Genomic DNA, 57,671 nt, shown 5'->3' on the forward strand with positions numbered 1-57,671 from the left:
CGGACTGCCCGGCGACGATGCCCTCGCCCTTGCGGTCCTCGGAGACGTAGGCGATGCCGGCCCGCATCGCGGCGCGGGGCGAGCGCGGCCGGAGCGGCGTTCCGTCGACGGTGACCCGGCCGGTGGTGAAGGGTGCGGCGCCGAACAGGGCGCGGGCGAGCGCGGAGCGGCCGGAGCCCTGGAGGCCGCCGACGCCGAGCACCTGGCCGGCGTGCAGCTTCAGGTCGATGCCGTGCAGTTTCCGGTTGCCGCCGCCCTGGACGGTCAGCCGGACCGGGCCCCGTTCCTCGGGCCGCGCCAAGGCGGGGTAGTAGGTCGGCAGTTCGCGGCCGACCATGTGGCGTACGAGCTGGTCGGCGTTGGTGTCGGCGGTGTCCAGGGTGGCGACGGCCCGGCCGTCCTTGAGGACGGTGATCCGGCTGGACAGGTCGAAGACCTCCTTGAGGCGGTGCGAGACGTACAGCACGCCCATGCCCTGGTCCCGCAGCCGCCGCACCAGCGCGTAGAGCTGGTCGACCTCGTGGTCGGCGAGGGCGGCGGTGGGTTCGTCCAGGATGAGCAGCCGCGCGTCGAGGGCGAGCGCCTTGACGATCTCGACGACCTGTTGCTGGGCCACGCCGAGCCGTCCCACGCGGGTGCCAGGCGGCAGGGAGCCCTCCCCGACCGAGGCGAGGAGTCCGGCGGTGCGGCTGAGCATCGCCGCGCGGTCGACGAGTCCCCGGCGCAGGGGTTCGCGGCCCAGCCAGACGTTCTGCGCGACGGTGCGTTCGGGCAGCAGGGTCAACTCCTGGTGGACGATGCCGATTCCGGCCTGCCGGGCCTCGCGCGGACCACGGAACGTCCTGGGCGCGCCGGCGAACTCGACCGTTCCCTCGTCGGGCCGGTGGACGCCGGACGCGACCTTCATGAGCGTGGACTTGCCGGCGCCGTTCTCGCCGACGACGGCGTGCACCTCGCCCGGCCGGACCTGGAGGTCGACGCCGTCGAGCACCCGTACGCCGAGGAACGACTTGCCGATGCCGCGCAGGGCGAGCAGCGGCGGCGGGAGCGGGCCAGACATCGTGGAAGCCCCTCCATTCGCGGAATCGTGTCGAATACTTAAATGCCTCGGTGAACTCCTGGCAATACCGCCGGACATCATCAACGAATACGCCGAAATCTGTTATCGCGTCGGCTCTTCCGCAGTCGCGCGCCGAATCTTGAAGACTGTTACGTGAAATGTGTTATGGATTCGGCCGCGCCCGAACCTTATTGACTGTTGTGTGAGGCCGCTGCATGCTGACCGCCCGTCATGGCGGTTCGCCGAAATAGGAGACGGCATGCGTCGCGTCATATTCATCTTCGGGGCGATCGTGAGCGTGCTTCTGTCGCTCGTCGTCGCCCAGCCGGCGTCAGCGGCGCCGGCCTTCCGCGCCCTGGTCTTCACGAAGACGGCCGGTTACCGGCACGATTCGATTCCGGCCGGTCTGACGATGCTCCGGGAGCAGGCGGCGGCGAACGACTTCGAGCTGGTGCACAGCGAGGACTCGAACGTCTTCACCCCGGCGAACCTCGCCACGTTCGACGTGCTCATCATGTTCCAGACGTCGGGAATGGTGTGGACCACGGCGGCCCAGCGGCAGGCGGTGGAGGGCTATCTCGCCAGTGGGAAGGGCATCGTGGCGATCCACAACGCCACGGACATGGGCATCGAGAACGAGTACCCGTGGTGGGACCAGACGATCAACGGCGGCGCGCACATGCCGGAGCACTCCCCCGGTGTGCTGGCGGGCACCGCCGTCGTCGCGGACAAGCAGCACCCGTCGACGGCCGGTCTGCCGGACCGGTGGAACCGCAGCGAGGAGTGGTACAACTTCGACCGCAATCCGCGCGGTGACGTCCATGTCCTGGTCACGGCGGACGAGCGCACCTACAACCCGGGACCTCGTGCGATGGGTCCTGACCACCCGATCTCCTGGTGCCGGAGCACCGGCGGCGGCCGGGTGTGGGCGACCGCCATGGGGCACGCCGCCGCGTCCTACAGCGAGACCCACTTCCGCAACCACGTCCTCGGGGGCGTGAAGTGGGCGGCCGGCAAGGCGTACGGCGACTGCGGCGGCACCGTGTGGGGCAACTTCAGCAAGCGCACCCTGGACGACAACACGGCGGACCCGATGGCGCTCGCGGTCGCCCCGGACCGGCGGGTGCTCTACGTCCAGCGGTCCGGGCAGGTGAAGATCTTCAAGCCGGCCACCAACAGCACCGTGACCGCCGGCACGCTCAGCGTCTACACCGGCGGCGAGGACGGCCTCACCGGCCTGGCACTGGACCCCGGCTTCGCCGACAACGGCTACGTGTACCTGTACCACTCCCCGGCCGGCGTCCCGAACGACATCAACCGGGTCTCCCGGTTCACGCTCACCGGCGACACCCTGAACATGTCGAGCCAGAAGACGGTCATCGACATCCCCGCGACCCGGGACCGCACCGCCCCCGAGCCCGGACACACGGGCGGGTACATCGAGTTCGGGCCCGACGGAAACCTCTACATCGGCACCGGGGACGACGTCCCGCCGAACCTCGACCCCAACTGGCAGGGCTACGCCCCGCTGGACTGGCGGGCGGGCAAGGCCAACCTCGACGCCGCCCGTACCGCCGGCAACACCAACGACCTGCGGGGCAAGCTCCTGCGCATCCGGCCGTCGGCCGACGGCGGCTACACCGTCCCGGCGGGCAACCTCTACCCGCAGGGCACGGCGCAGACCCGGCCGGAGATCTACGCGATGGGCTTCCGCAACCCGTTCCGCTTCTCGATCGACCCGGCCACCGGCTGGGTGTACCTCGCCGACTACGGCCCCGACCGCAACCCGCCCACGACGAACCGGGGTCCCGAAGGGCTCGTCGAACTCAACGTCATCAAGGCCCCGGGCAACTACGGCTGGCCGTTCTGCCACGGGAACAACCAGGCGTACGCGCCCTACAACCCGAGCACCGGCGTCGTCGGCGCCAAGTTCAACTGCAACGCGCCGGTCAACAACTCACCGAACAACACCGGCCTGACCAGCCTCAAGCCGATCGTCGCGCCGAACATGTGGTACGGCTACGGCGTCTCGCCGGAGTTCCCCGAACTCGGTTCCGGCGGCTCGGGGCCGATGGGCGGGCCGGTCTACCGCTACGACGCCGCGAACCCGTCCGCCACGAAGTTCCCGCCCTACTACGACGGGGTCCACTTCTTCTACGAGTGGTCGCGCCACACCGTCAAGGAGGTCCACTTCGACTCCGCGACCGCGGTCACCCGGACCAACTCCTTCATGCCGTCGAGTAAGTTCCTCAAGCCGATGGACATGGAGTTCGGGCCCGACGGCTCGCTGTACGTGCTCGAATGGGGCACCAACTTCGGCGGCGGCAACAACGACTCGGGGCTCTACCGCATCGACTACAGCCGGGGCGACCGGGCGCCGGTCGCCAAGGCCGCCGCGACGCCCACCAACGGGAGCGCGCCGCTGACCGTGCAGTTCAGCAGCGCCGGGTCCACGGCCCCGGATCCCGGCGGCACGCTCACCTATCACTGGACGTTCGGCGACGGCACCACGTCCACGGCGGCGGGCCCGTCGCACACCTACACCGCCAACGGCAACTACACCGCCCAGCTCAGGGTCACCGACAGCACCGGCGACACGGCCTTCGCGAACGTGCCGATCACCGTGGGCAACACCGCGCCGGTCGTCACCGTCACCGTTCCGGCCGACGGCGGCATGGTGGACTTCGGGGACCGCGTCCCGTACAAGGTGTCCGTCTCGGACCCCGGCGGCGCGCCCGTCGACTGCGCCAAGGTGTTCGTCAACCCCGCGCTCGGCCACGACGACCACCAGCACGAGACCACGGACTACCCGGGGTGTTCGGGCACCATCGACACGACGCTGCTCGGCGGGCACCCCGACGACGCCAACCTGTACTACGTCCTCAACGCCCGCTACACCGACGACGGCGGCCCCGGCGGGGCGAGCCCGCTCACCGGCTACGCGCACGCGACCCTCCAGCCCAAGCACAAGCAGGCCGAGTTCTTCACGAGCCAGTCGGGCGTGCAGGTCGCCGCGCACTCCGGTGCGGAGAGCGGCAAGCGGGTCGTCGGCGCCTCCGACGGCGACTGGATCGCGTTCGACCCGATGAGCCTGTCGGGCATCACGAACGTCCGCTACCGGCTGTCGTCGCCGGGCGGCGGCGGATCGATCGAGCTGCGCGCCGGCTCCCCGACCGGCACGCTCCTAGCGACCACGCCGGTGCCCGCCACCGGCGACCTGAACACCTACCAGACCACGCCAGCGGTGAACACCGCCGCTCTCGCCGGCTCACACGTGCTCCATCTGGTGTTCAAGGGCACGTCGGACACCTCGTTCAGCCTCGACTCGATCGTCTTCGGCGGCAGCGGGGTCGGTGAACCGGGCAACGGTGGTGGTGTGGGCGGTCGGACGTGGACGGTCGCGGCGCAGCACAGCGGCAAGTTCATGGACGTCAGCGGCGTCTCGACCGCCGACGGCGCCCAGGTCGTCCAGTGGCCGGCCACCGGCAACACCAACCAGCAGTGGCAGGCCGTCGACGCCGGTGGTGGCGCCGTCTACCTGAAGGCGATGCACAGCGGGAAGTGCCTCGCCGTCACGGGCGGGTCCACCGCCCAGGGCGCGTTCCTCCAGCAGTCCACCTGCGACAACGGCGACCCGCAGAAGTTCGTCGTCACCCCCACCAGCACGGCGGGCATCTACACGGTGAAGAGCCGGCCCAGCGGGCTGTGCGTCGACGTCAACGGCGGCTCGACGGCCGACGGCGCGCGGCTCCTGCAGTGGACCTGCCACAACGGCACCAACCAGCAGTGGCGGTTCACCGCGGTGTAGCGCACCGGCCGGGAACCCGGAGGGGCCGCCCCCCGTCGGCGGCCCCTCCGGCGTGCCGCTCCTCGGGGCCGGCGCTACCGCCCTCTTGTATTCGATTCATTCGACTCCTAAGGTCGTCGTCACTCCCCAAGATCGCTCCTGAACTGCTGTGTTGTGCGCGGAAGCGCTTCGACAACGGAAGCCTGGAGACCTCATGCAGCTGTCACGTCGTGGCGTTCTGATCCTCGGCGCCGTCGGCGCGGCCGTCACCGGCGGCCTGCCCACGGCCCCGGCACGGGCCGCCGAGGCCGGAACGGCCGGCGCGGCGGACGCCGCCGCGCGCACCGAGCGCCTGTATCTCTCCGGAGAGGACGCCGACCACCCGGTCGACTGGGACTTCCTGTGCACCAGCGGTCGGCGCAGCGGCAGCTGGGGCACCATCCCGGTCCCGTCGAACTGGGAGTTCCACGGGTACGGCACCTACAACTACGGGTGGAACCTGCGCCCGGAGGAGAAGGGCCGCTACCGGCACACCTTCACGCCGCCCGCCCACTGGCACGGCAGACGCGTCTTCCTCGTCTTCGAAGGGGCGATGACCGAGACGGAGGCGTGGGTCAACGGCGAGCCGGCGGGCCCCGTCCACCGGGGCGGCTTCTACCGGTTCCGCCACGAGGTGACCGGCGCACTGCGCCCGGGGCGGGACAACCTCCTGGAGGTTACCGTCAGCAAGGAGTCCACCGACGACTCCGTCAACCGGGCCGAACGCCTGGGCGACTACTGGAACTTCGGCGGCCTCTACCGCCCCGTCCACCTGGAGGCGTTCCCCCTCCAGCACATCGAGCGCGTTGCCGTGGACGCCCGCGCCGACGGCACCTTGCGGATCGACGCACACCTGTCGGGCACCGGCTCCGCCGACCGCCTCGTGGCACGAGTCACCGACCTCTCCGGGCGCCCGGTCGGCACCCCGTTCACCGCGGCGGTCGCGCCCGGCGACACGACGGTGACCCTCAGGACGGCCGTCGACTCCCCGCAGCGGTGGACGGCGGAGACCCCGCACCTCTACCGCGTCGAGGTCGCGCTGCGCGCCGGCGCCCGTACCGTCCACCGCGTCGACGAGAGGTTCGGCTTCCGGACCGTCGAGGTGCGCCCCGGCGACGGCGTGTACGTCAACGGCGTCAAGATCCTCCTCAAGGGAGCCAACCGGCACACCATCTGGCCCACGTCCGGCCGGGCGACCAGCGCCCGCGTCAGCCGCCAGGACATCCTGCTGATGCGGGAGATGAACATGAACGCGGTCCGGATGTCCCACTACCCGCCGGACACGCACTTCCTCGACCTCGCCGACGAACTCGGGCTGTACGTGCTCGACGAACTCGCCGGCTGGCAGAAGTCCTACGACGAGGCGGCGGGCCGGCCCCTCGTCGCCGAGATGGTCGCCCGTGACGTCAACCACCCGTCGATCCTGTTCTGGTGCAACGGCAACGAAGGCGGCTGGAACACCGCCCTCGACGGCGACTACGCCCGCCACGACCCCCAGCAACGCGCCGTCCTGCACCCCTGGGCCAATTTCGGCGGCATCAACACCGACCACTACGAGACGTACGACAGCACGCGCCGCATCCTCCAGGAACAGGGCGACGTCTTCATGCCCACCGAGTTCCTGCACGGCCTCTACGACGGCGGCGCCGGCGCGGGCCTCGACGACTACTGGAAGCTGATGGGCCGTGAACGGCTCTCGGCCGGCGGCTTTTTGTGGTCGCTGATCGACGAGGGCATCGTCCGCGACGACCTCGGCGGCGCCGTCGACGTGGCGGGCAACGCCGCGCCCGACGGCATCCTCGGCCCCTTCCGGGAGAAGGAGGCCAGCTTCTACACGATCAAAAACATCTGGTCCCCCGTCCAGCTCGCCGAGCCCGAGCGGTTCGCCTCCGGCCGTCTGCCGGGCGACTTCGACGGCCGGATCGGCCTCACCAACCACTACGCGTTCACCAACACCCGCACCTGCCGGTTCACTTGGCGGCTCCTGGACTTCCGCACCCCGTCGCAGCGCCGGGACGGCCACACCGTGCGCGCCCAGGGCACCGCCTCCGCCCCGGACATCGAACCCGGCGCGCAGGGCGTGCTGCGCCTGCCCCTCCCGTCCGGCTGGCGGCGCGCCGACGCCCTGGCGCTCACCGTCACCGACGCCGACGGCCGCGAGATCCGCGGCTGGACATGGACCACCGCGTCCGCCGCCGACCAGGCCCGACGGCTGGTACGGACGGGCCCGGGACCGGCCGTGCACGGCACCCAGGCGGGCGACACCCTCACCCTCACGTCCCGCCACACCACGGTCACCCTCGACGCCACGACGGGCCTGCTGGCCGGCGTCACCCACCGGGGAAGGGACTTCGCGCTGTCCCGGGGCCCGCTGCCCACCGCCGGAACAGCCGACCTCACCCGCCTCACGCACGGGCCCGACGGCAACGGCTACACGGTCGAGGCGGAGTACTCCGGCGCCCTGCGCCACGTCCGGTGGCAGCTGCACCCCAGCGGCTGGCTGCGGCTGGACTACCGCTACCACCTCACCGGCGAGCACGACTTCCTCGGCGTCGGCTTCGACCACCCCGAAGAGCGGGTGACCGGCGTGACCTGGCTCGGCCACGGACCCCACCGGGTGTGGAAGAACCGGCTGCGCGGCGTCACGACGGACGTCTGGACGAAGCGGTACAACGACACCGCGACCGGTGCCGACGGCTGGGTGTACCCGGAGTTCAAGGGCTACCACGCGGCCGTCCGCTGGGCGTCCCTGCACACCACCGCCGGACGGCTCACCGTCGTCTCCGAGGACGACGACCTCTACCTCCGCCTCTTCACCCCCCGGTTCGGACCCGACCCCCGCCACACCGCGCCGCCCTTCCCGAACGGGGACCTGTCCTTCCTCGACGCGATCCCGGCGATCGGCACCAAGTTCGACCCGCCGGCCGCGCTCGGCCCCAGCGGCGGCCCCACCACGGCGACGGGCGACTATGGCCGGACCTTGTACTTCTCGTTCTCCCGATAGAGAAAGGACACCCCCAATGTCCCGGAAGTCCAAGAAGAGAAGCGTCGCGGACGTACTGGTGGCCCTGCTGATGGCGATCTCGCCGCTGCTCGGGGCGCTCGCGCTGACCGGCGCCTCGGCCACCACCGCGTCGGCCGCGTCGCTGACCGAGGTGACCGGCTTCGGCAGCAACCCCGGAAACCTGCGGATGTACGTCTATCGGCCCGACCGCGCTCCGGCGCGCCCGGCGGTGCTGGTGGCGGTGCACTACTGCACCGGCACGGGGCCCGCCTTCCACTCCAACACGGAGTTCGCGCGCCTGGCCGACCGGTACGGATTCATCGTCGTCTACCCGGACGCCAACGTCAGCGGGCAGTGCTTCGACGTCTCCTCGCCCCAAGCGCTCAGGCACGACGGGGGCAGTGACCCCACGAGCATCGCCCAGATGGTCCGGCACACCGTGCGGACGATGAACGCCGACGCGGGCCGCGTCTACGTCACCGGCGCCTCGTCCGGTGCGATGACGACCAACGTCCTGCTCGGCGACTACCCCGACCTGTTCAAGGCCGGTGCGGCGTTCTCGGGCGTGCCGTTCGGCTGCTTCGCCACCACCAACGGCTCCGGCTGGAACAGCGACTGCGCGAACGGCAGGATCACCAAGACCCCGCAGGCGTGGGGCGACCTCGTCCGGGGCGCCTACCCGGGATACACCGGCCCCCGGCCGCGCATGCAGTTGTGGCACGGCACCACGGACACCACGCTGCACTACGTGAACTTCGGTGAAGCGATCAAACAGTGGACCAACGCCCTCGGAGTGAGCCGGACCCCGGCCCTCACCGACTCCCCGCAGTCCGGCTGGACCCGCACCCGCTACGGCTCCACCGGCGCACACGCGCCGGTCGAGGCGATCAGCGTCCAGGGCGTCGGGCACACCCTGCCCGCCGCCGGTATGGCGGCCCGCGCCATCGCCTTCTTCGGCCTCGACGGCTCCGGCGGCCCCAACTAAGCAGTGGCGCCTCGGCTGACCGAACGGTCCCGGCCCGACCGGAGACTCCTCCTCCGGAAGGGCACGGGACGGTCAGCCCAGTGTCATGACGAGCCGGGCCGGCTGCTGGAAGACGTCTCCGCCGGTGCGGGCGTCCTCGCCGGCGGGCTGGGACACCGTGGGGAAGCGCCGGACCAGCGCGGTGAGCAGGGTCTCCAGTTCGGCGAGCGCCAGCCGGGCTCCCGCGCAGGCGTGGTGGCCGGTGCCGAAGGTCATGACGGGGTGTCCGGGGCGGCCGGGCTCGAAGGCGTCGGGGCGCTCGAACACGTGTGGATCACGGTTGGCGGCGGCGAGGTCCAGCTCGACCACGGCGCCGCGGGGCAGCCGAAGCGGCCCGACCTCGGTGTCGCGGGAGGCGAAGCGGACGGTCCTCCGCAGCGGGGAGAGCCACCGCAGCGCCTCCCGGACGACCTGCGGCGCGGAGAGCTTCCCGTCGCGCAGGGCCTGCCACGTGCCCGGGTGGCGGAGCAGGCAGACCATGAGGTTGCCCGTCGCCGACGCGGTGGTCTCGACACCCGCCGCGAGGAGGAGCAGGGCGGTCCGGATCACGGTGTCGGTTGCGGCGGCGCCCGGGGACGGGCCCACGCGTTCGGTCAGCAGGCTCAGCAGAGTGCCGGGCGGTGGCTGCTCGCGCAGGCACCGCCGCAGGTAGCCGTCCAGTTCGTCACGGGCCCCGGCTGCCTCGACCGGCGGTCCGGGGGTCGCTATGTGGGCGACGATCGGCCGCAGCCGTGCCCACACCCAGTCCGCGTCCCCCTCCGGGCAGCCGAGCACCCGCAGGACGACCCGGGTGGGCAGCCGGCGGCCGACGGCCGCCACGAAGTCGACCGGGTTCCCCCGGGGCAGGGCGGAGACGAGATCCCGGACCACGGGGTCGACGGCGTGGGACTGCCACCGCGTCATGTGGCCCGGCGCGAACCAGGTGACGTGGGAGCGCAGCTCGCGCCGGCGGGGGCCGTCGACGTCGATCGCGGTCGGCCCGAACAGCTGGCGGGTCGCCCGGAACGGGTGGTCCACGGTGAAGTGCGGGCTGCGCAGCACCTGTTGGACCGACCGGTGGTCGCTCAGCAGCAGCGCGGGCGGCCGGGTCAGCATCGTCAGACCTCGAACCGCAGCGGGGCCCGGCCCGCCAGGAAGTCGTGCAGCCCGCACAGCTCGCCCAGGGTCTCGCCGCCCCGCAGCTTGCCCTTCAGCTCCTCCTCCCGTTCGGCCAGCAGCACCGCGGCGCGCAGCACGGCGCTGACGTACCGCTGGGTGACGGCCAGGACGCCGTCGCCGTCCGCGAAGATCCAGTCGCCGGGACGCAGGGTGCACGAGCCCAGCGTGATGTCTTCCGGGACCTCGCGGGCCGGGATCCTGGCGGTCTTCGCCGACACGTAGGTCACCTGGGAGCTGAACACCGGGAAGGCGAGCTCGGGCAGCGAGTCCACGTCGCGGACGGCGCCGTCCACGATCAGGCCGGCGAGGCCGCGCTGTTTGCAGGCGGTGACGAAGATGTCCCCGGCCAGGGCCTCCGAGCGTGCCGTCGTGTTGTGCAGCACGATCACCGAGCCCGGCGGCGCCAGGTCGAGGGCCTGCAGGCCGGGCAGCATGTCGTTGTCCGTCGCCACGGGGAAGGCCGGCCCTGCGGCGCTCAGTCCCGGGGTGCGCGAGCGCAGGGGCGCGTCGACCACCGTGGTGACGTCGGGGGCCGCGTCGTGCAGCAGGGCGCAGCCGAGCCTGTCGAACAGCGACGCCAGCCGGCGTACCGCCACCTCGTCCAGCACCGTCATCCGGTCACCTCCGTGGTCGCGGCCGTGGCGGCCGAGTGGACCATGTCGTACAGGCCGTTCATCGTGTAGAAGGAGCTGATCGAGTAGTTCTCCACGGGGATGTCCTGGCCGGTCAGTTCCTCCAGGAAGACGATCAGTTCCACCAAGCGCAGTGAGTCGATCAGCCCGAGGACGAAGAGGTTGTCGTCGGGGCCGAAGTCGGCCGGTTCCCCCGGGTTGTGCTCGACCAGGAAGTCCTGGACGGCACTGACGAATTCCGTGCGGTCGGGCATCATCTCTGCTTCTCCGTATCTGTGCGGGCTCAGATCGACGCGGCGGGGCGGGCGTCCGCGGTGACCTCGGCGGACACCGCCTCGGTCAGCGTGTCCAGGGCGTCCGCCAGTTGGCCGGGGGGTGTCGTCACGGGCGGGGCCACCCGGATCCGCTCGCCGCCGTGCCCGCCGACGAACGCGATGACGCCGCCCAGGAAGCAGCGGCGGACGACGGCCCGGCTGAGCCCTCGCGGCAGCTCGAACGACAGCGTCGGACCGGTCACGTGGACGCGGCGGACGCCGTCGAGGTCCGCCAGGGTGCCAGCGGTGGCGCGCAGCAGCCGTTCGGCCCCGGCCGCGAGGTCGGCGACCGGGGTGGCGTCCAGGTAGCGGGTCACCGAGGCCGCGGCCCGGTGGCCGAGCACCCCGGTCTGGAAGGTGTGCGCGAGGCGTACCGGGTCCGGCGCGCCGTGGCCCAGGCCGCTGTCGAAGACGACCGCGGAGAGCGGATAGACGCCGTTGGTCATGGACTTGCTGAACAGCAGGATGTCGGGGGTCAGGCCCCACGACCGGGCGACGCTGAGTTCGCCGTGCCGGTAGTAGCCGCTCTGCACCTCGTCGGCGATCACCACGACGCCGGCCGTCCGGGCCTGTTCCGCCAGGCCGCGCAGCCACTCCTGGGGCAGTGGTACGTACCCGTTGGCCCCTTGCACGGGTTCGAACAGCAGACACGAGTACGGTCCCCAGTCCGGTGCCGGGGCGCCCGGGGCGAGGAAGTCGACGTGCCGCGCCAGGGCGGTCACGCCGGGGCCGGCCTGGAGGGCGATGTCGTGCTGGATCCCGGTGACGGCCAGGGTGTCCTGGCCGAGCCCGTGGAAGGCGCCTTCCATGGCCAGGATCCGGCCGGGCCGGGCGCGGGCCGCCAGGGCGAGCGCGGTCGACACGGCGAAACTGCCGCCGATCTGGAACAGGACCCGGTGGTCGGGCAGGCCGAGCCGTTCGCACAGCCAGTCGGCGACCGTGTCGGCCTCCGGCGGGTAGAAGCAGCCGGAGATGTCGGCCGTCATGCCGGCGGCCGGGTCGATGTCGGGGTTGCGGTGACCGAAGTTGACCGCGCCGTACGCGCTCATGAGGTCGGTGTAGTCGTGCGGCGCCTCCCCCGGGGCGGCCAGGGTGAGCGTGGCGTTGCGTGCGCCCAGTAACACGTGGTCGCGGGAAATGACCTGGGATTCGTCGAGCAGACTGCGCCGTGGCATGCCCATCATCTCTCAGTCGGAGGAGTCGTCACGCGCGAGGTCCGCGCCGATCAGTGCTGCCAGAGCCGCCCGGTCGAGCTTGCCGTGCACCGACAGCGGCAGGGCCGGGACGAACAGGACGTGGCGGGGCACCATGTAGTCCGGCAGCTGCTCCTGGCAGAAGGAGCGCAGGCCGGGCCGGGTGAGCCGGCCGGGCCCGGTGGGCACCACGACGGCCGCCAGTTCGTCGCCACCGCCGGTGTCCACCGTGAGGGCGGCGGCGTGCGCCACGTCGGCGTGCTCCAGCAGCACCCGTTCGAGCTCGGCGAGTTCCACCCGGTTCCCGCGGACCTGGACCTGGAGGTCGCGCCGCCCGAGGTACGTGAACTCCCCGTCCTCGGTCAGGCGTGCCAGGTCGCCGGTGCGCAGCACGGGCTCCGGGGCCATGGGGCGCAGCGGATCGGGGACGAGGGCCGCTCGGGTGGCCGCGGGGTCCCCCCAGTAGCCGCTGAACAGCGTCGTCGCCCGCAGGTACAGCTCACCGCTCCCGCCGGGCTTGGTGACCTCCTCGCCCGACTCGCCGATCAGCAGCAGTTCGGCGCCGTCGTGCGCCTGGCCGATGGGCATCTCCTCCCACGCGTCCGGAAGGGGTCGGGGCAGGTCCCGGAACGAGCACTGGATGGACTCCGACTGCCCGTAGCCGTGGGTGAGCCGCACGCCGGGGAAGAGGTCGGCGAGCCTGCGTACCTGGTCCCCCGGGAAGTGCTCGCCGGTGAAGTGGATGCCGGTGACGCAGGCCGGCACCTCGGTGTGCGGCCCGGCCGTCGCCAGCAGCGGCCGCCAGATGGACGGCACTGCGCTGACGTGGGTGACCTGGTGCTCCGCCAGGTGGCGCAGCATCCGCCGGGGATGGTGCACGAGGATCCGCGGCACCTGGACCAGGGTGGCGCCGGAGCCCAGGGCGAGGCAGAGGTCGAGGATGCTCAGGTCGAAGCTCAGGGGGGAGAACGTGGCGACCCGGGCGGTGGAGGGGAGTGCGAAGTGCCCGGTCAGCGCCCGGACGAAGGCGACGAGCGCGCGGTGCGAGTTGGTGATGCCCTTGGGGCGCCCGGTCGTCCCGGAGGTGAAGACGATGTACGCCGGATCCGTGCCGAGCGTCCGCCGCCGGGCGCCGGGGTGTTCGGGACACGCGTCGTAAAACCGCAGGCCGTCGGCGGTGACGTCGGCGACGCGGGCCGCCGGCACCGGGAGCGGCCGGGCGTCGGGGCCGTCCGGCGCCCGCAGCCAGGCGGTGGCCGTCACGTGGTCGAGGATCTGCCGGACGCGGTGCTCGGGGGTGTCCGGCGACACCGGTACGTACACCGCGCCCGCCATGGAGCAGGCGAGCAGCACGCCCACCGCCTCCGGGACGGGGTCGAGGCTCACCAGGACGCGTTCGCCGTCGGTGATCCCGCGCCGCACGAGTTCGGCCGCGCACGTACGCGCGTACCGGGCCAGGCGCCCGCGGGTCCAGCGGCCGGTCGGACCGTCGACGGCCTCCTGGTCGTCGGCGCCGGGCAGCAGGACGTCGTGGAGCAGCGGGTCCGTGGGAAAGCCGTTCACCGCGTCTCCTTCGGGAAGTCGAGGCAGTCGACCAGTCTGCGCAGCGCCGTGGTGTCGCCGTCGAGCCGGACGTCGGGGTGGGCGGCCACCTCGTCGAGGGTCCGGCGCCGGCGGCTCAGGTCGTGCCAGGGTGCGGCCGGGCCCCGGTAGACGACGGTGAGGTCCGCGTCCCAGCCCCGGTCGCCGGTGAGGCCGTGCGGGGTGGCGCGGATCGTCCACTTCCCGTTCGGCACGTCCTCCAGGTGGAGGCCCAGCACCACGTCCGAGCCGATCCGCTCCGGCCGGTACACCCGATGCAGCGGCTCCATCCAGCGGTCGGTGGCGACGGCGACGAGGATGCCGCGTCCCCGGAAGGAGACCGGGCCGTCGACGGCACCGCCCTCGACGACGACGGTCAGCCGGCGGCCGGAGGTCCGCTCGACGCCGCCCCGCAGGTGCAGCGGCCGCTCCACCGGGGTGGGGTGGAGGTAGTCGATCTCCACGTGGACGGTCATGGTCGGGTTGTCGGCCGCGGCCATCCCGATCAGGGCCAGCGCCTCGTCGACCAGCGCGGCGAGGTAGCCGCCGTGGGCGATGTCGGGTGCGCCCGCGGCATGAGCGGGTACGGTGTGCTCGCCCGCGGCGTCGCCGTCCTGCCAGGTCATCCGCAGGCCGAGGCCCCGGTCGTTGCCGCTGCCGCAGCCGTAGCAGCCGGGGTAGTGCTCCAGCGCCGCCGTACTCATGGGGTGCGGTCCTCTCTGCTCACCCGGGTGTCCACCTCGGCCGGGCAGCCGCCGTCCGGGCCGTGGGTCGCGAGCGCCGGCCGGGGCGGTCCCGCGAGGGGGATGAGCCGGTTGCTGGTGGAGCCGTGGCAGAACTCCTCGAAGTCCGGCCGGTCGGTGCCGTCCAGGCGGGCGAAGGAGCACAGCCCGGGGTCCAGTGCTTTCTCCACCCCGTCCTCGTCGACGCACTCCAGCCGCCCGTGGTTGAGGAACGACATGACCCCGAGCAGGACGGTCCGCCGGGCCTGCGCCGGTATGCCGAGCCGACGGCACTCCTCCTCCATCAGCAGGCTGCCTCCCACGCAGTCGGCCGTGCCCAGTTGCCGCAGCCGTGCGGTGTCCGAGGCGAGTTCGAACGGGAGGGACTGGAAGCGGAAGTCCTCCACCAGCCACCGCATCAGTTCCCGCAGGCGACCGGAGAGCAGGGTCCGCCGGACCCCGGCGGTGGTGAGCCGCCAGGTGAGTTCGATCGGCCCCGGTGCGCCGGTGACCTCGAGCGAGGTGGCGGTGACCTCGGGCGGCGGATGCCCGGACAGTTGTCGCACGTGCCCGCCGTACGCCTCCGGGACCGGTTTGACCACGCGCCACCGGTCTTCGCCTGCGCAGCGCGCGGGGTCGCCGCAGCCGGCCCGCAGCCGCAGCGTCCAGTCCAGGGGCCGCAGCCAGGTCGCGGGGTCGGCGCGGGCCAGCCGGGTCACGAAGTGCGCGGCGTACTCGGGCAGCGAGCGGCGGGTGCCCGAGTACAGGCCGAGGTTGTAGATGTCGTGGCCGTCGAACCGCTCGGCTCCCTCCGGGCCTTCGCAGGGCAGTCCCTCGCGGATCAGCAGGTCCAGTGTCCGGTCGTCGCAGCGCAGTGTCGTCGACACGGTGGCCCGGCTCTGGTCGGCGCGGCGGTAGGGGGCCGGGACGGGGATCAGCGCGGCCAGCGAGTCCAGCCACAGCTGGTCGCTGCGCGGTGCCGTGGTCGTCATGACACCTCCACCCGGTCCGCCGCGTCCGGGGTGTACGCGATCACGTCGTCCGGTCGCTCCTCCCCCGTCAGGCGCTGCCACAGCAGTCTGCGGCGCGGTTTGCCGCTGGTGGTGCGGGCGATGGCGCCGGGCGGGCCGTGGAACAGCAGCCGGCGCACCTCCGCGCCGACGCAGGCGCGGAGCACCGCGGACACGGCGTCCCAGGGCACCTGTGTTCCGCCGTCGGCGTCCACGCGGCCCTCGATCAGCAGCACGGCGGTGTCGCCGGAGGCGTCGGTGCCGAGCAGGGCGGCGACCCGGTGCCGGGCCGGGTCGAGACAGTCGGCCACCCGCTCCTCGACGTCCTCGGCGAAGACGGTGCGGCCCCGGACCTTCAGGGCGTCGCCCATCCGGCCGACGACGAACAGTTCGCCGTCGCGGAGGAAGCCCGCGTCGCCGGTCCGCAGCCGGCCGTCCCCGTCCGTCACCGGGCGGATCCCGTCGCGGTGGCGCAAGCCGCTCGCCACACAGGGGCCGCTGACGGTGATCTCGCCGATCCGGCCCTCGGGCGCGTCGCGGCCGTCCTCGTCCAGGATCCGGATCTCGGCCCCGGCGAGCGGCGCGCCGCACCCCACCAGCGGGCTCTCGACGGCGGCGCTGGGGGCCGTCGCCCGCAGCGGTACCGGGCGGCCCGCCGGCGCTCGTGGTCCGGCCGGCGCGGGACAGACCCGCACCCCGCCCCCGGGCCGGACACCGGTGACGGCCAGCGTGCTCTCGGCCAGGCCGTAGGCGGGACACAGCGCGGCCTCGTCGAAGCCCCACGGTCGCAGCGCGGCGGCGAACCGGCGCAGCAGTGCGGGTGCGATCCGCTCGGCGCCCACGATCACGGACCGCCAGCGGCTGAGGTCCCACCCGTCGAGCGCCCGCGGCCGTGCGGTGACGTACCGCAGGGCGTGCGCCAGGCCGAACGAGGGGGTCGCGGTCAGCGTCGCGCCGTGCACGCCGAAGCACTCCAGCCACAGCAGTGGTGAGCGCACGAACCGCACCTGGCTGAGGGCCAGCACGCTCGTCCCGGTCACCACCGGCGTGAGCAGGCAGCCGATCAGTCCCATGTCGTGGTGGACGGGCAGCCAGGTGGCCGTGGTGTCGCCCGGCCGCATGCCCAGCCATCCGGCGATGCCCGCCAGGTTGGTCTCCAGGCTCTCCCGGCTCACCTCCACCGCGCGTGGATCGCCGGTGGATCCCGAGGTGAACTGCAACAACGCCGTCTCGGCGGCGGGCGGCCGGACAGGCGGCGGGGCAGCGCTGCGGAGCTGCCCGACGGTGAGGAGCGGGACACCGTCACCGATCGGCCGGCACGCCTGTCCGACCGGTTCCAGGCCGTCGGCGTCGGTCAGGACGGCGCTCGGCCCGGCCGCCCGCAGCAGCCGGCTCGTCTGCTCCACGTACGTCGCCGAGCCGGCGAAGACCGTCGGCGGAGCGATCGGGTTGGGGGTGGCGCCGGCGGCCAGCGCCCCGAAGAAGGCGACGACGAAGTCATGGCCGGTGGGAAGGACGACCGACACGACGTCGCCGGACCGGATCCCGGCGTCGCGCAGCCCTCCCGCGACCCGCAGCACCGCTTCGGCGGTGGAGCGGTGGCTGTGCCGCTGCCAGCCGTCACCGGCGCGGAAGCTGATTCCGGCGCTCTCCGCCGGGTCGTCGAGCCAGCCGAGCAGCGACGTCATGCGCCGTCCCCGGCGAGCTTGCCGACCAGTTCCTCGACGTCCCCCACGGTGACGATGTCGAACATCGCGGTCTCCTCGACCTCGTCGATCGCGAACCGCTCCTCCAGGGCCACGGCCAGCTGGATCAGTTGCAGGGAGTCGAAGCCGAGGTCGTCGGTGAGTCTGGCCGTCCCGGTCACCGTCCCCGGATCCGTCCGTCCGACCTCGGTGACGATGGCGCGGACCTGTTGCGTGATGGTCTCCTGCGAGAGCACTAACGCCCCTTTCCGGTTCCGCCGGCCGCCTGCTGGGCCAGCCGGGTGGGATGACGCACGCCGTGCAGTTCCTCGTACTCGTCGACGGCCGCCGCGCAGTCGGCGTACCAGGCTCGGCGGGCGGACCCGGTGAGGTCCCGCAGGCCGATCCGCGCCAGGCGCCGGTGCAGGGCGTCGGCCGCGGCGTCCCACTGCCCGGCCAGCAACCGCCCGTGCCGGGCGACGGCGAACGGCAGCGCGAGCGTGGTCAGGCGCCGTTCGGGATCCACCAGGGCCCGGGCCACCACCGGCATGCTCTGGACCACCTCCTCCGCGATGGCGTCCCGGTAGCCGCTGCGGACGCCTTCGCGCAGCGCGATGTTCCCGAAAGCCGCGTGCCGGGCCTCGTCGCGCGCCACTCTGGCCAGGCCCTCCGACAGGGCCGGCAGCCCGGGCACGGCGCGTACGGCGTCGCTGATCGAGTGAAGCAGCGTCATCGCGAGGACGCCCTCGGCCATCAGGTGGTACAGGGTCACCGCCCGGTACCAGTCGGCGGGATCGCCGTCCGGCCCGACCTCGGCGGTGCGCTCCACGAGCCGACGTTCGACGACGTCGGCCAGTGCCTCGGTGCGCCGGCCCTCGGTGTGCAGGTCGTCCGGGCGGTGCTGCCCGGCGCCGGTGAGCGCGTCCAGGCAGCGCTGGAAGAACAGCGTGTGCCGGGCCTCGTCGGCGAGTTGGGTGCACAGGAACAGCTGGTAGTCGTACCGGGGTGCCGCGTGTGCCAGCGGGGCCAGCGTCTCGGTCACGGAGACCTCGCCCAGGAAGAGACCGCTCAGCCCGGCCAGCAGCCCCGTCCGGACGACGTCGGGCAGCGCGTCCCAGGCGGGGCGGTCCGCGGCCAGGTCGAGGTCGGCGATCCGCCAGTTGCGCTGCTCCCACCCGTCGTACAGGCCGAGCGCCCCGGCCCTTTCCTCTTCACGCAACCCCTCGGACTCGTCGGACTCGTCGGTTCTTGCCTCGAACGTGGTGTCCGGCACCGTCACTCTGCCTTCCTCGGGCTTCTTCGGGCTTCCTCGGGTCGGCGGCGGAAGCCTCGTCGCGCCCTGCTCGCTCCGAGCCTGCTGGAGTGCCGCCGGGGGACGTATTGAAGAAATTCGCACTCCTGTGCGTCATCGATGGCTGAGAAGCGTCTGTGGTGACGACTTGGTGCAGCATTAAACTGATTTGCCGCCGGGTACCTTGCGGAGGAGTCACCCGCATGCGTCACTGGACCTTGCTCCCCGACCACTCCCATCCCACCGCCACCCCGCAGGCACGAGGCGGGGGCTGCGACTGCCGGCGCTACCGGATCAGCCGGGGCGGACGTCAGCGGTGGCTCCAGGCGCCCACCGGCTGGACGACGTTCACCGTGGCGTTCAGGGGCGAGCTGCGTATCAGCGGGCCGATGGGCGAGGCGAGCGGGACGCAGTCGTTCTCCTCGTCGCTGGCCGGACCGCACACCCGGGCCAGGCTCAGGGAGCACGGCGGCTCGTACATCGGCCTCGAAGTCGCCCTGCCGCCGTGGGAGGCGTTCCGGACCTTCGGCGTCACCATGCACGAGCTCGCCGAACAGGTCGTCCAGCCCGGCCAGTTGCTGGGGAGGAGGTTCGACACGCTGGTCGCCGCTCTGGCCGCGACCCGGCGGTGGGAGGAACGCCTTCACCTCCTCGACGTCAGGCTGGAGGAGTGGGCCGCCACCGGGCCCGGGTACTCCCCGGGCATCGTGGGCGCGTGGCAGGAACTGGCGCGCAGTTCGGGCACGATCCCCATCGGGCGGCTGGTCGCCGGGACTCAGTGGAGCTGGCGCCAGCTGCAGGAGCACTTCCGCGAGCAGATCGGCCTGCTGCCCAAGGCGGCGGCCCGCGTGTTACGGCTGCGGAGGGCGCTGATGCTGCTGACCGCCGACCGCCCGCCGGCCGGGGTCGCGACCGTCTGCGGCTTCAGCGACCAGGCCCACCTGACACGCGAGCTCAAGGCGATGACCGGCCGTACCGCGCAGTGGTACCTGCGCGGGCGGGGTACGGCGGGCGGCGGGCCGCGCGGGGCCCTGACCGGGGCCGGGCCCGCGTGGCCGGCGGACACCGAGGAGCGCCTGCTCATCCTGTGACCGGCGGCAGCCGACCACGGGACGGGGCGGCCGACCGCGGGGCAGGGTGGGCAATTCGGGCACGGGCGGGGCACGGGCACAACGGGCGGCGGGCCGCGCGGGGCCCTGACCGGGGCAGGGTCCGCGTGGCCGGCGGACACCGAGGAGCGCCTGCTCATCCTGTGACCGGCGGCAGCCGACCACGGGACGGGGCGGCCAGCCGCGGGGCGGGGCGGGCAATTCGGGCACGGGCACAACGGGCGGCGGGCCGCGCGGGGCCCTGACCGGGGCAGGGCCCCGCGTGGCCGGCGGACACCGAGGAGCGCCTGCTCATCCTGTGACCGGCGGCAGCCGACCACGGGACGGGGCGGCCAGCCGCGGGGCGGGGCGGGCAATTCGGGCACGGGCGGGGCACGGGCACAACGGGCGGCGGGCCGCGCGGGGCCCTGACGGGGGCCGGGCCCGTGTGGCCGGCGGACGCCGAGGAGCGGCTGCTCATCCTGTGACCGGCGGCGGCCGACCACGGGACGGGGCGGCCGACCGCGGGGCGGGGCAGCCAGCCGCGGGGGGCGGGCAGTTCGGGCACGGACGGGTGGTGTGGGCCGGGGCGGCGGGCGAGGTGGCCGAGCTGCGGCTGCTCGCGCAGCGGGCGGAGGCGGCGGGGCGCAGGTCAGCGGGCAGGCGGGCAGGCGGGCAGGCGGGCAGGTCAGCGTCTCGTGGCGACGATCAGCCCCGACGACCAGTTCAGCCGCGTCGCGGTCAGGCGCTCCTCGCCGAGCAGCCGGTCCACCAGCGCCGCCACCCGAGGGCCGTGGCCCGCCGGCCAGGTGGGTTGCGGCAGCAGGTCGTCCACGACGTAGAGCGCCCCCGGGGCGAGCAGGTCCAGCGTTTCGTCGAGTCGGTCGAACTTGCCGGCCCAGGTGTCGGCGAAGACCAGGTCGAAGCGCTCGCCCACCAGCTTCCCGATCAGCTCGCCGGCGTCACCGTGGACGGACCGCAGCCGTGCGTCGTGCGCGAGGTGACGACGGGCCACCGCCACGAGCGCTTCGTCGTGCTCCACCGTCAGGAGCGTGCTGTCGGCCGTCATCCCGTCCAGCAGCCAGGCGGCGGACATGCCGGCGCCGGTGCCGAGTTCCAGGACCCGGCCGCCGGGCTTCGACGCCGCCAGCGTGCGCAGCAGCGCTCCGGTGCGCGGATCGCAGGACATGACGAAGCCCAGCCGGCCGCAGGACGCGGTGAGGGACGTCAGGACCTCGTCGAGCGCTGCGGTGTCCGCCACGACCGGTACTCCTCACGACACTGGGCGGGGTCCAGGACGACCGCGCGCGACACCTCTCAACTCCCGGCGCGGCAGCGCTGGTTGACCCATGCCCATGGTAGCCCGGACGGCTCGCCGACGAACCGGCGTGCGCCCCGGCACGCGCTCGGACGGGCAGGCGATTCCCTCCGCAGGCACACCTGAATCAGCACAATCGGCCAGAGTCTCGGCGTCGCGGGGCGCAGGGCGGCTCCCGCTATAGTCGGGCCATGGGCAAGCCCAAGGACTTATCGACGTTCTGGATGCCACCGGTCAACGGAGTCGAGGTGCTCCACGCCCACTTCAGGCAGCACCAGTACCCGCGTCACACCCACGAGGCCGCCACCGTCGCGCTCATGGACAGCGGCGCGGCCTCCTTCCTCTACCGGGGTGAGATCCACACCGCCGCCGCGGGCGATGTGTTCCTGATCAACCCCGGTGAGGTCCACACCGGTTGGCTCGCCCACCCGCAGGGCTACCGCTACCGGGTGCTGTACCTGGGGGCGGGGGCCCTGGAGCAGTTCCACGGCGAGGACCCGGCGGACCCCGGGCGGCGCAGCCGTCCACCGGCGTTCCGGGAGACCGTCGTCCAGGATGCGCGGCTCGCCGCACTGCTGGACCGTACCCACCACGCGCTGAAACCGGCCTCCCCCGGTGCCGACGACCGGCTTCTCCAGGAGGAGTTGTTCGCGGAGCTCGGACAGGTGCTGGGCAACTGGTACGCCGAGCCGGGATCCACCGGCTCCGGGCCTGGCCCGAAGGGCGGGAACCGGGCCGTGTCGGTCGCCCGGGAGTATCTGGAGTCCCGGCTGGCGGAGAAGGTCTCGCTGCTCGAACTCGCCGGGGTCGCCTGCGTCAGTCCGTTCCGGCTGTCACGGTTGTTCAACGCCGAGCTGGGCATGCCGCCGCACGCCTTCCAGATTCTCCTGCGGGTCAAGCAGGCCAGACGTCTGCTGGCCGGCGGGGGCCGCGCGGTGGACATCGCGCGCGAGGTCGGATTCTACGATCAGGCCCATCTGAACCGGGTGTTCAAGCGCTACACCGGGGTGACGCCCCACCAGTTCATGGTGGGCGCCACGGGAAGCGCCGGTCCCGCGCACTCCCCACGCCTCGTGGAGGAGGGGCCGTGACAGACGTGCACGTCCTGCGCGTCTTCACGGACGCGGACGGCCGGTTCGGCAATCCGCTCGGCGTGCTGCTGGGTGCGGCGGACTGGGCGGCGGACGAACGGCAGGAGCTGGCCGCCCGGCTCGGTTACAGCGAGACGGTCTTCGTCGACGACGCGTCGACCGGACGGCTGCAGATCTTCACGCCCGCCTGCGAACTGGCCTTCGCGGGCCATCCCCTGGTCGGTGTCGGTGCGCTGCTCGCGCGGACGACCGGCCGTCCGCCCCGGGAACTGCGTCCGGTGCGGCTCGCGGAGCCGGTGCCGGCGCGCACCGACCACGACGGGACGGTCTGGGTGCGCGGTGCGGTGGCGGACGCCCCGCCCTGGGAACACGAACGCCTCGCCGGCCCCGCCGAGGTCGAGGGCCTTGTCCCGCCCCCGCTGGGACGGTCGCCGTCGGCCGGGGAGGACAAGCGGTGGCGACGGACGCAGACGTGGGCCTGGCAGGACGAGGCGGCGGGCGAGGTCCGGGCCCGGGTCTTCGCCGCCGACTACGGGGTGGTGGAGGACGAGGCGTGCGGGTCCGCCTCCTTGCTGCTCAGCGCCTACCTGTCCCGCGAGCTGACGATCCGTCATGGACGCGGATCGGTGGTCAGGGCCCGCCCCCTCGGCACGGACCACGCCGAGATCGGCGGACGAGTGGTCCACGACGGTGTCCGGCAGGTGGCCCGGATGCCGCGGCCCTGATGCGCGGGGCCCTGATGTGCGGGGCCGGCCACCTCGCGCGAGGACGGGCATGAGGACGAGGACGAAGGCCGTGAGGAGCACGAGAACAAGGGATGAATGACGACGTGTTACAACGAACCGGCGGACAGGACGAACCGGACCCGCAGGCCGCCGGCGAAGCGCGCAGCGAGGACATCGGCGAGGGCGCGGGGGACGGCGGGAGGCCGGAGGCCGGCGCCTCGGTCTATGCGATGCTCACCCTCAACATGGCGTTGTGGGGCAGCGCCTTCCCCCTGTCGAAGGCGGCCGTCGAGGACGTCCCGCACCAGGTCGCCGCGCTGCTGAGGTTCGGTTTCGGCGGCCTGGCCATGCTGACGTGGCTGCTCGCCACCCGCGGCCGGATATCCCTGGGCCGAGGGGACCTGGCCCGTGCCGCGACCGCCGGTGCCCTGGGCGTCTTCGGTTACAACGCCCTGTTCTTCTGGGGGCTCTCGCTGGCGCCGTCGATCGACGGCAGCATCATCGTGCCGGTCTTCGCGCCGGTCCTCACCATCGCCTTCACGGTACTGATCCAGCGGGAGCGCACCTCGGCGGCCCGCGCCACCGGGCTCGCCCTGGGCATCGGCGGAGCGGTGGTCTTCCTGCTCGGCGTCGGCGGTCTGGCCGACGGGGACCGGCTGCTGGGCGACCTCATCTACCTGGCGGCGGCGGTGTCCTGGTCGGCGTACACCCTCGTGTCGAAGCGGATGCTCACCGGCGATCCGGTGCAGGCGACCGCCCTGGCGACGCTCAGCGGCTCGGTGATGCTCGCCGTCATGGCGCTGCCCGCGGTGCCCACCGTCGCGTGGGGAAGCCTGTCCGGGAACTTCTGGCTGGTGGTGGCCTACCTCGCCATCGGGCCGACGGCGGTGGCGTACGTCTTCTACTACCGGGGAGTGCGGGCGGTGGGACCCGCCACGGCCTCGGTGATGATGTTCCTGTCGCCGGTGTTCGGCGCGGGAGGCGCCGTGCTGTTCCTGGACGAGGGCATGAGCTGGACGCAGGGCGCCGGCGCGCTGCTGATGCTGGCCGGCGCGCTCCTCGCGGTGAGCGGGCGGTGGCTGCCGCGCCTGCGGAAGACCACGCCGTGAAGGCGGCACGTCATGACAGTCCTTGTCCCGGCCATCGTTCGGAGGCACCGTGACCGACGCGTTCATCGCCGCACGACTTCGTGAGTACGCCGGACCGACGATCTTCAGCGAGATGACCGCCCTCGCCCAGGAGACCGGTGCGGCCAACCTCGGGCAGGGGTTCCCGGACAGCGACGGCCCGCCCGAACTGCTCGATGCCGCCCGTGACGCGATCGCGCGGGGCATGAACCAGTACCCACCGGCCATCGGGCTGCCCGCGCTGCGGGGCGCGATCGCCGCGCGGCGCGCGGACGACCACGGCGTGAGCTACGACCCGGACCACGAGATCGTCGTGACGGCCGGGGCCACCGAGGCGATAGCCGCCGCGCTGATCGGGCTGTGCGACCCGGGCGACGAGGTGATCGTCTTCGACCCGCTGTACGACTCCTACAGCGCGTGCCTGGCCATGGCACAGGTGCGGCGGGTACCGGTCCTGCTGGAGTACGACGGCACCCGCTTCGCCTTCGACCCCGACGCGCTGCGCCGGGCCGTCGGCCCGCGCACCAAGGTGCTGCTGCTCAACACCCCGCACAACCCGACGGGCAAGGTGTTCGACGAGGCGGAACTCGAACTGATCGCCCGGCTGTGCGTGGAGCACGACCTGATCGCCGTCACCGACGAGGTGTACGAATACCTCGTGTACGACCGCGTGCGCCATCTCTCCCTGGCCGCGCTGCCGGGCATGCGGGAGCGCGTCCTGTCGATCTCGTCGGCCGGCAAGACGTTCAGCTCCACGGGCTGGAAGGTCGGCTGGGCCTGCGGCCCCGCCCGGCTGGTCGGCACGGTCCGCACCGTCAAGCAGTATCTGACCTTCGGCACCGGCACTCCGCTCCAGGCCGCCGTCGCCGTGGCGCTGACGGACTGCATGCCCTGGGTGGAGGAGCTGCGGGCGAGTCTGGAGCGCCGCCGTGACCTGCTGGTCGCCGGCCTGCGAGCGGGCGGCATCACCACGTACCCGAGCCACGGCACCTACTTCGTGCAGATGGACGCCCGGTCCTTCGGCAGCGAGGACGGGCAGGCGCTGTGCCGCGCCCTGGTGACGGAGGCGGGGGTGGCGGCCATCCCCAGCGTCGCGCTGTACGACGACAAGGCGGCCGGGCGCCATCTGGTCCGGCTCGCCTTCTGCAAGGACGAGGACCTGCTGTCCCGCGCTGCCCGGAGGCTGGCCGGCCACGCCCGTGCCGCCCGGCCCCTGTGACGCCGGTGGCACCCGTTCCGGAAAGGGCAAGAACGTCCAAGACTCCGTGTGCGCGACGCCGCGAGAATCACGGTGCGTGCGCGCTGGCGAAATGCGTGCCGCATTGCACGATTCAAGGAGGCATCACCACATGACCGACGAGAACTCGCCGACACGGGTGGTTTGGGAAACGAAGATCGCCGTGGTTCTGCGAGACGATCTCGAGACGTGGCAGAAGCTCAACATCACCGCGTTCACCGTGAGCGGCATCGCCGCCACGGTCGAGGACGTGACGGGCGAGCCGTACGAGGACGGCTCGGGTGTGGAGTATCTGCCGATGTTCCGTCAGCCGGTGCTGGTGTTCGCCACCGACGGTGACAAGCTCCGTCAGATCCATGAGCGCGCGCTGCGGCGCGAGATCCCGATGGCCGTCTACACCGAGGAACTGTTCGCCACCAACAACGACGAGGACAACCGGGCGCAGGTCCGGGCCGTTCCCTCCGAGAAGCTCAATCTGGTCGGCCTGGCCATGCGCGCCGACCGCAAGGCGATCGACAAGGTGGTCAAGGGCGCGTCGCTGCACCCCTAGCCCTGTCCGACCCCCTTTCCGTCGGCAGCCGGCGGTGGAGCTCTCCCGCGCCGGGGCGCTCCACCGCTGTCGGCGTGTGCCATCCGGCGACCATCCGATCGGCCGAGCACGATCATGCATCGTCAGGACCACAGCTGCGGGAGACCCAGGTGACAGAAGTGGACCGTCCGGACTGCGTTCTGATCGGCTTCAACGAGATCGACTTCGGCGACTTCGCCCGCGCGCAGAAGGCGTTCGAAGCGACCTCCGGCTCGTATCAGGAACTGCTGACCAATTCCGTCCTCCTCGGCGACCGGCGCAGAACGTACATGGACCTCCTCAACGCCGTACGGGAACGCATGACGGGCCGGCCCTCGCACCTGACGGCGTTCGAGATGCCCAGCCTCGGGGTGGCCTACCTCGCCAGCTTCCTGCGCCGGCGGGGCTTCGGCGTCGACATCGTCAACTTCTTCAACACCGGCAAGGAACAGCTGGCCCGGCTGCTCGCCCGGTCGCCGCGGGCCGTGGCGATCACCACCACCTACTACGTCGACGACGAACCGATCCGGCAGATCATCCAGTTCGTGCGGGAACACGACCCGGACGTCCCCGTCATCGTGGGCGGCCCCCGGGTACACAATCTCTGTGCCGGACAGCCGGAGCGTGTCCAGGACGTCCTGCTGCGGGCGATCGGCGCCGACATCTACATCAACTCCGCCCAGGGCGAGGACACCCTCGCCTCGGTGCTGACCGCGCTGCGCGACAAGAACGGCGACCTGAGCCGCACCCCCAACCTGATCCACCGCGACCCGGCGCGGCCGCGCGGTCCCATGCTGCGCACGCTGCCCATGGTCGAGAACAACGACCTGGACCAGAACGCCGTCGACTGGTCGCTGTTCGACTCCAGCTACTACACGCCGACCACCTACATGCGCACCTCGCGCAGTTGCTCCTTCGGCTGCGCCTTCTGCAACTACCCGGCGATGGCCGGGCCGCTGACCCTGAGCGACATCTCCACCATCGAGGCCGAACTGCGTTACCTGTGCGACCACGGCCTGCGCAACATCATCTTCGTGGACGACACGTTCAACGTGCCCCTTCCGCGCTTCAAGAAGATCTGCCGCATGATGATCGAGAACAAGTTCGACCTGCGGTGGGTGTCCTTCTTCCGCTGCTCCAACGCCGACGACGAGGCGTTCGACCTGATGGCGGAGGCCGGGTGCGTCGGGGTCTTCCTCGGCATCGAGTCCGGTGACCAGCGGATCCTGAAGAACATGACGAAGTTCGCCCGTACCGACCGCTACGAGTACGGGATCCGGGAGCTGACCCGGCGCAACATCGTCACCCTGGCCTCCATCGTGCTGGGTTTCCCGGGCGAGAACGAGGAGAGCGTCACCAACACCATCGACTTCCTCAACCGGACCCAGCCCACCTTCTACAACGTCCAGCTCTACTACCACGACGTCCTCGCCCCGATCGAGAAGCAACGGGAGCGGTACGGCATCGAGGGCAGCGGCTACTCCTGGCGGCACGCCACCATGAGCTGGCAGGAAGCGGCCGAGTGGAAGGCCGAGCTGATCCGCCGGGTCCAGGGGCCGGCGCTCATGCCGCTGTACGGGCTGAGCATCTGGTGCATCCCCTATCTGCTGTCCCAGGGGATGACCATGGACGAGATCGTGCGGTTCACCAGGAGCGCGACCCGGCTGGTCGTCAAGGGGCTGGACGCCGACCGGACCGACCCCGAGCAGGAGATCGACGCGATCGTCCGCGAGCTGACCGGCGCGGAAGCGGTTCGTGCGTAGCGGTGGCGTGGCGGGCGGCTGGCTGCGTGTCTGGCGGCCCCGGCCTTCCGCCCGGGTACGGCTGGTGTGCCTGCCGCCGGCCGGCGGTTCCGCCGCGTTCTACCAGCCCTGGGCCGCCCTGCTGCCGCCGTACGTGGAGCTCGTCGCGGTCGAACCGCCGGGCCACGGCACCCGGTACGCGGAGCCCTTCGCCACCTCGTTCGACGAGGTCCGCGACGGGGTGACGCGTGCTGTGGAGCGGCTGCCGGACCGGCCGACGGCGGTGTACGGGCACAGCATGGGTTCGGTGCCCGCCCTGGAGATCGCGCGGGCGCTGACGCGCGGCGGCCCGCCACCGGTCGCGCTGGTGGTGTCGTCCCGGGACGCCCCCTCGGTCGCCGCACCCGAGCAAACGGATCTGACGGCTCTGGAGGACGACGCGTTGCTCGCGGTGCTCGGCGGGCTCGGCGGGATGGACGAGCGGGCGCTCGCGGACCGCCGGCTGATGGACGCCGTCCTGCCCGTCCTGCGCGCCGACGTGGCGTTGCTCGCCGGGTACCGCTACCGCGGCGGCCCGCCGCTGGAGTGTCCGGTGCGCGTCTACGCGGGCGCCTCCGACACCGCGACGACAGCGACCGGGCTGGCGGCCTGGCGGCGGGAGAATCCCCGGGACTTCCGACTGCACCGGCTGCCCGGCGGCCACTTCTTCTTCCGTGGCCGGGAACGGCCCTACCTCGCCCGGCTGGCGGCCGACCTCACCCGCGCCGCCCTCGGCGAGCCGGGCGCGACCGTCACCGGGCCGTAGGCCGGCTCGCCCCGCAACGATCAGCCACTCTCCTCTACCAGCCAGGACCACCAAGGCCCGCCGACGACCACGGCGGGGGAAGGGACGTTCCCATGACAGGCGCCGGCCCCGCACCTCTGTCCCCGCCCCCTGCTCACGGCGGCCCGGCCGACGTGCTGGCCGTCGCCGGCAGCGTGCGCGGACCGGTCGACGCGGCGGCGCTGCGCGAGGCGCTGCGGGCCTGCCGCGTCGGCGCCGACGTGTCCGTCCTCGACCTGCGGCACATTCCCGCCGCCGAGCGCGAAGGCGCGGTGCGGGACGTCCTGGAGGAGGTGGCGGTCGGCCCCTGGCCCGACCGCCCCGAGGGCGGCGCGGGGCCGCGCTTCTGGCTGCTGCTGGTGCCGGACGGCGCGGTGCTGGCCGCCGCCGCGCACCGGGCGGTGCTGGACGAAGGCTCGTTCGGGCTGCTCCTGCGCGAGGTGTGCGCGGCCTACGGGCGCCCCGGCCGGCGACCGGTTCTGCCGGCGCCGTCGCCCGTGGACGCGTCGCCCTCCACGGTGCCGTCCGGCACGCTGCCCACGGACTGGCCCCGCCCGTCGGCGCTCACCGGGATCGCCGGCACCGTGGCGTTCGGTATCCCGGCCGGCGCCGCGTCCGCCCTGCGTGACCTGGTCAAGGAGGCCGGCACCGACGAGAGCACCGCGCTGCTGGCCGGGCTGCACGCGCTCCTGTCCCGCCTCGGGGCCGGCGCCGCCACCACGGTGGCCTGTGCCACCGGGCCCGGCCCGGCCCGGCTGAGCCGTGCGGACACCGGAGCGGATCCGACGTTCCGTGCCCTGCTGCGGGAGGTGGCCGACACGGAGCCCGACGGGCCGGCCGGGGCCGCCGCGGTGGCCCTGACCGTCCGCGAACGGCCGCTGCTGCCGGCCGCGCTGGGCACCCTCCCGCTGGTCCCCGTGCAGCTGCCCCGGACCGGCTCGCCCCACGAGCTGCGGCTGGTGCTGGAGCCCCGGCCCGGCGGCGGTTTCGACGGAACGCTGGAGTACGCCCCGGAGCTGTTCGAACCGGTCACCGCTGAGCGGACGGCGGCCCGCTACGCGCTGCTGCTCACCGCCGCCGCCGAGGACCCAGCGATCCCGCTGTCGCGGCTGCCGCTGCTCACCGCGGAGGAACGGCACCTGGTGCTGGAGGAGTGGAACCGCACGGGGCCGGTCGCGCCTCCCGAGGGCTGCCTGCACGAACTGATCGCCCGGCAGGCCCGCACCGCGCCGCACGCCCCCGCCGCGCTCTGCGCCGGCACCACCTTGACCTACGGTGAGCTGGATCGCCGTGCCGAACGCCTCGCCAGAACGCTGGCCGGCCACGGAGCGGGACCCGGACGGGTCGTCGCGATCTGCGCACGCCGCTCGGTGAACGTCGTCGTCGGCATCCTCGCCGTCCTGAAGGCGGGCGCCGCGTGGGTGCCGCTGGACCCGGCGTACCCGGCGGAGCGGCTGGCGTTCATGCTCTCCGACAGCGCGGCGCCGGTGGTGCTGGCCGACTCGGCCTCCGCGCCGCTGCTGGGTGGCGGGCCCGCGACGGTGCTGCCGCTGGACGCCGAGCAGGGTGCCGGGGACGCTCCCGTCGAGCCCTTCGCGTCCGGGGTGACTGCGGACGCGCTGTGCTACGTCATCTACACCTCGGGCTCCACTGGCGTGCCCAAGGGCGCCGCCAACACCCACCGCGGCGTGCTGAACACCATGCGGTCGCTGGTGAGCCGGCTCCGGCTGGGCTCGGCCACCCGGCTGCTCCAGGCGTCGTCGCCCACCTTCGACATGTCGGCGTTCGACGTGCTGTCCACCCTGATCTCCGGCGGCTGCCTGGTGATACCCGAGCAGGACGAGGCGACCGACCCGGCGCGGCTGCTCGACCTCGCGCACCGCGCCGGCCTCACCGTCTGGAGCTCCACCCCGGCGTTGTTCAGGGGCGCGCTGGACGAGGCGTACGCCACCGGGCGCGGACTGCCGCCCGGATTGCGCACCGTCGCGCTGGGCGGCGACCGGTTCCCGCCGGAGGTGCCCGCGCTGCTGGCCGACCTCGCGCCCGGCTGCCGGGCCTTCAACTTCGCCGGGATGACCGAGGTGTCCTTCACCACCACCGCCCATCCGGTGACCGAGGAGGACACGCTGCGTGCCGCGGTGCCGTGGGGCAGGCCGCTGCCCGGTCAGCGGACGTACGTGCTCGACGAGCGGGGGGAGCCGGTACCGCCGGGCGTGCCCGGAGAGCTGTACATCGGCGGCGCCGGCGTCGGCGCGGGCTACTGGAACCGGCCCGAGCTGACCGCGCGGCGGTTCGTGCCCGACCCGTTCACGGCCGACCCGGAGGCCCGGATGTACCGCACCGGGGACCGGGTGCGGCATCTCCCGGACGGTTCGGTCGAGTTCCTGGGCCGCTTGGACCACCAGGTGAAGGTGCGCGGTTTCCGGATCGAGACGGGCGAGGTCGAGGCGGCGCTCACCCGGCACCCCCGGGTGCGGGAGGCGATGGTCGAGGCCCGCGCGGACGAGACGGCGCGGGGCGAGCGGCGGCTGGTGGCCCACCTCGCCGTGACCGGGCCTGACGCCCTGTCCGTCGAAGAGCTCCGTGCCTTCCTCGGCGAACGGCTGCCGGACCACATGATCCCGTCCGTCTTCCTGGCCCATGACCGGATCCCGCTCACCCCGGGCGGCAAGACCGACCGGGCCGCCCTCGGCGCCGTCGCCGTCCCCGAGGGCAGGCCCCGCCTGGACACGCCGTACGTCGCGCCGCGTGACGAGGTGGAGCGGGCCATCGCCGCCGAGTGGGAGCTGGTGCTCGGCATCGGCGGGATCGGCGCGCACGACCAGTTCGCCGCGCTCGGCGGCCACTCCCTGCTGGCGACCGCGGCCGTGGCCGCCCTGTCCGACACCTTCGGGGTGCCGCTGTCCGCCAGGGACCTGTTCGAGGCGACCACCCCGGCCCTGCTGGCCGCCCGCGTGCGCTCGCTGCGCGGCTGACCTCTCAGCGGTGGTGCACCAGCAGGGTCTGGGCGGAGCGGGCGACCGGGCCCGCCGCGTCGAACAGGGTCGACGTGGTGAGTCCGGGCTCGCCCGGGCCCACGCTGGTTTGGGCGTCCAGGCACAGCCATTCCCCGTCGGGCGGGCGGAGCAGGTGCACGGTGAGTTCGGGCGGGACGAACCCCCAGGCCCGGATGTCCAGTTCGGCGCTGATCCCGTTGGCCGAGTCGACGGCCAGCACGGTCCGCTGGACCGGTGACATCGGCTCACCGTCCAGCAGGGGCATCCGGGGCCGCAGCCAGACGGCGGCCGGTCCGGGCCGGCCGTAGCCGCCGTGTGCGAAGCGCCATTCGACGGAGTCGAGGAAGCCGCATGCCCAGCCGTCCGGGATCACCGCCGGGGCGTGCTCCAGGCCGGGCGGCCCGGCCGGCGGGCGGCGTCGCGCACCGGTGGCGGGAGTGTCGTCCGGTGCGGGCCGCACGGCCCACGCGGCGGCGGAGACCAGGGGACGGCCGGCCTCCAGGAGTTCGCCGCGCACCAGCCGCACCCGACGGCCGGGGCGCTCCACCCAGGCGCGGGCCGTCAGTGGCCGCAGGGGGACGGGCCCCAGGATGTCGTACGTGATCCGGCCCAGTGCCAGCGCCCCGTCACCGCCGTCGTCAGCCGCGCACCGCTCGATCTCCCGGGCCAGCAGCGCGCCGGGAGGTCCGAAATGCTGGTAGCCCGGATCCCAGGGCCCCTGGGTGTGCTTGGTCGGCAGGAACCGGCTTTCGCCGATGTCCTCGAAGTACGCGTCCATGTACGCCATCCTCGCCGTTCGGCGGCGCCGCGTCAGTGGGGCGCGGGCCTCTCCGACATCGGCCACAGGAGCCGGGTGGGGCCTGGCCTGGGGATGTGCTCGATGGTCCTGGCCGTGGGGCCCGGAGCGTCCGCCACGAGCATCCGGTCGGTCACGGCGGCGAATCCGGCCCGGAAGTGGCTGACGGACTTCACGGCCGCGATCCGGTAGCGCTCCGGCACACAGCCGTGCAGCAGCAGGATCTCCGGGTCCAGGACCTGCCGGCGCTGCGAGGCGACGATCACGTCGCACGTCCCGACGGTGATCCGGGCGCAGGTGCCGAAGTCGGCTCGTTTGCCGCGCCGCATCGCGGTCTGGACGATCAGCCCGTCGGTGATGGCCCGCACCGTCGCCTCGGCCTCCACCGGCGGGCCGCTCGCCCAGCTGTGCCGCCCTCCCAGCCGGACCGGGAGGGTGGCGCCGACCCCGGCGGCCACCGCCGCCGCCACCGTCTCCGGGTCCCACAGGGTGGCGAAGCAGGTGGGCTCCGGCACGTCCAGCAGGGCCCGCAGGAGGTAGGTGCTGTCGCCGGTCCCGCCGCATCCCGGGTTGTCGCTGCCGTCGCCGATGACGACGGTGCCGGGGCCGCCGGCCAGTGCCTGGCGGATCGCCCGCTCGGGCGGGAGCGGCACGGTGCGGAACCGTTCGCGGGCCGTCATCAGCCGGTCGGCGACCTCGTCGGCGCACTTCTGGGCGAGCGCCGGATCGCCGTCCGTGACGGTGACCACGCTCGCGGCGGCCTGCTCGGTGTCGGCGTACGGGAAGCCGTGGAAGAGAGTGCAGGCCAGCACCCCGGGCCGCCGTTCGATCTCCCGGACCAGATCGCGCAGTTCGGCGGCGGGTGATCCGGCGACGGTCGGTGAGGGCGGCAGCAGCATCGGCAGCCTGCGCTGTCCGAGCACCGGCGTGACGGCTCCCCTGGCGGCCGCGAACGCCAGCTCTCCGGCGAGCCGCGAGCGGTCGGCGGCGTCGGTGTGCGGGTATTCGTGGAACCCCGTCACCACGTCCGCGAGGTCGAGGAGTTCCGCCGGCACGTTGGCGTGCAGGTCCATGGTGACGGCCAGCACGGCGCGCGGCAGCAGGGCGCGTACGGCGCGCAGGACGGCCACGTCCATCGACCGGTCCGGGACGACGACCCCGGCGCCGTGCAGGTCGAGCAGCACCACGTCGCAGTCCCCGGCTTCGCGCAGCCGTGACAGCAGTCGCTCCTCCAGTTCCCGGTAGGTGTCCGCGCCGACCGCCGGGCCGGGTTCGGCGCGGGCGTGGGCCGCCGGGTGGACCCGCGCTCCGGCCGAGGCGCACGCGTCCAGGTAGCCGCCGGTGACCGTGGCGGTGCCGGTGAACTCGGCGAGCAGGTCAGGGCCGTGGTGGCAGGAGAAGGCGGCCAGGCCGGCGGTGCCGAGGTGGTCGACCATGAAGGTGCTGGACTCGTGGACCAGTCCCCCGACCGCCGCCCGCGGTGCCGGGCCCCGGCCGCTCACCGCGGCACCAGCCCGAGCGCGTCGTAGCGGTGCCGTCTGCGGGCCTCGGCGAGGGGCATCCCGGCCGCGATGTCGGCCCGGATCGCGTCCTCGGCCCGCGTCACCAGTCGCGCCTTCTCCGCCACGGGGCCCGCCAGCGCGGCCGGGACGACCAGAGTGCCGGCGTCGTCGCCGACCAGCACGTCGCCCGGTGCGATCCGGACGCCGCGCAGGACGACCGGCTCCTGGGTCGCGGCGAGCCGCACCCGGTGCTTGCCGGACTTCATGTAGGTGCCCAGGCTCCACAGCGGATAGCCGCTCGCCCTGATCGCTCCCACGTCCCGGCACACCCCGTCGATGACCGTCCCGGCGATCTCCCGTCGCAGGGCCGCGGCGGTGAGGAGGTCGCCCCAGACGGTGCAGCCGGTGCGTCCGTCGTTCGCGACGACGACCACCGCGCCCGGCGGTACCGCGTCCAGGAACTCCCCGGCGGGTCCGGGCGTGCCCGGTTCGACGGGCACGTACCGCAGGGTGAAGGCGGGTCCCGCCACGGTGCCGGCGCCGGACATCCGCAGCAGTCCCGGCAGGCCGGTGTCACCCCGGCCCAGCAGGTCGAGTGCGTCGCTGACGGCGCTGGTGCCCTGCTCGCGGAGGACGTCGACGTCCGCCGGTGCCGCCTCTGTCGCCCTGGTCACCGGCCTGCTCCCGTCCCCGGCCCCTTGCCGGTCAGCTCCGTGTGGCGTTCCACCGTCAGCGTCCCGGTCGGCTCCGCCGCCGTGCCGGGGCCGGTCCCGGGGAGGACGAAGCCCGGCGTGTGGAAGACGACGGGCGGTTCGACGCCGTCGTCGAGGTAGTAGGTGCTGCTGGGGCCGACGTCGCTGGCCTCGGTCATGTTCGGCAGCGTCGCCACGGCGATGTTGGTCCAGCGGGCGATGCCCTGGTCCCACTTGGCGCCGACGAAGGCCGGGATTCCCGCCGACGCGCAGAAGTCGTGGACGCGCAGCGCTTCGCCGATGCCGCCGACCCTGCCGACCTTGATGTTCACCATCCGGCACGCGCCGAGTTCGGCCGCCTCCCGTACCTCGCGCAGCGAGTGGACCTGTTCGTCCAGGCAGATCGGGGTGGCCATGCGTTTTTGCAACTCTGCGGTGGTCCGCAGCAGTTGGCGCGGGAAGGGTTGTTCCAGGGCGTGCATGCCGAGTCCGTCCAGCCGTGTCAGGTGCTCCAGGTGCGTCTCGTCGTACGCCGCGTTCGCGTCCGCGACGACCTGGAGGCCGGGGAAGGCCGCGACGACCTCGCGGACCGGGACCAGGTCCCAGCCGGGCTTGATCTTGAGCCGGACCCGCCGGTAGCCGGCCCGTACCGACGGTGCGATGCTCGCGAGCAGTTCCTCGACGGTCGGTTCGATGCCGACCGTCGCGCCGGCCGGGACCGGCCGCACGGTGCCGCCCAGTTCCTCGCACAGCGGACGGCCCCGCAGCCGGGCCTGCAGGTCCCACAGCGCGGTCTCCAGCGCGGCCTTGGCCTCCTCGTGGCCGTTGACCTCCCGCCACAGCCGCATACAGGCCACGGGGTCGCTGCGGCCCGCCTCCAGAAGCATCGGGCCGAGGAACCGCTCGATGACGTACCAGGCCGTCTCGATCGTCTCGTAGTTGTAGAACGGCGTCTCCATGGCGCTGCATTCGGCCCGTCCGGTGCCCGCGGTGCCGTCGGACTCGCCGTCCACCTCGACCTGCAGCTTGGTCCAGGTGTGGTAGCGCTGCCACCGGTTCTCGAAGGGGTGCGCCAGCCGGGCCGTCACCAGCCGGAGCGTGATTCTCTCGATGGTCATGGTCAGCGGCTCCGCCGCCGTGGTCCGCGTAGCCGGGTCGTTCATCGCAGCCCTTCCCCGCCTGTGCTGTCCGTGGTCACGTGGACCGAGAGTTTCTGACCGCCCTGGAAGATGTTGACCCGCGGCTGGAGGCTCGCCTTCGAGCCGTGGAAGGCGACGGTGCCGCGGATGACGTACGTGTCGAAGCTGACGGGCATCGCCACCACCCGCGGGTCCGTGTCCGTGCGCACCACCGGGTACGCGGCCGGCGGTACGTACCGCTGTGCGACGCCCCCCTCCTTCACCGCTCTGCCGACCGCTTCGGCCCACGCCTCCCGGCTGACCGCGCGGCCGATGGTCACCCCGTCGCCGCGGATGTCGTAGGGCTCCTTGAGCACGTACTCGTGCTGCCGCGCCATCAGCTGTTCCGGTAGCCCGCCGGCGGGCTCGGCCCTCCTGCTCCAGGGGAGGAGGAGGGCCGCGAGCCGACGTTCGTCCTCCTCGAAGAGGGTGGCGAAGGCCGGCTCCTGCACCAGGGCCAGGGTCAGCTTGCTCTCGGCGACGTAGCGGGCGAGGAAGGAGTTGACGTGCCGCAGGTCCGTCTCCCGCAGGATCCGCGCCCAGCGGGCGACGAGTCCGGGGTCGTCCTGCACGAGCCGCTGCCAGCCGACGGTGTTGACCTTGTTCCAGCAGGCATCCAGCGTCCGCCGCCCCACCCGGGCCCGGCCGCCGGCCGGGGTGACCTCGCGGGGATCGGCGACGAAGGCGTCGATGCCCTGCGCCTGGAAGGCCCCGGCCATCAGCACGCTCTCCCGGTTCGCCGCCCCGTCCGGTTGCAGGACGGCCAGTACGGGGGTGCGGCCCTCGCGGCGAGCGGCCGTGAGCGCCGGCCGGACCGCGTCGAGCAACGCGTCGTCGCGCGGGGCGGCCCGCAGGGCGTGCGGGGGAACCGTGATCCCGGCCGTGTCCAGCACGGACCGCACGACGGCGTGGATCCGGGGGGTGAAGAGCGTTCCGGCGGGAGCGTCCGCGTTGTTCTCCAGGATCCGCAGCCGTCCGCTGTCCTGTTCGAGGTAGCCGTCGAGGCGGCAGACACCGATCTCCGTGCGCTCGGGGCCGTCGCCGTGTGCCTCGGCGGCGATCAGGAGGTCGGCCGCGGGCGGCAGGCCGTACCAGCGCCGCACGCCGGCGTCGTCCAGGTAGAGCCGGGCGACCTTGCTCAACAGGCGTACGTACGGCTCCAGTTGTCGGGCGACACAGGTGGCCGCCTCGGCATGGACGAAGAGCGGCAGCGGGGAGAGCGGGTACGCGCGGTTGCGGAACGCCGGCATCCGGTCCTGGGCCTGCCGGACCGCGTCGGCCAGCAGGCCGTCCTCCGCCGCGTCGACCAGCCGGGCGCCGACGTCCAGCGCGGTACGCCAGTCGACCAGGCCGGGGCCGGGGTCCTCCTCCTGTCGTGCCGGCGATTCAGCGGGGGCTGCCATCGGCCACCTCCCGGTGCTCGTGCGGCAGGTGCGGGGCCCGGGCCTGTTCGCGTACCTGGAGGAAGTACTCGGCGACGAGTTCCCGGGTGACCGGGCCCGGCCGGTGCCCGGACGGTGAGAACCAACGGCGGTCGAAGGAGCGTACGGGCGCGAACTCCAGCCCGGTGCCGCACAGGAACGCCTCGTCCGCCCGGTAGGCGTCCCGCCTCGAGAGCGCGGTTTCCCGGACCGGTATGTCCTTGGCCGCCGCGGTGCGCAGTACCCAGGCGCGGGTGATGCCGGGCAGCACGTCCTCCGACAGGGCGGGGGTGCTCAGCACGCCGTCCTCGACGAGGAACAGCGCGGCGGTGGGCGCCTCGGACAGCCGTCCGTGCCGGTTGGTCAGCACGCAGCCGTCGAATCCGGCCTCACGTGCCTCCTGCCAGGCCAGTCGGGGGCCCGCGTAGTTGGCGATGTTCTTGGCCGTCGGCGGGTGCACCTCGTCCGGTCCCCGCTGCCGGTCGCTGATGGACAGGTCCATGCCCTGGTTGTCCGCCAGCCACCGCTTGCGGTCCATCGGGGTGGCCGTCACGCTCAGTTCGGGCAGGGCCGGGTCGCCGAGCTGGCCCGCGTTGAGCGGAGTGGCCGCTATCCGTACGTACGCGTCCCGGGTGATGCGGTTGCGGTCGATCAGCTCGTCGACCACTCCGGGCAGCCGGTGCAGGCCGGGGTCGGGGAAACGCATGAGGCGCAGCGACGCCGCCATGCGTGCCAGGTGTTCCTGGAGCAGGAACGGCCGGGTGGGACCGTCGGGCCCGCTCGGGGCGTACAGCCGCACGCCCTCGAACACGGACAGCCCGTAGCGCATGGCCAGACTGCCGATCGGCACTGTGGCCTCGTCCCTGGTGACCCACCGGTCACGGAAGAACACGTGCGGGTAGACGGCTACCACCTCCGTTGGTCTCTTTGCCGAGAAGTCCGCGGGCGTCTGCGTGAGCCGGCCGTGGTGCGGGGCGCCGCTGTCGTGACCGCGGCGCCCCGCACCGGACGGGCCGTCAGTTGCCGGGGCCCTGTTCGCCGGAGTGGACGAAGACCGGTTCGCTGGGGTCATAGGCCCGGCTCAGGATCGCGTCGAAGTGCCGGTGCCGCAGTTCGATGGCCTGGCGCAGGCTCTCCCTGGCGTCTTCCTGGCGCTGGGGGGTGTCGCAGTACCGGATCAGCAGTTCGCGCAGCGGCTCGGTGTGCTCGTCCTCCAGCTCGCTCACGCCGTCCTGGTCGGAGTCGCTGGAGGCGTGGTGGACGAAGAACTCGTAGCCCCATCGCGGCAGTTTGTAGACGTCCCGCATCACGGCCATCATGCTGTGGCCCGCGGTGTTGGTGATCGGCGGCTGGCCCTCCATCAGGAGCAGCACGGACGCGGCGCCGACGGTGAAGTGGACGTTGGTGTTGTTGCACGCGTTCTTGTTGTGCTCGATGACCGCGAGCGTCTCCGGGAAAGGCTCCGCCTCGGGGAGCGACGCCGGGTCGACGCCGACGGCGCGCCCGAAGTCCTCGAAGGTGTCGACATGCCGCTTGGAGCCGGTCAGGGCGCCGGTCTCCTCCTCGTAGGCGTTCTCGATGAAGGAGCGGCGCAGCTCCAGGTCGTCGGCGCGCATGCCGACTCCCATGAGGTTGCGGGTCCACCAGCTCTTGATCGGCCAGCGCTGGATGACGAAGGTCTGCAGGAGGCGCTTCGTGGCCTTGCCCTCGAGGATCGTCTGGTAGAGCGGGCTGGTCATCTTCTTCCGCTCGGCGATGATGCCTTCGAGCTCGTCGACGAATGCGCGGTTGGACATGGTCTGCTCCTCGGAAGGGGTGAGCGTGCGGAGGGAGGTCCGTGAAGGGAGGGGTGTCAGCAGGGAGTGCGGGTGCCGTCGAGCATCGAGAAGAGCGTGCTGCCCTCGCCGGCGCTTCTGATCTCGGCCAGGTTCTCGAGGTTGAGGTCGAGGATTCCGCTGACGATCGACTCGCACCGGGACAGGATCTGGTCACCCTTCCACGGGGTCAGGAGACTGACCGCGGCATCGACGAGCGGGGTGACCGAGACATCGCAGAGCCGACGGAAATACAGATGCGCGGCGATGAGTTCGAGTGCCAGATTTCCGCCCCCTTTGCCCATTCCGCAGAGAGAGGCGTCGATGTACTCGAAGTCGTTGTCCATGGCCGCCAGAGCGTTGGCGAAACCCAGACTGAGACCGTCGTGCGCATGGAATCCCAGCGTCATCGATACGGAGTTCCGCACCTGCCGGGCGATACGGGCGATTCCGTCGGGGAACATACTGCCGTTGGAGTCGGCGAGGTAGAACATGTCCGCCGAAATTCTCTGAGCGGCCTCCGCGGCGCCGAGAATCTCCTTCTCGGTGAGTTCGCTGACGCGTGTCAGGTTGACCGCGAAGCGCATTCCCGCGCCCCGTACCGCCTCCGCGTAGGGCGCCAGTTCCTGGATCTTGTGAGGGGGTCCCGGCATCCGCACCAGCCGTACGCCGGAGCGGGCCAGGCCCGCCAGGTCGGACGGCCCGGTGTCTCTGGCGTGTGCCATCACCACCAGCCCGGTGCCGGTGCCGGCGTCGACTCCGAGGGAAGCCTCGGCCTGGAGCGCTTCGAGATAGCGGGGTGGGCAGGAGGCGGAGGGTGCCGTGTCGTCCTCGGCTCCGTGCCTCGCCGGACGCAGGTATCCCACTTCTGTGAACGGAACGCCTGCCGCTGCGCAGGCTCGGACCACCTGTTGCGCCTGGCCGGCGGTCCATGAATGTTTGTTGACGTATCCACCGTCGCGAAGTGTCACGTCGAGTAAGGCGATCTTGTGGTCAGATTTCACAGGTCTTCCCGAGTCTGAGGTGCAGGGTCTTTGACGCTTCCTCGCGGGTCTCGGGTTTTCATCTGACTGCCCGCTGATCGGGAGCTTAGGGAATGGCCCAGACTTGGACAATATTGCACCTTGATTTGGCCTGATTGCTTCCCGTCGCACCCAGGTGCGACTGAACCGGATCAGACCTGCTTGTCGGCCACCACATGATGGTCATCCACTGCCCCCGGTTGGCTCAAAAGCACCCGAGCCACTTCGGACAGGGCCGATTCAAAGCCCTGATGCGACGAGCGCGGCGGCACCGAAGGACACGTCGAATCGATCGCACCAGATGCTGACGCTGCTGTAGCGGGACAGGTCGGCGTCGGCGGGCACGGTGTAGTTCTGGCTTCCCTTGTTGCCCTTGAGCTTGCCGAGGCTGATGTGCGCGCCGTCGTCGAAGACGTGCCAGCCGGCGCGTCCCTCCTTCACCGGCGCGTCGGTGAGCCAGACCCGTAGGTCCGGTCCGTTGCTCGTGTCGAGGTTCTCCAGCCGGACGACGTGGGAGCCGTCGTCCAGTCGGACGAGCTTCACCGTGCCGGAGGTCGCGTGCTCATGGCTGATCAGCTCGCCGCCGGCCAGCGTCCGAGGGCCGGCCGGGGACGAGGGCGCCACAGAGGGCGTCGTCCCGGCGGCCTGTTCCTTCTCGGCGGGCCCGGGTGTCACCTGGGCCGCGGGCAGGGCCTCGTCCACGGTCCGGTCCTGCCACAGCTTCCACGGCTGGAACCAGTACAGCCCGAACCCGGCCGCGGCGACCGCCACCAGTACCAGTCCGATCCCCCACGGCCTGCCCAGCACCTTCCGTACGCGCGCCATGCCCGCCTCTTCTTCTCGCCGTCCGTGTTCCGTCACTCATCCAACGGGCCGGGCGGCCGTCCGCGCACCCGAACGAGATGACGAAACCCTTACGTCCGGGCCGCCGCTTCAAGACCCTCCGTGAGGGTTCCGTTCAGCCAGAGGGCGGCGAGTTCGGTCCGGGAACGGGAGGCGGTGCGCTGGAAGAGGTGGGCGAGGCGCTGCTCGACGGTCTTGGGGCTACAGGCGAGTTCCGCGGCGATCTGCCGGTTGCTCGCACCGTCGCTGACCATGCGGATCAACCGGATGTCAGGTTCGGTCAGCTCGCGGCGGGCGGGGCGGAATCTCGGGACGGGGATGCCGCGCCGGTGCGCGGCCCGCTGCACGGCGAGCCGGAAGGGTCGTCCGAGGCCGAGCGTGTGGACGCGCTGCACGGCCTCGGCCAGCCAGGGCCGGGGGGTGTCGGCGGTGTGGGTGAGGCAGAGGCTGCTGAGGACGCTCAGGTGCGCGTCGCCGCGCCGCTGGATCGCGTGGTGGGCGGCGAGCGCGCTGTCCGCGTCGTGGTGGGTGATGCCGCGTGCGAGGAGCAGTGCCTCCCAGGTCATGGGGGTGGCGGCCTCTTCGTGCAGGGCTTCCAGTTCCTCCAGGGTCTGCCGGCGGATGTGAGTCCGGCCGTCGAGGGCGGCGAGCGCCAGGATGTGCAGCAGCAGCCGTTCGACGCCGGCGAGCAGGCCGTTCTTGCGTGCCTGCCGGGCGTCGCGCCAGGCCCCGTCCAGCGCCTCGTCCTCGTGGCCGGACCAGTACCGGACGGCGAGGCGCGCACGCGCCGCCAGGGGGTGGGGGTGGCTGTCGGGCACCGGGTCGAGCCAGGCGCGGGCGTGTGCGACGTCCCCGCGCATGCAGTGGATCTCGGCGGCCAGCGCCCGCGCCGTGTGCGGGGCGCCCGCTGTCGCCCGGGTGCGGCTGTGCACCTCGATGCGGCGGGCCGTGGTGAGCGCGGCTTCCCAGTCGCCCGCCAGGTAGTCGCGCACCATGTCCCGGTACCGGGCGGCGATGCTGTCCGGCGCCGTGACGTACCGGTGGCCGAGGACGGCGGCGAGCGCGCCGGCGAGGTCCCCGTAGGCGGCGGCGTCGCGCAGCCGGTCGCAGGCGCGCTCGTCGAGGGCGTCGGGGGGCAGGTTCTCGCGTGCGCGCAGGAGTTCGGCGCGGCTGCCGACCGCGGCGGTCAGCAGGCGCAGTTCGGCGGGTGAGGGCAGCGGCGTGCCGGGGCTGTGCCGGGGGGCGTGGAGCAGGGGCGCGGGCGGCAGCGGGCCGATGCCGTAGGGGCCGCCGAGCGCCGCGAGGGCGGTGACGGCGGGACGCCGTTCCAGCGCCGGGCGCCGGCGGGGGTCGGTGTCGTCGTCCCACAGCGAGCGGTGTTCGTGCAGGGCCGCCCACACCCAGGCGCCGGCGGCCGTGTCCGTCTCGGCCGGCCGCTCCGTGTCGAGGAGGGCGAGCAGGGGGTCGCCGAGGGCCAGGAGTCCGGCGTGGTCGCCGTGGCGCAGGCTCAGGGTGGTCGCCTCGTGGAGGACGTCGGGGGTGCGCCGGTCGTGCGGGGTGAGCCGGCCGAGCGCGGCGGCGTAGGCGCGGGCCGCGCGGGGCCAGTTGGTCCTGGCGTCCTCGCGGGCGGCGGCCAGCAGCAGCGGCACGGCGAGGGTGTCGTCCACGCGCGGGCCGGAGGCCGCGACGCGGTCGGCCAGCCTCGGGTAGCCGCGGCCGGTGGCCTCGGGGCCGAGCCGCCGCGCCAGCCGGGTGACGTACCGGGCGGAGTTGCCCTGGACGTCGCGCCGGACGGGCAGGGCCCGCAGGGTCGCCGCGAGCGCCGGGACGGCGAACGACAGCCGGCCCTGCGGGTCGACGGTCAGGATCCGGTCGGTGATCAGCCGGTCCAGCGCGTGCTCAAGGGCGCGGGCGCCGGCCGACGGCGCCATCCTGAACGCGTCGTCGACGTGGACGTCGGCGTGGTCCAGGACGCGGGCGGTGACGATCGCCGTCTCGACGAGGCCGGAGTACGGGGGATCGTGCGGGCGGCCGAACCCCAGCGGGAAGGCGTCGTCGGTGGCGAGGCGCAGGTGGGTGTCCGCCCGCGTGAGGTGCAGCCGCCCGTCGACGTCCAGCAGGTCGTCCCCGTCCAGCGTGGCGAGGACGGCGAGCACGGCGCGCGGGTTGCCCGCCAGGGTGCCCAGGGCCCGCTGCACGGCGTCCGCCACCCCGGGGTCGGCCGGGCGGCCGAAGCGCCGGGTGAGGTGGACGTCGACGAGGGCGGCGACGTCGGCCCGGCGCAGCGGGGGCAGGGTGAGGACGGTGTCGGCGGCGGCCGTCAGCCGGGTATCCACCGCGGGCTGGGGGCGGCCGGCCATCACGACGGGCACGCCGCGCGGGCGGAAGACGCGCAGCAGCAGCCCCAGCGCGTCGGCGGCGGGCGCCGGCATGCGGTGGACGCCGTCGACGACGAGGGCGAGGGGGAGCTGGCGGGCGGCAAGGGACAGCGCCTCGGAGAACGCGGCCAGTCCGGCCGTCCCGCTCGACCGGGCCGCCGTCCGCAGCCGTGCCCACTCGGCGGCCGGCAGGGTCGCCAGGCAGTGGTCGGGGTCGATCAGGGACAGGCCGTGTCCGGTGGTGACGACGGTCGCGTGGGGGTCGTCGTCCTCGCCGTGCGGGGCGAGTCGCACGATCGCGGCGCCGGAGCGGGCCGCCGCGTGGTGGGCCCGGTCCAGGACGGTCGTCTTACCCATGCCCGCGCCGGCGGTGAGGAGCAGGACGCGGGCCGTGTCGCCGGTGGCGCCGAGGGCGTCCGCCACGGTCCGGATGTCGTCGTCTCTGCCGATGACCGCTTCACGCAGTTCCCGCACGGTGCCACCTCGTTCGTTTTCTCAACCCCTGTGAAAAGACGGTGTCTTGGTGTTTTCAGTTCCTTCACCCGGCCGGGGACCAGCGGGTTTCCCGCCGTCAGTTCGTAGGGTCGGCGTACGGACGGAGGTGGGCGTAGGGCGCCCGCCGGGACAGCTCGGAGGGTGACTGTGGAGCCGGGAATCAACGAACGGGTCCGCTGGGGCAGGCCCGCCCGCCTGGACCGCACCGGCGGCGGCCTGCTCGGGCGGGAGCGTGAGGCTCGGCGGATCGACGGTCTGCTGGGCGGCGACGGCGGCCCGTGTCTCGTCCTCGTGCACGGTGAACGCGGTGTGGGCCGCAGCGCGTTCCTGCGCGCGGCCGGTGAGCGGCTGCGCGCTCGGGGGACGGCCGTGCACGCCGTGGACTGTGTCCCCGGGGACGCCGGGCAGCCGTTGCTGCTGGCGTTGCGGCTGGTCCTGGCGCTGGAGGGTCCGCACGCCTCGGGACGGACCGCCCGCGCGCTGTCGGCCGTCGACCGCCGTGACCCGGCGGCGATGGAGGCGCTGCTGCACGACGCGCTCGCCCGTCGCGCGCCGGTGGCGGTCCTGGTGGACGACGCGGAGCACGCCGATGCCGATTCGCTGGCCGTGCTCGGGCGGATCGAGGCTCCCGGGGTCCGGCTGGTGGTCTCGGCGGTGCGCGGCAATGCGCCGGAACCCGCCCCCGAGGACGCGCGTGAGGTGGTCCTGCTCCCGCTGGGCCCGCCCGACACCGCCGCGCTGATAGCGCGGTGGCTGCGGGCCGCCCCGGACATCGACCTGGCCCGGCGGGTGGGCGAGTCGACCCGGGGTGTCCCGGGAGCGGTCGAGGCCCTGCTCGCCGGCTGGACGGACCGGGGCGACATCCGGATCGCGGACGGTCACGCCTTCCTCTCCGCGCGGGCGACGCTGCCGGTGCTGCCGGACGACGACCGGTTCGTGACGGCCCTGGACCGGCTGGGCGAGCACGCGCGCGCGGTGGCCGCAGCCCTGAGCGTCCTGGCCCCGCTCGGCGAACCAGCCCTGGAGCTGACGGCGGCATGGACCGGCCTGTCGCCCGAGGCCGTCGGCGACGGGGTGCGCCGCCTGGTCGAGGCGGGCGTCGTCGAGGAGGCGGGCTGGGCCTTCACACTTGCGCTGACCGCGCACACCGTCCGGGAGCGGCTGAGCCCGGTACAGCGCAGCCGGTTGTCCGCCATGGCGGTCGGCGTCCTGTGGGCGGAGACGGACGCGGCGACGCCGGGCGTCGCTGAGGAGGCGGGCGTCGCTGAGGAGGCGGGCTCCCCCGAGAAGGCGGGCTCCCCCGAGAAGGCCGGCGACCCTGAGAAGGCGGGCTCCCCCGAGAAGGCGGGCGCCCCCGAAGAGACGGGCGCCCCTGAGAAGGCGAGCGTCCCTAAGAAGGCCAGCTCCCCCGAGAAGGCAGGCGTCCCCGAGGAGGCCAGCGTCCTGGCCTACCGGGCGGACCGGATCGCGGACGCGGGGAACCTCGTCGACCGGGCGCGTGCGGTGGCCGAGTTGACGGCCGTCGCCGAGCGGGTGCGGCCGGGCACCGACGACCGTGCGGTGCTGCGGTGGCTGCGGGCCACCGTCGTCCTCACCGAGGGGCCTGCCCGGGACTCCGCCCTGCGGCGCATCGCGGGCGCCGCCTATCTGGCGGGCGACTACCGCGCCGGGCGGGACATCGCGGAGTCGATGCTGCGCAACCCCGGGGGGACGTTGACCGCGCTGGAGTTGCAGCACGCCGCCTGCCTGCTGGTGTCGGTGACGGCCGGCGAGCGGGACCTACGTGCGCTGTCCGCGATGGCGACGGCACGCTGGTGGGACGAGCTGCCCGTGCCCGTGCTGGCCAAGGTGAGCGGTCAGACCCTGGCCCTCGGCCATCTGACGAGGTGGCAGGAGGTGCGGGAGCTGCTGGCGCGGACGGAGGCGGTGTGGGACACCGGTCCGCAGGCCCGCGCGACGCCGAGGTGCAGCCGGGCCACGGCCGACCTGATGCTGGGCCGCCCGGAGTCCTTCCGACGCGAACTCGCCCTGCCGGACGCGCCGGAGCTGGCCCCCGACACCCTGTACGCGCTCGTCGTGGCGCTGTTCGACCTGCTGGCCGCCGACGGCGACCTGCGCGCGGGCCGGGCGCTGCTGGACGCGCGCGGGCTGAGCGCCGAGGTGCTGCCCCCGCTCAGCCGGTTCCTCCACCACCACCTCACCGGCCGCTGGGACCAGGCGCTGGAGGGGGCCCGCCGCCTGTTGGCGAACGGGGACGTCCTCACCCCGGCGACGGACGGCCTCCTGCTGCCCGCGCGGACCGCGGGCATCCTCCTCGCCCGGGGCCGTGTCACCACCGCCCGCCACGTCCTGGAGAGCATGCGGGGCCCGGTGTCGTGCTCGCTGCACGCCGCCGAGGCGGAAGTGGCCATGACGCTCGGCGACCTGACGGGCGCCGAGGAGACGCTGCGCCGGGGGCTGGAGGCGGCACAGGCGCACGCCCTCGTCTTCGGCACGGACGAGCTGTGGGCGCTGCTCGCCGAGGTGACGGCCGAGTCGGGGCGCACCGCCGAGGCGAGAGTCTGTCTGGAGCGCCTGGAGCGGATCTCCGCCCGGTCGGGCAGCGGACGCGCACGGCTGCGGTACCTGCTGGCCTCGGCCCGTGTCCTGCGGGACGACGATCCCGACGCCGCCCGCGCCGGACTGGTCGAGGCCGTGGAGCTGGCCCGCTCCCGCGCCCTGCCGTTCGAGACGGCGACCACCTTGGTGACGGCCGCCGCCGCGGGCGCGTGCCCGGTCACGGTGCTGCACGAGGCGTACGACCTGTTCGGTGACACCGGCGCCGGCCTGTGGCGCCACCACACGAGAACGGCGCTGCGCGCGGCCGGGCTCACCGTCCCCGGCCGGGCTCGGGCGACCGCCGAGAACGACCGTCTGCTGGCGACCCTGCTGGCCGAACAGCTCACCAACCGGCAGATCGCCGCCGTCCTGCGGATCAGCGAGGCCGCCGCCGCCAACCGGCTGACCCGGCTGTTCACCCGCACCGGAACGCGTTCCCGCACCCAGCTCGTCGCCGCCGTCCTCACCGGCTCCGTCTGACCCGGCGGGTTCGCGGCAGGTTTCCCTGTACTTAGCCGCCGACGGGCCGAGGGCGCCGGAAGGGCCTCTTTCCGCTGGCACCATCGTGATCCGTAAAGAATGAGATGCCGCCGACGCGGAATTCGCTCGGCGCACAGGAAGGAAAAGGACCAGAGATGGTGGACACGAAGGAAAAGAAGACGTCGTTCCTCGGGCGTTTCGCCCGCCGCGGTTCGACGGTCGCCCTCGCCGCCGGTATGTCCGTCGGGGCCCTTTTCATGAGCTCGACTCCCGCCTCCGCCTATGTCGGGGAGAATTTCCTGCGCAACTGGGAGACCGGTCGGTGTCTGGACGCCGACAACGAGGGGAGCATCTACACGCTGCCCTGCCAGCAGGGGAACGCCTACCAGACCTGGCAGCCGATCTTCGTCCAGCACACCAGCTATGACGTCGTCCAGTTGAAGAACAAGGCGACCGGGAAGTGCCTGCACGTCAACGGCGGCGGCGCACTGACGACCTACTGGTGCGACGAGTCCGGTGTCCCCAGCTCCAACCAGCGTTTCGCCGCCAAGGGGTCGAGCTGGAACCAGATCGAGCTCGTGAACGACCTGTTCCGCTCCTGCGTGGACAGCAATTACGCCGGTGCCGCTTATGCGAACGGCTGCAACGGCGGTGGCTACCAGAAGTGGAAGCTCGGCTACTGATCGGCTACTGAACCGTCATGGTCCGGGGAGGGTCCGCTTTTCGCGGCCCCTCCCCCAGCCGGGACGCGTAGAACGCCAGGTGGCGTTCGGCGGCGGTGGCCCAGGTGTGGCGGGCGGCGAGTGCGCGGCCCTTCGCGCGCCGGGCGGCGGTGTCGTCCGTGAGGGCGGCGGCGAGTTGGGTGGCGAGGTCCTGGTGGGTGGTGGCGAAGCGGGCGGTGTCGGCGAAGACCTCGCGCAGGACGGGCAGGTCGCGGACGACCAGCGGGACTCCCGCGGCGAGGGCTTCCATCGCGGCGAGTCCGAAACCCTCCTTGACGGAGGGGAAGGCGAAGGCGGAGGCGGCGGCCACCAGGGGTGGCAGGTCGTCCTCGGCGACCTGGCCCAGCACGACCGGCTCCACGCCGAGTTCGGCGGCCCGCCCCTCCCAGCGGGCCCGGTAGTCGCGGTAGTCGAACAGGGTCTCTCCGCCCGCGATGACCAGCCGTACGTCCGGGTGGGCCGCGCGCAGGAGGGCGTACGCCTCCAGCAGGTCCAGCGAGCCCTTGCGCGGTTCGATGCCGCCGACGGTGAGGACGTAACGGCCCAGCCGGGCCCGCCAGTTCGCGCGGGCGACCGGGTCGGTGACGGCGAACCGGTCGTGGTCCACCCCGTTGGGGATGACCGCCGCCTCGATGCCCCAGCCGTCGGCGAGTTCCGCGGCGACGGCCGCCGACACGCAGATGTGCGCGGACGGTTCGACGATGGCCCGCTCGTGGCAGGCGGCGAGTTCGGGGGTGGTGAAGTGGTCGAGGTGGTGGACCGTGCGCAGGCAGCGCCCGCCGGCCGCGTTGGCGCTGATGCAGTCCTGCGCGTGGACGATGTCGTACTCGGCCGCGGCGGGTGCGAGGGCCTGGCCCAGGACGTCGATGGAGCGCAGGATCCGCGCGCCGACGCCCTCCCCGGGCGGGCCGTCCGGGAACGGCACGATCCGCAGCCGTACGGCGGGGTCGACCGGCCGGAAGAAGGCGGCGTCCCCGCCCCGCCCGAGGGTCCACACGGTGACGTCCTGTCCGGTGGCGGCCAGCGCCTCGGCGAGGGCGAGGGTGTGGACGACGCCGCCGCGCGGCTTGGTGGAGTAGCTGAGCAGGGCGATCTTCACGAGGGGTTCTCCCGGTAGGCGCCGGGCCTGCGTTCGTCGAGGTGGCGCAGGACGCGGCGGGCGCGGTCGATCTCGGCGGCGACGTCGATCTCGGCGACGGCGAGGCCGGCCTTGGACCAGGTGCGGGCGAGGATGTCGCCGCCGGGGCCGACGACCTTGGCCTGGCCGAGGAAGCGCATGCCGCCCATGGCGCCGGTCTGGTTGGAGGAGGCGAGGACGAGCTGGTTCTCGGCGGCGCGGGCCTGGTCGTAGAGGTCGAAGAGCCTGGCCTGGCGGTCCTGGGCGAGGCGGGGGGCGCGGTTGGTGAGGGAGGTGGGCCAGGCGGAGAGGCAGGCGATGATCTCGGCGCCGTCCAGGGCCAGGGAGCGGGCGGACTCGGGGAAGGTCTTGTCGTAGTCGATGAGCATGCCGAGGCGGCCGACAGGGGTGTCGAAGGCGTCGAAGCGGTCGCCGGGCGTGTACGCGGCGGTCTCGCCGGCGGGGAGGTGGACCTTGCGGTGGCGGCCGAGGACGCCGTCGCCGCTGACGCAGACGGCCGCGTTGTAGCGTTCGTCGCCGGCGTCCTCGCAGTAGCCGAGGCAGACGACCATCTCGCCGGCCAGGAGGGCGATCTGCCGCAGCAGTGGGTCGTCGGGTTTGAGGGCGGGGGGCAGGGCGTCGGGGTCGGGGTGGCGCAGGTCGGCGAGGTAGCCGCCGAGCGCCGCGTCGGGCAGGACGAGCAGGGCGGCGCCGGCGGCGCGCGCGTCGTCGATCAGCTTGGTGATGCGGGCGAGGTCGAACTCCAGGTCGCGGCCGAAGTGGGCGGCCACGGCCGCGATCCGGATGGTGCTCATGCGCTGACTGCTCCCGCGTGCGTGTAGGTCTCGGGCCGCCGGTCCCGCAGGTGCCCCATCGACCGGCGGGCGGTCTCCAGGGCGTGCGCGACGTCGAGTTCGGCGACGGCGACGCCGGCCGTGACGCCCGTGTCGGCGAGGACGTCGCCGCCGGGGTCGACGACCTTGGCGCTGCCGACGAAGCGTAGCGAGCCGAAGGTGCCCGTCTGGTTGGCCGACAGCCACACGATCTGGTTCTCCAGCGCGCGGGCGCGGTCGAAGAGGTCGAAGCGGCGTTTCCAGCGGTCGTTGTCCAGGTCGGCGGCCGGGTGGGTGCGCGCGCCGGGCCAGGCCGACACGCACACGCCGATCTGGGCGCCGGCCAGGGCCAGGGCGCGGGCCGATTCCGGGAACGCCTTGTCGTAGCAGATCATCATGCCGATCCGGCCGACGGGGGTGTCGAAGGCGTGGAAGCGGTCGCCCGAGGCGTAGGAGGCGTCCTCGCCGAGCGGCTGGTGCACCTTGCGGTGGTTGCCGAGGACGCCGTCGCCGGTGACGCAGACGACGCTGTTGTAGCGGTCTCCGTCCGGGCCGGCCTCGCAGTATCCGGCGACGACGGTCATCTCCCCCGCCAGCGCGGCGAGCCGGCGGATCTCCGGGCCGTCGAGGGCGAGGGCGGGCGGGCCGTCGTCCAGGGCGGCGGCGTCGTCCAGGCTCAGGAGGTAGCCGCCCAGGCATGCCTCGGGGAGGGCGAGGAGGCGTACGTCCTGTCCGCGGGCGTCCTCGATCAGCCGTTCGGCGACGCGGAAGTCCTCCTCCAGGTCGCGGCCGAACCGGTCGGCGACGGCCGCCATCCGCAGCGCGCTCATGCGGCTCCCATCCCGGTCACCGCCGAGGCGACCGCTTCGGTGATCTCGCCGTCGGGCCAGCGCAGCCCGACGCCTTCTCCTGTGGTCAGTTCGCCGCACACGGCGCCCGTGGCCGGTCCGGCGGGCAGCGGTGGTGCTGCGGGGGTGTCTGCGGTGAGCATCGCGAAGCCCGGGAAGCAGGTCAGCCAGTCGCCGGCGCTCGCCCCGGACGGCCGTGGCACGGCGGCCACGTCGAGCAGTGCCCGGCAGCCACTCGCCTCGGCGAGCATCCCGAGGGTGCCGGCGATCCCGGCCATCGACACGTCCTTGGCGGCGGCGGGCCGGGCGGCGGCCACCGCGCCGGTCATGGCGCGCAGGTCGTCGTTGCGGCGGTGGGTCGTCGAGTCCCACTGCCGGCCCCGGTAGCCGGGGCGCCAGCCGCCGCCGAGGTCGGCGGTCACGCGCACGGCGTGTCCGGGGCGGCCCCCGCCGCCGGGCACGGGACGCGCGGTGCGGCCGAGCGCGGTGACGGAGAGGGCGGCCGGGACGCCGAGCTGGGTGTGGCCGCCGAGCACCGGGACGCCGTACGCCTGGGCTGCCCGCGCGAGGCCGGCCAGGACGCGTGCGGCGTGGGCGGCGTCCTTCGCGCCGAGCGCGTCCAGCAGTCCGAGGGGGGCGGCGCCCATCGCCGCGAGGTCGTTGACGTTGACGAGGACGGAGCACCAGCCCGCCCAGTCCGGGTCGCGCTCGACCATGGACGGCACGATCGCGTCGCAGGCGGCGATCACGTCGGTGCCGGGGACGGGTGCTCCGTCGTCGCCGGTGAATCCCTCGCCGCCGAGGGCGGCCCGTGCCAGGGTCAGGGCCCCGCCGACCGGGTCCTGCCGGTGGGCACGGGCCGCCGGTTCGCGCAGGCCCGCCAGGAGCGGGCCGAGGGCGGACTTCGTCGCGGCGGCCTGGGCGGCGACGCGTCCGATCGGCCAGCGCATCAGCGTGTGCGGCGCGCCCTCGACCTCGGTCCGGCGCACGCGACGCCAGCCCAGGCGCCGGAACAGGGGTTCGGCGCGTGTCTGGACGGTCGCGTCGAAGCGCAGGACGCCTTCCGCCTCGGCTCGCGCGCAGGCGGCGCGGACCAGTGCGGCGCCGATGCCCCAGGAGCCTCGGGCGCCGGGGGCGACGGCGAGCCGGCCGCCGGTCCACCAGCCGAGGTCGGGGCCGTCGTCGACGGGGCCCAGGCGGACCCCGCCGAGGACGGTGCCCGTGGTGTCCTTGGCGACCAGCACCAGGGTGCGGGAGTCGGTGTCGCGGTCGTCCAGGTCGTGGCCGTCGAACAGTCCCTGTTCGTGCACGAAGACGTCCTGGCGCAGCCGCCGGTAGGCCGCCGTCTCGGCGCGGGTGTGTGCCTCGGTGACGTGGAAGGAGGGGGCGCGGGCGAGGGTGTTGCGGTCGCCGAGCAGGGCGAGGATGTCGGCCGCCGGTGCCTGAGGGGCCGTCGGTGGCGGGGTTCCGTCGAGGAGCACTTCCCCCTCACCCGCCCGCCGTCGACAGCACACCACACGCCCCGCAGGCCGCGCACCCCGCCCGCTGGTCGGCGCCGCGCATCCCGGCGGCGCGCAGTTTGGCGGCGACGCCCTCGGTGACGTGGGTGAGGAGTTCGGTGCTCGGGGCCTCGACGCCGTCGCGGGCGGCGAGGGTGCCGCTCATCGGGCGGAAGGGGACGACGAAGGGGTACACCCCGCGTGCGATCAACTCGCCCGCGCCCGCGATGAGTTCGTCCGGGTCCTCGCCGAGGCCGACGAGGAGGTAGGTGGAGACCCGGTTGGGGCCGAAGACGCGGACCGCCTCGTCCCAGGCGGCCTCGTAGGCGGCCAGCGGGACGGTCGCCTTGCCGGGCGTCCAGCGGCGGCGGACCTCCTCGTCGAGGGATTCGGCGTGGAGGCCGATGGCGGTGGCCCCGGCGTCGTGCAGGGCGCGGATCCAGGCGAGGTCGCCGGGCGGTTCGCACTGCACCTGGACGGGCAGGCCGGGTACCGCCTCCAGGACGCCCCGTACGCAGCGGACGAGGTTGCGGGCGCCGCGGTCGGGGCCGGTGGTGGTGCCGGTCGTCATGACCATCTGCTTCACGCCGTCGAGCCGGACGGCGGCCTCGGCGACCTCGGCGAGCTGCGCCGGGGTCTTGGCGGCCACGGTGGCGCCGGCCCGCAGGGACTCCTCGACGGTGCAGAAGCGGCAGCGGTCGGGTTCGGCGTAGCGGACGCAGGTCTGGACGACGGTGGTGGCGAGGACGTCGGCGCCGTGCAGGCGGGCGATGTGCTCGTAGGGGATGCCGTCGGCGGTGGTGAGGTCGTAGAACCTCGGGCGCTGGACGGGGGTGAGGGTGAGGCCGGTGTCCTCGTCGCCGAGCCACACCTTGCCGTCGCGGACCCGGTAGGGGCTGTCGGGGTTGCGGGGAAGGGCGGCACCGGCACCGTCGACGAGGCCGGGCCCCACCAGGAAGTGCCCGTCGTCGCTGGGTCCCGCGCCGTCGGGCCGGCGCACGGGCGCGTCCAGGGCGACGCCGCGCAGGGCGAGTTCGGCGCGGGTCGTGATCCGTACGTCCACCGTCGGTCCGGTGCCGGTGCTCATCGCGGGGTCTCCCTACAGCTGGTAGGTGGAGTTGATGATGGCGCCCTTGCGCGCGTAGTGGATCAGCGCGTCCTGGACGTCGAGGGGGTGGGTGGGGATGACGCCCTCGATGAGGTCTTCCTCGCGGGCGCCGTGCAGGGAGAGGCCGAAGCGGCAGCAGTAGACCTTGCCGCCCTCGGCGATGAATGTCTTGAGCTGGTTGTTGATGTTGTGCTCGCCGGGGAAGGCGGAGTTGCCGACGGTCGGGAAGCCGCGGGTGGCCAGGCAGTTGAGGGAGCCGGGCCCGTAGAAGTAGATCGCGGTCTCGAAGCCCTTGCGCAGGGCGCGGGTGGCCTGGAGGACGGCGACGAAGGACACCGAGGACTCGTGGGCGATGCCGTGGACGAGGGTGAAGTAGGTCTCGCCGTCCTCGGCCTGGTAGTCGGGGAAGACCTTCGTGGAGCCGTAGATGCTGGTGCCCTCGGGCAGGGAGGGGTGCGGGATCTCGTCGAGGGACTTCTGCTCGACGTCGCTCAGCTGGGCGGCGGTCTCGGACATGGGACGCTCCTTCGGGTCGGGACGGGTCAGTCGTAGAGGGCGGCGAAGGTGTCGTGGAAGACGAGGCCGGCGAGGAGGCCGCCGCCGGTCGCCGCGGTCATGCGGGCGTACTCACCGGCGAAGTCGCCCCAGGGCTGGTCGCTGGCGAACAGGACGCGGTCGTGGCCGATGCCGCGCTGCTCGATCTCCCGGGCCAGCCAGTGGGGCAGGAAGCCGATGGCCCAGGAGAGGTCGGTGTAGACGCGCTTGCCGGCGGCGATCCAGTCGAAGAACCGGGAACCGGCGAGCTTGATGTGGCCGCTCATCCCGCCGCCGAAGTGCACGAGGTGGACGGCGACGTGGTCGGCGTACCGGTCGACGAGGTGGCCGACCTCGTCGATGTCGGAGGCGGCGCCGGGAGAGGTGTGGACGTGGACCACCAGGTCGTGGCGGGCGGCGGTGGCGAAGATCCGGTCCAGCAGGGGGCGGCAGGCCGGGTCGGTGGGGCGGCCGCCGAGCAGGAAGCTGAGCTTGAGCGCCTTCACCCCGCGCTCGCCGGCCAGCGCCAGGGCCCGCGTGGTGCGGTGCTCGTCCTCGGGGCGCGGCGAGACCCACAGGCCGGCCCGGATCCGGTCGTCGGTCTGGGCGGCCTCGATGGCCAGCGCGTTGAAGGAGAAGGCGACGGCGGGGTCGGGGACGCCGTAGTTGGGGATGACCAGGGCGCGTTCGGTGCCCTCGGCGTCCAGGTCGGCGATGAGCTGTTTGACGGTGGCGCGGGCGGTGGTGTCGGGGTGGACGGGCGGTCCGCCGTAGAAGGGGTGCGCGGGCAGGACACCGATGTGCCGGTGGGCGTCGGAGACCATGGCCGTCAGCCGATCGGGAGGGCGGCGGCGAGTGCGCTGGGCGCGCCGGTCAGGGTGCCGCACACGTCGGCCAGGCGGCGTGAGGCGTCGATGTGGCCCGCGATGAACTCGGCGTCCCTGCCGACCGCTTCGAACCGGCCCGAGCCCCAGGTGTGCTGCCAGGGCAGTCCCAGGAAGTACAGGCCGGGCGTGCTGGAGACGCCGCGCCAGTGCATCGGGTAGCCGCGTCCGTCGAAGGCGGGGACCTCGATCCAGCGGTGGTCGCGGGTGAAGCCGGTCGCCCAGACGACGGAGGTGACGCCGGCCGCGGTGAGGTCGAGGGTGGCCGGCTGTTCGTCCGGCTGCCACACGGGTCGGTAGCGGGGCTCGGTGGGTGCCTGGATGCCGTGGGCCTCGATGTGCGCGTCGATGGCGTCCTTGATGCTCTCGGCCACCGCGTCGGCGTGGTCGAGGTTGGTCTTGAGGTCGTCGGCGAACTCCAGGAGCGGTCCCTCGGCCTCGATGAGGCGGCCGTACAGGCGCATCCCGTCGCGGGCGAAGGCCCGCAGGTCGATGTCGCGGCCTCCGTCGCGGCCGGTGACGTAGTGGTTGACGCGCAGCCGTACCGCGTCGGCGTCGTCGAACCCGTCGATGCTCCTGGTGTAGTGGCCCATCCCGTCGAGCCAGGCCACGCAGTCCCGGCCCCGGTAGAAGCGGGCGACCCGGGGCGCGCCGCCGACCGCGAGGTGCACCTGCCGGCCGGCGAGGTGCAGGTCCTCCGCTATCTGGCAGCCGGACTGGCCCGTGCCGACCACGAGGACGGCGCCGGCGGGGAGCTGGTCCGGGTTGCGGTAGCCGGAGGAGTGGACCTGCTCGACGCCGGCCGGCAGTCGCTCGGCCGTCCGCGGCAGCTTCGGGGTGTGGTAGGGGCCGGTGGCGACGACGACCTGGTCGGCGGTGAACTCCCCGGCCGTGGTGGTGACGTCGAAGACTCCGCCGGCCTTTCGGCGCAGCCGGGTCACCGTCACCCCTTCCACCAGCGGGGGCCGGGAGGCGGCGACGTACTCCTCCAGGTAGCGCACGATGTCGTCGCGGGCCATGAAGCCGTCGGGGTCCGGGCCGGTGTAGGGGTGGCCGGGCAGCCTGCACTGCCAGTTGGGGGTCACCAGGCAGAACGAGTCCCAGCGGCGCGCCCGCCACTCGTGTCCGACCCGGTGGGCCTCGATCACCACGTGGTCGACACCGCGCTCCCCCAGGCAGTGGCTGACGGACAGTCCCGCCTGGCCGCCGCCGATCACGGCCACCGTGTGGTGGGCGCCGTCGAGCCGGGGTGTCTGCGTCATCGTGCGCTCCCGTCCGCGTCGAGCAGCGCGTATTCGATATCCACCGTGAATTACTCCTCGCCGCTGCCTGTACCCACTACTCCAGCCAGCGGCGATTACCGAACCAAGTCATCCGGAACAAAGGCGGGTTACGTAAACCTCACCTAGCTTTTTCCTCACGCGCACGAATTTGCCCCAGAGGCAAATTCAGCCCCACCCGATAAGATCACGAAAAATTACGGGGATACACCTCCCTGCATTTATCGCGAAAATTCCACTCCGCCAGGTACGTAGCCACCGGGGTCGGTGTCACGTCCGGGTAGTCCGCGTTGCGGACGTCGCGCAGCGAGGCCGTGCCGTCGAACATCGCGACCTGGTACTGGAGCGCCACGTACTCGACCACGCTGGATGCCGTGAACTGCCGGCGCACGATTTCCGCGCGCAGGTCGTCGAGCGTGCCCCTGCGCACCAGTTCCCACCGTCGCCCGGACACCGTCTCGATCTCGTCGTGCAGCTCCAGCATGGTGAGTTGCTGGCCGACCACGTGGACCTCGCGGTTCGCGGTCTTCGGATCGAGCGCTATCGCGGCCGTGAACGCGGCGGTGTCCGGGATCGTGGTGATGTCGATCGGGCGTGTGCCGTCGCCCCATACCGAGAACGTGCCCGCCGCCGGGTCGAGCACCTCGTGGACGGGGCCGAGGAAGTATTCCGGGAACGCGCCGATCGCCACCGAGGTGCGCGCGACCGTCGAGGTGGCGAACGCGTCCGCGAACACGCGGCGCAGGTCGGACAGCACGTTGATGCCGTAGCCGTAGCCGAAGAGGTTGACCGAGAAGTCGGACGGGATCATCCGCTGGACGCCGCCCCGTTCCGCGGCGCGCAGCAGCTCCCGCTGCCCGTCGATGATCACCTCCGGCCCGCCCTGGACCGCCGACACCACGACCTCCACACCGTCGACGTGCCGTTGCAGCGCGTCGGAGCCGTCTGCCAGGTCGCCGACGCACAGCGTCAGATTCGGGTGGGCCGCCGACTGGTCCGTCGAAGGCCGGCGGACCAGCGCGCGTACGTGCGCGCCACGCGCCAGGAGGTTCTTCACGATCAGGCTGCCGAGGCTGCCGGTCGCGCCCGCCACCAGTACTGTCGTCATCGCCGTCGCTCCTTGTTCGATCCGCTTGTGGACGGCCGCCCGGTGCGGCGTCGCGCGATCCGGGCGGCTTCGATCAGCCGCCGTCGGGCAGGCGCGTGTGCCGGGGTACGCTGCCGAACTCGCCGGAGTGGAAGTCGCGGTACGCCTGGACGATCTCGGCCCGGCTGTTCATCACGAACGGGCCGTGGGCGATGACGGTCTCCCCGATGGGCCGCCCGGAGAACAGCAGCACCTTCGTCTGTTCGCCGGTGTCGCCGGTGGCCAGGGCCAGCGTGGTCGGGTCGCCCTGCCGGGACACGGGATCGGACCAGGCGATCTGTCCCGCGCGTACGGTCCGCCCGCCGGCCGTGGCGCGGCCCGCGATCACGTACGCGAAAGAGCGTTCACTCCCGTCGAGCACCTGCCGGTACCCGGCTCCCGGGTCGAGGGTGATCACCATGCCCACAACCGGCCAGTGGTTGACCGCCGGCCCACGCACCGCCCCGGCCTCGCCCGAGATCACCTGGACCAGGACACCCGGCTCGGAGTGCACGGCGTGGCTGCCGGCCCGCAGGTCCTGATAGCCGGTGGGTACCGACTTCTGACGCGACGGAAGGTTGAGCCACATCTGGATCACGTGCGCGTGCTCCGCGCGTGCGGCGGCCTCGCGGTGGATCACGCCCCGTCCGGCCGTCATCCACTGCACGTCTCCGGGCCCCAGGACACCGGTGTTGCCCATGCTGTCGCCGTGCTCCAGGGCTCCGTCCAGGACGAGGGTCACGGTCTCCATCCCGCGGTGCGGATGCCACTCGAACCCCGGCCGGTTGACCCGTTCCTCTCCCATGAGCAGGAACGGGTCGGTCCGGGCGTCGTCACCGGGCGGAATGATCAGCGCGCTGTGGTCGGACATGGGGGTCGGGCCGATGTCCACCTTGGTGACGACCCGGTCCACCCGTCGGTCCGTCGGCGCGGTTCGTGCGGTCATGGTGCCCTCCCTCTCGGCCGGACCGTCAAAGCATCCGGCCCTGAGGTCCGCATCGACAAAGGGCACCGAAGTTACTTACTTTGGAGAAGTGACCGAACCTCCTGACTCCCCTGTCGACGAGGAGAGCTGCCACCGCGTCCTGCGCGCGCTCGACATCATCGGGGCCCGCTGGACCGGACCGATCCTGCTCGCCGGGGCCCGCGGCGCACGCCGGTTCAAGGAGTACCGCGCTCTGGTCCCGGGCATCTCGGATCCGCAACTGACGCTGCGGCTCAAGCAGTTGCAGAGCCGCGGGCTCATGGAACGCACCGTCGTCCCCAGCACGCCGGTGCAGATCACG

Annotated in this window: 47 protein-coding genes (2 of these 47 only partly in view); 15 read left to right on the forward strand and 32 right to left on the reverse strand. The window is 72.9% G+C overall.

Annotated elements, in window-relative coordinates; translation table 11 throughout:
* On the reverse strand, positions 1–1,060 hold the 5' portion of the coding sequence (locus IAG44_RS01755) for a sugar ABC transporter ATP-binding protein (RefSeq protein ID WP_187745360.1). The gene continues 452 nt to the left of window position 1, outside the view; the window shows 1,060 of its 1,512 coding nt (coding positions 1–1,060); the start codon lies at positions 1,058–1,060; its stop codon lies off the left edge, out of view.
* A 259-nt stretch (positions 1,061–1,319) separates the two neighbouring features.
* Between IAG44_RS01755 and IAG44_RS01760 the strand changes: the two genes are divergently transcribed.
* The 3 genes from IAG44_RS01760 (at position 1,320) to IAG44_RS01770 (ending at position 8,875) form a co-directional block, all read left to right on the forward strand.
* A complete protein-coding gene (locus IAG44_RS01760; protein ID WP_187745361.1) occupies positions 1,320–4,868 on the forward strand; it encodes a ThuA domain-containing protein in 3,549 nt (1,182 codons plus the stop codon).
* 193 nt (positions 4,869–5,061) lie between these two features.
* Positions 5,062–7,890 (forward strand): glycoside hydrolase family 2 TIM barrel-domain containing protein, encoded by a 2,829-nt coding sequence (locus IAG44_RS01765; protein WP_187745362.1) that lies wholly within the window; start codon positions 5,062–5,064, stop codon positions 7,888–7,890.
* 16 nt (positions 7,891–7,906) lie between these two features.
* Complete coding sequence (locus tag IAG44_RS01770; RefSeq protein ID WP_187745363.1) at positions 7,907–8,875, forward strand: extracellular catalytic domain type 1 short-chain-length polyhydroxyalkanoate depolymerase; 969 nt, start codon at positions 7,907–7,909, stop codon at positions 8,873–8,875.
* 72 nt (positions 8,876–8,947) lie between these two features.
* Here IAG44_RS01770 and IAG44_RS01775 read toward each other — a convergent pair whose 3' ends face one another.
* The 10 genes from IAG44_RS01775 to IAG44_RS01820 are packed head-to-tail and all read right to left on the reverse strand — an operon-like array spanning position 8,948 to position 18,488.
* Entirely contained in the window at positions 8,948–10,009 is a 1,062-nt protein-coding gene (locus tag IAG44_RS01775) for a cytochrome P450 (protein WP_187745364.1), read from the reverse strand.
* Between the two features lie 2 nt (positions 10,010–10,011).
* Positions 10,012–10,686 (reverse strand): RraA family protein, encoded by a 675-nt coding sequence (locus IAG44_RS01780; protein ID WP_187745365.1) that lies wholly within the window; start codon positions 10,684–10,686, stop codon positions 10,012–10,014.
* Positions 10,683–10,958 carry an acyl carrier protein gene (locus tag IAG44_RS01785; protein WP_187745366.1) on the reverse strand — a complete coding sequence of 92 codons (276 nt, stop codon included), beginning with the start codon at positions 10,956–10,958 and terminating at the stop codon, positions 10,683–10,685. Before IAG44_RS01785 ends, IAG44_RS01780 begins: the two co-directional genes overlap by 4 nt.
* Before the next feature lie 29 nt (positions 10,959–10,987).
* Positions 10,988–12,193, reverse strand: a complete 1,206-nt coding sequence (locus IAG44_RS01790) for an aminotransferase class III-fold pyridoxal phosphate-dependent enzyme (protein ID WP_187745367.1) — start codon at positions 12,191–12,193, stop codon at positions 10,988–10,990.
* 12 nt (positions 12,194–12,205) lie between these two features.
* A complete protein-coding gene (locus IAG44_RS01795; protein ID WP_187745368.1) occupies positions 12,206–13,774 on the reverse strand; it encodes an amino acid adenylation domain-containing protein in 1,569 nt (522 codons plus the stop codon).
* On the reverse strand, positions 13,771–14,496 hold the full coding sequence (locus IAG44_RS01800) for a hotdog domain-containing protein (RefSeq protein ID WP_187745369.1): 726 nt from the start codon (positions 14,494–14,496) through the stop codon (positions 13,771–13,773). The genes IAG44_RS01795 and IAG44_RS01800 overlap by 4 nt, the downstream gene beginning before the upstream one ends.
* Positions 14,493–15,506 (reverse strand): hypothetical protein, encoded by a 1,014-nt coding sequence (locus IAG44_RS01805; RefSeq protein WP_187745370.1) that lies wholly within the window; start codon positions 15,504–15,506, stop codon positions 14,493–14,495. Before IAG44_RS01805 ends, IAG44_RS01800 begins: the two co-directional genes overlap by 4 nt.
* Positions 15,503–17,212 carry an AMP-binding protein gene (locus IAG44_RS01810; protein ID WP_187745371.1) on the reverse strand — a complete coding sequence of 570 codons (1,710 nt, stop codon included), beginning with the start codon at positions 17,210–17,212 and terminating at the stop codon, positions 15,503–15,505. The genes IAG44_RS01805 and IAG44_RS01810 overlap by 4 nt, the downstream gene beginning before the upstream one ends.
* Positions 17,209–17,466, reverse strand: a complete 258-nt coding sequence (locus IAG44_RS01815) for an acyl carrier protein (protein ID WP_187745372.1) — start codon at positions 17,464–17,466, stop codon at positions 17,209–17,211. Before IAG44_RS01815 ends, IAG44_RS01810 begins: the two co-directional genes overlap by 4 nt.
* Positions 17,466–18,488: a ferritin family protein gene (locus IAG44_RS01820; protein WP_187745373.1), complete on the reverse strand. Its 1,023-nt coding sequence runs from the start codon at positions 18,486–18,488 to the stop codon at positions 17,466–17,468. The genes IAG44_RS01815 and IAG44_RS01820 overlap by 1 nt, the downstream gene beginning before the upstream one ends.
* Positions 18,489–18,703: 215 nt before the next feature.
* Between IAG44_RS01820 and IAG44_RS01825 the strand changes: the two genes are divergently transcribed.
* On the forward strand, positions 18,704–19,591 hold the full coding sequence (locus IAG44_RS01825; protein ID WP_187745374.1) for a helix-turn-helix domain-containing protein: 888 nt from the start codon (positions 18,704–18,706) through the stop codon (positions 19,589–19,591).
* 685 nt (positions 19,592–20,276) lie between these two features.
* On the opposite strand, the gene IAG44_RS01830 is transcribed toward IAG44_RS01825, so the two are convergent.
* Positions 20,277–20,849, reverse strand: a complete 573-nt coding sequence (locus IAG44_RS01830) for an O-methyltransferase (protein ID WP_246561370.1) — start codon at positions 20,847–20,849, stop codon at positions 20,277–20,279.
* 248 nt (positions 20,850–21,097) lie between these two features.
* Here IAG44_RS01830 and IAG44_RS01835 point away from each other — a divergent pair, with 248 nt between their 5' ends.
* The 8 genes from IAG44_RS01835 to IAG44_RS01870 all read left to right on the forward strand — a co-directional run bounded on the left by IAG44_RS01835 (position 21,098) and on the right by IAG44_RS01870 (position 31,194).
* Complete coding sequence (locus tag IAG44_RS01835) at positions 21,098–21,997, forward strand: AraC family transcriptional regulator (RefSeq protein ID WP_187745375.1); 900 nt, start codon at positions 21,098–21,100, stop codon at positions 21,995–21,997.
* Positions 21,994–22,722 (forward strand): PhzF family phenazine biosynthesis protein, encoded by a 729-nt coding sequence (locus IAG44_RS01840; RefSeq protein WP_187745376.1) that lies wholly within the window; start codon positions 21,994–21,996, stop codon positions 22,720–22,722. Before IAG44_RS01835 ends, IAG44_RS01840 begins: the two co-directional genes overlap by 4 nt.
* A gap of 104 nt (positions 22,723–22,826) precedes the next feature.
* Complete coding sequence (locus IAG44_RS01845) at positions 22,827–23,831, forward strand: DMT family transporter (protein ID WP_246561373.1); 1,005 nt, start codon at positions 22,827–22,829, stop codon at positions 23,829–23,831.
* A 49-nt stretch (positions 23,832–23,880) separates the two neighbouring features.
* On the forward strand, positions 23,881–25,068 hold the full coding sequence (locus tag IAG44_RS01850) for a pyridoxal phosphate-dependent aminotransferase (RefSeq protein WP_187745377.1): 1,188 nt from the start codon (positions 23,881–23,883) through the stop codon (positions 25,066–25,068).
* Positions 25,069–25,198: 130 nt separating this feature from the next.
* Positions 25,199–25,636, forward strand: a complete 438-nt coding sequence (locus IAG44_RS01855) for a DUF2000 domain-containing protein (protein WP_187745378.1) — start codon at positions 25,199–25,201, stop codon at positions 25,634–25,636.
* A gap of 149 nt (positions 25,637–25,785) precedes the next feature.
* A complete protein-coding gene (locus tag IAG44_RS01860) occupies positions 25,786–27,417 on the forward strand; it encodes a PhpK family radical SAM P-methyltransferase (protein WP_187745379.1) in 1,632 nt (543 codons plus the stop codon).
* A complete protein-coding gene (locus IAG44_RS01865) occupies positions 27,410–28,201 on the forward strand; it encodes a thioesterase II family protein (RefSeq protein ID WP_187745380.1) in 792 nt (263 codons plus the stop codon). The genes IAG44_RS01860 and IAG44_RS01865 overlap by 8 nt, the downstream gene beginning before the upstream one ends.
* 92 nt (positions 28,202–28,293) lie before the next feature.
* Positions 28,294–31,194: a non-ribosomal peptide synthetase gene (locus IAG44_RS01870; RefSeq protein ID WP_187745381.1), complete on the forward strand. Its 2,901-nt coding sequence runs from the start codon at positions 28,294–28,296 to the stop codon at positions 31,192–31,194.
* A 4-nt stretch (positions 31,195–31,198) separates the two neighbouring features.
* Here the strand turns inward: IAG44_RS01870 and IAG44_RS01875 are convergent, their stop codons facing one another.
* The 10 genes from IAG44_RS01875 to IAG44_RS01920 form a co-directional block, all read right to left on the reverse strand.
* Positions 31,199–31,993 carry a thioesterase family protein gene (locus IAG44_RS01875; RefSeq protein WP_187745382.1) on the reverse strand — a complete coding sequence of 265 codons (795 nt, stop codon included), beginning with the start codon at positions 31,991–31,993 and terminating at the stop codon, positions 31,199–31,201.
* Between the two features lie 32 nt (positions 31,994–32,025).
* Positions 32,026–33,513, reverse strand: a complete 1,488-nt coding sequence (locus IAG44_RS01880) for a M81 family metallopeptidase (protein ID WP_187745383.1) — start codon at positions 33,511–33,513, stop codon at positions 32,026–32,028.
* Positions 33,510–34,187 carry an RraA family protein gene (locus IAG44_RS01885; RefSeq protein WP_187745384.1) on the reverse strand — a complete coding sequence of 226 codons (678 nt, stop codon included), beginning with the start codon at positions 34,185–34,187 and terminating at the stop codon, positions 33,510–33,512. The genes IAG44_RS01880 and IAG44_RS01885 overlap by 4 nt, the downstream gene beginning before the upstream one ends.
* Positions 34,184–35,323 carry an o-succinylbenzoate synthase gene (gene menC / locus IAG44_RS01890; RefSeq protein WP_187745385.1) on the reverse strand — a complete coding sequence of 380 codons (1,140 nt, stop codon included), beginning with the start codon at positions 35,321–35,323 and terminating at the stop codon, positions 34,184–34,186. Before menC ends, IAG44_RS01885 begins: the two co-directional genes overlap by 4 nt.
* Positions 35,324–35,364: 41 nt before the next feature.
* Positions 35,365–36,786, reverse strand: coding sequence for a hypothetical protein (locus IAG44_RS01895; RefSeq protein WP_187745386.1), 1,422 nt, complete (start codon positions 36,784–36,786; stop codon positions 35,365–35,367).
* On the reverse strand, positions 36,770–37,717 hold the full coding sequence (locus IAG44_RS01900) for an aminotransferase class IV (protein ID WP_187745387.1): 948 nt from the start codon (positions 37,715–37,717) through the stop codon (positions 36,770–36,772). Before IAG44_RS01900 ends, IAG44_RS01895 begins: the two co-directional genes overlap by 17 nt.
* 103 nt (positions 37,718–37,820) lie before the next feature.
* Complete coding sequence (locus tag IAG44_RS01905) at positions 37,821–38,600, reverse strand: iron-containing redox enzyme family protein (RefSeq protein ID WP_187745388.1); 780 nt, start codon at positions 38,598–38,600, stop codon at positions 37,821–37,823.
* Positions 38,601–38,656: 56 nt separating this feature from the next.
* Complete coding sequence (locus IAG44_RS01910) at positions 38,657–39,622, reverse strand: beta/alpha barrel domain-containing protein (protein WP_187745389.1); 966 nt, start codon at positions 39,620–39,622, stop codon at positions 38,657–38,659.
* Positions 39,623–39,880: 258 nt separating this feature from the next.
* Positions 39,881–40,465 (reverse strand): DM13 domain-containing protein, encoded by a 585-nt coding sequence (locus IAG44_RS01915; protein WP_187745390.1) that lies wholly within the window; start codon positions 40,463–40,465, stop codon positions 39,881–39,883.
* 89 nt (positions 40,466–40,554) lie between these two features.
* The gene (locus IAG44_RS01920) at positions 40,555–43,335 is read right to left on the reverse strand and encodes a helix-turn-helix transcriptional regulator (protein WP_187745391.1); all 2,781 of its coding nucleotides are present in this window, start codon (positions 43,333–43,335) and stop codon (positions 40,555–40,557) included.
* A 162-nt stretch (positions 43,336–43,497) separates the two neighbouring features.
* Between IAG44_RS01920 and IAG44_RS01925 the strand changes: the two genes are divergently transcribed.
* Both IAG44_RS01925 and IAG44_RS01930 read left to right on the forward strand, forming a co-directional pair.
* Positions 43,498–46,434, forward strand: coding sequence for an AAA family ATPase (locus IAG44_RS01925; RefSeq protein WP_246561375.1), 2,937 nt, complete (start codon positions 43,498–43,500; stop codon positions 46,432–46,434).
* 155 nt (positions 46,435–46,589) lie between these two features.
* Complete coding sequence (locus IAG44_RS01930) at positions 46,590–47,117, forward strand: RICIN domain-containing protein (protein ID WP_187745392.1); 528 nt, start codon at positions 46,590–46,592, stop codon at positions 47,115–47,117.
* A gap of 4 nt (positions 47,118–47,121) precedes the next feature.
* Here IAG44_RS01930 and IAG44_RS01935 read toward each other — a convergent pair whose 3' ends face one another.
* The 10 genes from IAG44_RS01935 to IAG44_RS01980 all read right to left on the reverse strand — a co-directional run bounded on the left by IAG44_RS01935 (position 47,122) and on the right by IAG44_RS01980 (position 57,331).
* Entirely contained in the window at positions 47,122–48,255 is a 1,134-nt protein-coding gene (locus IAG44_RS01935) for an MSMEG_0565 family glycosyltransferase (protein WP_187745393.1), read from the reverse strand.
* Positions 48,252–49,088 carry a carbon-nitrogen hydrolase family protein gene (locus IAG44_RS01940; protein ID WP_187745394.1) on the reverse strand — a complete coding sequence of 279 codons (837 nt, stop codon included), beginning with the start codon at positions 49,086–49,088 and terminating at the stop codon, positions 48,252–48,254. Before IAG44_RS01940 ends, IAG44_RS01935 begins: the two co-directional genes overlap by 4 nt.
* On the reverse strand, positions 49,085–49,936 hold the full coding sequence (locus IAG44_RS01945; RefSeq protein ID WP_187745395.1) for a carbon-nitrogen hydrolase family protein: 852 nt from the start codon (positions 49,934–49,936) through the stop codon (positions 49,085–49,087). Before IAG44_RS01945 ends, IAG44_RS01940 begins: the two co-directional genes overlap by 4 nt.
* Positions 49,933–51,435, reverse strand: a complete 1,503-nt coding sequence (locus IAG44_RS01950) for an MSMEG_0567/sll0787 family protein (RefSeq protein WP_187745396.1) — start codon at positions 51,433–51,435, stop codon at positions 49,933–49,935. The genes IAG44_RS01945 and IAG44_RS01950 overlap by 4 nt, the downstream gene beginning before the upstream one ends.
* 7 nt (positions 51,436–51,442) lie before the next feature.
* Entirely contained in the window at positions 51,443–52,540 is a 1,098-nt protein-coding gene (locus IAG44_RS01955) for an MSMEG_0568 family radical SAM protein (RefSeq protein ID WP_187745397.1), read from the reverse strand.
* Between the two features lie 12 nt (positions 52,541–52,552).
* Positions 52,553–53,077 (reverse strand): MSMEG_0572/Sll0783 family nitrogen starvation response protein, encoded by a 525-nt coding sequence (locus tag IAG44_RS01960; protein ID WP_187745398.1) that lies wholly within the window; start codon positions 53,075–53,077, stop codon positions 52,553–52,555.
* Positions 53,078–53,103: 26 nt separating this feature from the next.
* A complete protein-coding gene (locus IAG44_RS01965) occupies positions 53,104–53,919 on the reverse strand; it encodes an amidohydrolase family protein (protein WP_187745399.1) in 816 nt (271 codons plus the stop codon).
* 5 nt (positions 53,920–53,924) lie between these two features.
* Entirely contained in the window at positions 53,925–55,241 is a 1,317-nt protein-coding gene (locus tag IAG44_RS01970; protein ID WP_187745400.1) for an MSMEG_0569 family flavin-dependent oxidoreductase, read from the reverse strand.
* 205 nt (positions 55,242–55,446) lie between these two features.
* Complete coding sequence (locus IAG44_RS01975; RefSeq protein ID WP_187745401.1) at positions 55,447–56,367, reverse strand: NmrA family NAD(P)-binding protein; 921 nt, start codon at positions 56,365–56,367, stop codon at positions 55,447–55,449.
* A 73-nt stretch (positions 56,368–56,440) separates the two neighbouring features.
* The gene (locus tag IAG44_RS01980; protein WP_187745402.1) at positions 56,441–57,331 is read right to left on the reverse strand and encodes a pirin family protein; all 891 of its coding nucleotides are present in this window, start codon (positions 57,329–57,331) and stop codon (positions 56,441–56,443) included.
* Between the two features lie 88 nt (positions 57,332–57,419).
* Between IAG44_RS01980 and IAG44_RS01985 the strand changes: the two genes are divergently transcribed.
* On the forward strand, positions 57,420–57,671 hold the 5' portion of the coding sequence (locus IAG44_RS01985; RefSeq protein WP_246561377.1) for a winged helix-turn-helix transcriptional regulator. The gene runs 96 nt beyond the window's last position; only the first 252 of its 348 coding nucleotides appear in the window; its start codon is at positions 57,420–57,422; the stop codon falls past the right edge of the window.

It is taken from the genome of Streptomyces roseirectus, assembly GCF_014489635.1.
Taxonomy (GTDB): domain Bacteria; phylum Actinomycetota; class Actinomycetes; order Streptomycetales; family Streptomycetaceae; genus Streptomyces; species Streptomyces roseirectus.

Coding starts and splice junctions, on each gene's coding strand:
- IAG44_RS01770 (WP_187745363.1), top strand. CDS start 7,907: ATGTCCCGGAAGTCCAAGAAGAGAAGCGTCGCGGACGTACTGGTGGCC.
- IAG44_RS01835 (WP_187745375.1), top strand. CDS start 21,098: ATGGGCAAGCCCAAGGACTTATCGACGTTCTGGATGCCACCGGTCAAC.
- IAG44_RS01790 (WP_187745367.1), bottom strand. CDS start 12,193: ATGCCACGGCGCAGTCTGCTCGACGAATCCCAGGTCATTTCCCGCGAC.
- IAG44_RS01975 (WP_187745401.1), bottom strand. CDS start 56,367: ATGACGACAGTACTGGTGGCGGGCGCGACCGGCAGCCTCGGCAGCCTG.
- IAG44_RS01780 (WP_187745365.1), bottom strand. CDS start 10,686: ATGACGGTGCTGGACGAGGTGGCGGTACGCCGGCTGGCGTCGCTGTTC.
- IAG44_RS01855 (WP_187745378.1), top strand. CDS start 25,199: ATGACCGACGAGAACTCGCCGACACGGGTGGTTTGGGAAACGAAGATC.
- IAG44_RS01800 (WP_187745369.1), bottom strand. CDS start 14,496: ATGAGTACGGCGGCGCTGGAGCACTACCCCGGCTGCTACGGCTGCGGC.
- IAG44_RS01870 (WP_187745381.1), top strand. CDS start 28,294: ATGACAGGCGCCGGCCCCGCACCTCTGTCCCCGCCCCCTGCTCACGGC.
- menC (WP_187745385.1), bottom strand. CDS start 35,323: ATGACCATCGAGAGAATCACGCTCCGGCTGGTGACGGCCCGGCTGGCG.
- IAG44_RS01940 (WP_187745394.1), bottom strand. CDS start 49,088: ATGAGCACCATCCGGATCGCGGCCGTGGCCGCCCACTTCGGCCGCGAC.
- IAG44_RS01955 (WP_187745397.1), bottom strand. CDS start 52,540: ATGAGCACCGGCACCGGACCGACGGTGGACGTACGGATCACGACCCGC.
- IAG44_RS01970 (WP_187745400.1), bottom strand. CDS start 55,241: ATGACGCAGACACCCCGGCTCGACGGCGCCCACCACACGGTGGCCGTG.
- IAG44_RS01760 (WP_187745361.1), top strand. CDS start 1,320: ATGCGTCGCGTCATATTCATCTTCGGGGCGATCGTGAGCGTGCTTCTG.
- IAG44_RS01875 (WP_187745382.1), bottom strand. CDS start 31,993: ATGGACGCGTACTTCGAGGACATCGGCGAAAGCCGGTTCCTGCCGACC.
- IAG44_RS01960 (WP_187745398.1), bottom strand. CDS start 53,077: ATGTCCGAGACCGCCGCCCAGCTGAGCGACGTCGAGCAGAAGTCCCTC.
- IAG44_RS01965 (WP_187745399.1), bottom strand. CDS start 53,919: ATGGTCTCCGACGCCCACCGGCACATCGGTGTCCTGCCCGCGCACCCC.
- IAG44_RS01980 (WP_187745402.1), bottom strand. CDS start 57,331: ATGACCGCACGAACCGCGCCGACGGACCGACGGGTGGACCGGGTCGTC.
- IAG44_RS01915 (WP_187745390.1), bottom strand. CDS start 40,465: ATGGCGCGCGTACGGAAGGTGCTGGGCAGGCCGTGGGGGATCGGACTG.
- IAG44_RS01785 (WP_187745366.1), bottom strand. CDS start 10,958: ATGCCCGACCGCACGGAATTCGTCAGTGCCGTCCAGGACTTCCTGGTC.
- IAG44_RS01765 (WP_187745362.1), top strand. CDS start 5,062: ATGCAGCTGTCACGTCGTGGCGTTCTGATCCTCGGCGCCGTCGGCGCG.
- IAG44_RS01930 (WP_187745392.1), top strand. CDS start 46,590: ATGGTGGACACGAAGGAAAAGAAGACGTCGTTCCTCGGGCGTTTCGCC.
- IAG44_RS01775 (WP_187745364.1), bottom strand. CDS start 10,009: ATGCTGACCCGGCCGCCCGCGCTGCTGCTGAGCGACCACCGGTCGGTC.
- IAG44_RS01825 (WP_187745374.1), top strand. CDS start 18,704: ATGCGTCACTGGACCTTGCTCCCCGACCACTCCCATCCCACCGCCACC.
- IAG44_RS01905 (WP_187745388.1), bottom strand. CDS start 38,600: ATGTCCAACCGCGCATTCGTCGACGAGCTCGAAGGCATCATCGCCGAG.
- IAG44_RS01945 (WP_187745395.1), bottom strand. CDS start 49,936: ATGAGCGCGCTGCGGATGGCGGCCGTCGCCGACCGGTTCGGCCGCGAC.
- IAG44_RS01805 (WP_187745370.1), bottom strand. CDS start 15,506: ATGACGACCACGGCACCGCGCAGCGACCAGCTGTGGCTGGACTCGCTG.
- IAG44_RS01895 (WP_187745386.1), bottom strand. CDS start 36,786: ATGGCAGCCCCCGCTGAATCGCCGGCACGACAGGAGGAGGACCCCGGC.
- IAG44_RS01810 (WP_187745371.1), bottom strand. CDS start 17,212: ATGACGTCGCTGCTCGGCTGGCTCGACGACCCGGCGGAGAGCGCCGGA.